Genomic DNA, 57,671 nt, shown 5'->3' on the forward strand with positions numbered 1-57,671 from the left:
ATATTTAAATGGTGATTATTCAGCAGCTAACCAAGAACGTGTAGCGGATAACTATGTGAAACAACGCTACGGTTCATGGGAAAAAGCAAAACAATTCTGGGTTTCAAACGGCTGGTACTAAGATTTTTTAAAACAGTGAACTAAAGAGGGGCTGCTACGCGCAGTTTCTCTTTTTTATTAGGTAAAAATCAGATTGAGACATGAGTGTAAAAATACCCTCCTATATGAGCATAAGAAAAACTGGAATCGCGCTGTGACGCGGTTCCAGTTTTTCTTTGTGAACGCTAAAAAAGAAAGTGACATATTTCATCCCAGTCTGATTTTCTATTTTGGCAGAATGATTTGCCAATCAGCTGCTTTTTGAATTTTTTTAGATTTTTCATCAAGAACATCTGTTGTCTTCACTTGGATTGTTCCTGCTGACTTTTCATGTAAAATAACGCCTAAATTACCACGCTTTATTTCACCAGGAAGATAAGTACCATTCAAATTATCTAAATAGACTTCTTGCTCATGTGTCCACATCTGTTTTCCTAAAGAAGCAACAGCAAATGGCGCAAACTGAATTTTTTTCTTTCCGGTATTTTCGATTGTCACAAATACTTTCGCAATCGGAAAAGTAGTACGGTCTGTTAATCCATGAAAATAATCAATCATACTGTGAGAAGGTGTCAGTTGTAAAATTTTTGTTTCGTGAACGGTCAATTTTATATCACCTAAATTATACGTATCTACTTTGAATGAAGCATTCTCTAATGTAGCAACACCCAGGCGAGAACGAACGGTATCTTCTTGTTCTTTTAAATTCGTATCATCGGGTACTTGAGGGTTGACCGTATAATCTGTCCGATAATCTTCTTGTTGTTTTTCTGGTTTTGTTTCAGCTTGTGACGTGCAACCTGCGAGTAATAAGCACAAAAATAAACTACCATACATCCATTTTTTCATATAAGCCTCCTATGTAAAACAGAGACAATTCATATAGAATTGCCCCCGTATTCCTTAGCGGTCTTTAATGACCGTTTGTTTTTTCGCACCTTTTTCAATAATCTTAAAGATTTTTTTTGCTTGGTCAGTATTATCAAGTAACCCGCGGAATTGGTCTGATCCTGGTCCATATGCATAAACGTTTACATCTTCACCTGTATGTCCACCTGTTGTCCAACCGGTATTAGAGCGCTGATTGACAATTTTTTCGATAGCGTTATCAATCGTTGTTACATCTTTTTCTTTTACAGCGACAACAGATTGAATTTCTTCTTCACTCAGAGGGAATTGAATGTATTTTTTTAATACTTTTTCAGGTGCGACACCGTCTGTAATTTGTTCTGCCATAAAGTCAGGCGTTCTTGTAATGGAACGAATCACTTCAGGATTCCAATTATAGTCGCCACCTTGTGCTACCGAGAATCCACCCGTTGAATGGTCAGCTGTTGCCACAACTAATGTATGTTTATCTTTTTTAGCGAACTCTACAGCTGCTTCGAAAGCATCTTCAAAATCTGCCATCTCACTCATAGCACCGACAATATCATTATCATGTCCAGCCCAGTCAATTTGACTGCCTTCTACCATTAAGAAGAAACCTTTTTTGTTTTTAGATAATTGTTTTAATGCTGCATTCGTCATATTACCGAGAGAAGGAGTCGAACTATTGCGGTCAATTTTTTTATCCAATCCACCATCTGCAAATAATCCAAGTAGTTTTTCATTTGTATTTTTTTGAAGTTGATCTTTTGATGTGACATAACGATAACCTGCTTTTTTAAATTCCTTTGTTAAATCACGGTCTGTTCGTACAAAGTTCGCTTTACCACCACCAAGTAGAACGTCTATCTTATGTTTACCTTTAATTTTTTCATCAAAATAATCATCTGCAATCCCATTCATATTCTTACGCGTTTCATCATGCGCGCCAAAAGCAGCTGGTGTTGCATGTGTAATTTCAGATGTTGCAACAAGCCCAGTTGATTTACCTTGTTCTTTTGCGGCTTCTAAAACGGTTTTCACATTTGAACGGTCATTGTCAACAGCGATTGCTGCATTGTATGTTTTAACACCGGCAGACATGGCAGTAGCTGCACTTGCAGAATCTGTTACATTTTGCGTTGGATCTTCAGGATACGTCATCTGTTGCCCAACTAAATAGCGATCAAAGATACTTTTATCGACAAATTTAGTCGATGAGCTATTTTGTAAGTAACGATAAGCAGATGTATAGGATGTTCCCATACCGTCACCTATTAAAAAAATGACATTTTTAATTTCAGGTGTAGTTGGTTTTTTCTTTGTTGCAGCAGAGACATCAGACGTTTGTACAGCTGCAATGGTAGAGAATGCTATTGCAGATGCAGCAAAAGTAGAGAGTAATTTTTTTGATATGATTTTCAAAGGTAAATCCTCCTTTAGTTTGATAATTTTACTATACAGAATAATTGTAAAGAAGGATTGTTCTAAATGTAAAAGTATGTAAAAATAATAAAATGATTGTCTTTTCCATAAAAATACTTTTTTAATATTTTAGTAAAAACTAGCAACCATGTTTAAAGTATTTATTTTTAGGATAAGATAATAAAAGAGTCTTGCTGTAAGGAGGAAGCTATATGTCAAAAATATCGTTTATTCTACCGGCATACAATGAAGAAGAGAATGTGCCACGAATTTACGAAGCGATTGATCGGGAGGTTCGAGAGTCCAAATACGACTACGAATTTATTTATGTCGATGATGGGAGTAAAGATCGAACGCTAGAACGTATCAGAGAACTACAGCAAAAAGATAATCACGTGAACTACGTATCTTTTTCAAGGAATTTTGGTAAGGAAGCGGCTATCTATGCAGGTTTACAACATGCTACGGGAGATGCAGTCATCTTAATGGATAGTGATTTACAACATCCGCCAAGTTTAATAATGGACATGATGAAAGGTTTCGAAGAAGGGTATCACCAAGTCATTGCTTGCCGCGATCGTCGTGGAGAGAGTATGGTTTATCGTGGTATTACAAACACTTTTTATCGAATGATGAATAAATTAAGTACAGTAGAATTGCAAAATGGCGCAGGAGATTTCCGTCTATTAAGTCGCCAAGCAGTTGATGCACTTTTATCTTTAAGTGAAAATAATCGCTTTTCAAAAGGGCTTTTCGAATGGATTGGATTATCAAAAAAGAATATCTACTATGAAAATGTCGAGCGTCAATTTGGCGAAACGAAATGGTCCGTTAGTATGTTATTCTCGTACGCAGTAGATGGTATTTTATCCTTTAATACAAAACCGCTTCGCATCTGTCTATATTTAGGGTTATTGACGATGCTTTCAGGGATTGCTTATATCGCAATTATGCTTGGAGGAATCTTTTTCAAAGGAATTGACGTACCTGGCTACTTTACAACGATTTCTGCCATTCTTGTGCTAGGAGGTTTACAGTTGATGAGTTTGGGCGTAATTGGCGAATATATCGGACGCATCTATTGTGAGGTAAAAAGAAGACCGCACTATATCGTAGGCGAAACGAATGTGAATCGTGCATTACGTGTTGTAAGTATGGAGAAGAGTAAGGTCAATTCAAAATAGAAAATGAGTCGTGTGTATGAATACTAGAAAAGAATATATCAAATTTATCATTGTAGGTGTTCTGAATACGGGCCATTATTATTTATGGTATCTGCTACTCTATACAGTATGTGAATGGCCTTATCTCCTCAGTCATATTGTGGCGACATTTAACAGTATGATTGGTTCGTATTTTATGAATGTATACTTTACGTATGAGGAAAAACCATCATGGAAATCATTTTTACTCTTTCCATTAACACAAGTAACGAATATCGTCATTCAAACGATTGGTATGTTTGTATTTGTGGAATGGCTGTTTGTATCACCTTATTTTGCACCGATTGCAACAGTATTAATTAGTATTCCGATTACTTTTGTTGTGACAAGGAGGATTATCCGTGTTTCAAAAGAAGCGTAGAAGGGTCAACGGAGTTGTGCTAATAAGCATGCTCATCATCTCTTTATTGGCACATCTTTTTTACATAATTACCTGGCAACAAGGTACTGTAATGAAGGGGATTAATGACGGCTTGTCACAAATGCTGCCTTTTAAACAATTTATTTATAATCAATATGCAGAAGGACGTTTTTTCTATTCTGCTGATTTCGGACTAGGTGGCGATTTTTTTAGTTCGCTCGCTTATTATTTCACAACGAATCTCTTTTTCTTACCATGGGTTGCAATCACATGGGGATTTGCAACTCTTTTTCAATTTACGCCAGATTTTGATTACTGGATGATGCTCGTCTTACCAATGAGCATATTTAAACAAACGGTCATCATGTTTGTTGCGTATATATTTTTAAAGCAAATCTTACAATCCATTCGCGGGGCATATGTTGGTGCCGTTTTTTATGCACTAAGTCCATTTTTCTTCCGACATGAGATGTACTGGGATATTTTAACGGATGCGATGTTCTGGTTACCGCTTATTTTAATTGGTGTCGAGCGAATTATACGTAAACAATCATTATTTGTATTTACACTATCAGCAGCACTCATGATGATTAGTAACTTTTATTTATCCTATGTTGTATTATTAACCGCAGTAATCTACATGATTGTACGTCAATTTATGCATCTAACAGATAATGAAAGAAGTACTTTTGAGCAGTTAAAGCGATATATCGCAAGTGGCATCATCAGCTTTGCTCTTGCTTGTTTTGCGTTTATACCAGCTGCTTATGGATTTATAAATAATGTGAGACCGCCATTTCAAGACACAATCAAAGGTTTTGAAATCAATGACGCCATCATCATGAGTCCGCGTGTTTTATGGTTACCGATTTTTATCTTTATTTTATTCTTTATCAAACCGTTATATCGTCATCGTACATTCCGCTTCTTTGCAATTTTTGCAGGGGTAGGAATCATTGCGCACTTTATTCCATATATCGGCAGTATCTTTAATGGTTTTTCAGCACCACAACAGCGCTGGGAATCGATTGTTATCTTAAGTTTTGCAGGGATGCTTGGTGTAGCGATTAAGTATTTTGAAGAATGGCGTCGAGATCGTACGATTGTTTATGGAGTCATTGGCTTCATAGCACTATGGAGTCTCTTTATATGGCTCATACCACAATATGAATCATCTGTGCCATTACTGATTACCACAGCTATATGGCTTGTTATTTTCGCTATTACACAGTGGTATCGTGCACCACTCATTTGGTTTTCAGCAAGTATTCTCGTGTTTAGTATAATCGAAGCCAATATTTTTTCAGAAGATTTAACAAAAACAGGTGTTGCAACGAAGTCTTTTATCACATCAGAAGCGTATCATTCGAATGAGCAACAACAAGCAGTCAAATGGATGCAACAACGTAAAGTTTCAAAAGATGCACGCATTGATTGGATGGTACCTTATCGTAATAATACACCGATGGTTCAAAACTTCCGCGGTACGAGTATTTACTCCAGTATTCTAAATGGAGATTTACTATTATGGTATTTACGTGACTTGCAAATTGATATGGCACGTGAAAGTGTTAGTCGTTATGGAACGCTTGGTAATCGCACAAACTTAATGGCGATGCAGCAAGTTCAATTCTATATGCGTGAAAAGTCGAATGAAGCAGTACCATATAATTACCGTCTCGTAAAGGTAAATGAAAATACGCAAATTTACGAAAATGACCAATATTTACCTGTATTTCGTATTGCGACAAAAACGTATCGTCAGTCTGATTTAGACGATGCACCGGTTCTTGCGAAAGAACACGCAATGCTAGATGGCGTTATTATGACAGATGGTAAGGAAAAAGCACCGAAAGTCAAAAAACGTAAGATTCTAAGCAATACGGTACAAGGTGGGTATTGGGATGGTGAAGAATTAATTATTAATCAAGATAAAGGTCGTGTAGCATTCAGTCTTGCACCAATTATGGGTGCTAAAACAATGTATGTTCAAATGTATATTGAGGGCATTCGAAATTATACTGGTTTTACGATTGAAGCGAATGAGTATCGTACAACGAGGAAAAAGTCAAATTCAATTTACCGTACTAACTATAATCATATTACATTAGCGATTGATGCCTCAAACCAATTACTCATTGAATTACCAAAGGGAACGTATCGTTTAAAAGATGTAGCGATTTATGATGAGGATTATACAACATTAAATGCAGCTTATAATAAAAAGAATGAAGCAGATGTCTCGTGGAACCACGGCGAGGCGAAAGGTGAAGTAAATGTGAAAAAAGACGATGTACTCGTATCGTCGATTCCTTACGAAAAGGGATGGCATGCTAAAGTAGACGGAAAAAAAGTAGCAGTCGAAAAAGTGAACTATGCTTTTGTTGGTGTACCGATGAAGGTAGAAGGGAAGCACGAAGTAGAACTATACTATCGTCCACCGTACTGGCCATATGCTTTATGGGTTTCGGTTATTACATGGGTTATATTCCTCATCTATTCATGGCGACAACGACAAAAAATACCGAAATGGCAGCGTCGTTAAAAGAAAACAAATTAAATAACCCCTATCAAATTTATATACGATTTGATAGGGGTTATTTTTATTTATAATTCTTACTTAAAAAAGCTTTTGTTCGTTCGTGTTGCGGGTTGTCGAAAATTTCTTCAGGTGTTCCTGCTTCTACAATCTCACCATCTGCCATAAAGACAACACGATCGGCAACTTCACGCGCAAATGCCATCTCATGCGTTACGACAATCATCGTCATATCTTCACGCGCTAAATCTTTCATTACTTTTAACACTTCACCTGTTAATTCAGGGTCTAGTGCAGAAGTCGGTTCATCGAATAATAGTAGTTCAGGGTTCATCATTAATGCGCGCGCAATGGCGACACGCTGCTTTTGACCACCTGATAGACTATTTGGCATCGCCTCAGCCTTATCTGATAAACCTACTTTTTGTAATAGTTCGCTACTCTTTTGGCGAAGCGCTTGTTTCTCTTGTTTTTTCACAAGACGAGGTGCCATTTCTAAGTTTTCTTGAACCGTTAAGTGTGGGAAGAGGTTAAAATGTTGGAACACCATACCCGTCTTCGCTGTAATCGTACGAATATCCTTTGCTTTCGGATAGTGACCATCTTTTGCAAGGTATTCGCCGTCAATGGCAATCGAACCACCATCAATTTTCTCTAAATGTACAAGACTACGGAGCATTGTACTTTTACCTGAACCAGAAGGGCCAATCACTGCTACAACTTCATTCTTTTCAACAGAGAACGTAATACTTTTTAATACTTCATTTTGACCAAATGATTTTTTTAAACGATTAATTTCAATAATAGCCATGAAAATCCCTCCTATTCAAATGAAAATTTCTTTTCGAGTAGTTTAAAGATGAATGTTAAGACTGCAGTTAATAATAGATAGATGACACCCGCAATAACGAATGGGAAGAAGTTTAAATCACGATTTACAGCTGTCTGTGCATAGTGTAGTAATTCAGGAACTGCCACTGCGTATAGAAGTGCTGTATCTTTCATTAATGTAATCGACTCATTTGCAAGTGCTGGTAGGGCGATACGGAACATTTGTGGAATGACAATACGCGTTAATGTTTGGAATTTATTAAATCCAAGCACTTGTGCAGCTTCGTATTGACCTTTATCAATTGATAATACGCCACCTCTAAAGATTTCCGCAAAGTAAGCTGCATAGTTTAAAACGAATGCAATTCCTGCCGCTGTGAAACGATCCAATACTAAATATTCGCCAATACCTGGAATGACAGGAAGACCAAAACAAACAACAATCAGTTGTAATAATAGCGGTGTACCACGCATAACATAAACGAATGTATGCGCTAACCATGCAAGTGGCTTAAATGCACTTTTTTGTGCCAACATGACTAAGAAGCCAAGTGGAATTGACAAAATAATCGTAATAAAGAATAACAGTAGTGTCATTTGAGCGCCTGTCAGCATGGGTTTTAGTACAGACATAAAATAATCAAAGCTCATAAATAAATTGTCCTCCTCATTTCTTGTAAAAAGCTCCTTTGTAAGTGTATCGTGTTCACAAAAAGTCGACAAGTGTCAATTTCTCACACTTGTCGACGTGTTACGACCTTTTTACTTTAATACTTTACTTTCACCGAACCATTCTTTTGAAATCTTTTCAGCTTCGCCATTTGTATTCATTGTATCAAGTGCTTTTTGTAACTTGTTTAATAATTCTTCATTACCTTTTTTCACACCAATACCGTATTGTTCAGGTGCTAAAGATTCTTCAAGTAATGTATATGTGCCTTTTTCTTTTTTCATGTAGTAATCAATAACGACTTCATCAATAACGACTGCGTCTGTACGACCTGATTTTAAATCGTTTAGTGCAAGTACGTTATCTTTATATTCGCTCACGTTTTTCACGTCTTTTTTAATTGGGTTTGCGTTCAATGCTTCAGAAGCTGAAGATTGTGCTTGTAAACCGATGTTTTTACCTTTTAAATCAGCTAATTTTTTAATTGGTGAATCAGCTTTTGTTACGATTACTTGTGCATTTTCTAAGTAAGGTTTAGAGAATAATACTTTTTGTTTACGTTCATCTGTAATTGTATAACCGTTCCAAATTAAATCAATACGTCCACTTTGTAATTCAGCTTCTTTTGTTGACCAGTCGATTGGTTGGAATTTCGCTGTGTAACCCATTTCTTTTGCTGCAGCTTTTGCATAGTCGATATCGAAACCAACTAGTTCATTTTTGTCATCTCGGAATCCCATTGGTGCAAATTGATCATCAACACCAATTACCAATTCTTTTTTATCTGAGTTATCTGCTTTTGATGTACCACAACCTGCTAAAACAACTGACAAAGCAAGTAGTAGCGTAAAAATAAGGCCCATCTTTTTCATATTTATTCGCTCCCTTTTTTAAGTAAACACTTTAGTGTGCTAATGTATTAGTAAGTGAATATAGTATAACATTAAAAGACGAAATTAGACAATAGCTTTTTACGAAAAATAATAAGAACTTTTGGATTTACATTTACAACCAACTACCATTTTGTTACTGTAAACGTACAGTCAAAAAAGAGGAGGATTGTATGAAAAAAATCGTTACAGCTAGTTTATTGTGCGGTACTTTACTATTAACTGGTTGTACAGAATCGGCAGACAACAAAGAGTATACACGTACAGAACAACAAGCCAAAAATTATACATTAGCAAAAGATTTTATGATGTATCAGGTTAAATACAAGAGTTTTACCATATATATAGAAGAAAGTCAGAAACAAATTGAAAAGACCATTGCAAGTTATGTGAAAAAAGAAGGCTTTAATGAAGAAGGGTATGACAAAGAAGGGTATGATCGACGTGGTTATAACCGGAATGGTTTTGATCGAGAAGGGTATGATCCAGATGGTTTTAACCGTTTAGGTATAAATAAAGAAGGTACTACACATGAAGGTAAACCATCGCATTTTAAATCGCCATACGACCGTTATGGTTATGATGCAGCAGGATATGATGAAGATGGTTATGACCGCTATGGTTATAATCGACAAGGCTTTAATGAAGATGGTTTTAATAAAGAGGGAGACTATAAAGACACGAGTGAGGAATCAATTCAAGCCTATAATAAACGTGAGTGGAATGAGATTCCGAAAGAAGAACAATTCCAGCATGCACTGTATTTTCCATTAGTTCAAAATTGGATGAAAAAACAGCCAAAGCTTCAAGAACAATATTACGAACAAGGTGTGCATCCTTTCAGTGAATCAGCCTACCACTTGAATTTACTTTATAATACGCAACCAGCACTGTTTGATGATTTACTACCATTTATTCGTATAGAAGCAGTTGCACAGCTTCAACCAAATCATTTAAATAAGCATGATCAAAAGATTCGACTAGAAGCAGAAGATGGAACGATGATAACGCTAATACAAGATGATGCACTATTACCGAAATATTTAGAGCGTAAATGGTCGACCCTTGAATCTGTGAAAGAGGGACAAACCATCACATTAGATACTGAAGAAGGAGTCAGTGTCACTTACGAAGTAGTACAAGTGACAGATTTAGCACCAACTGAACAAATCTATATCGATGTAGCTCGCCAAGCCATTCAACAGTCAAAAGGCAAGTGGGCAGAAGCGCAGTACCTTTTTGATGAAGCTTTCTATAAAGCAGTAGATGCAGAAGAAAAAGAGATTGCTTTGAATCAAGCTGTTTTAAATGAATTAAAAAAAGAGCGCGAAAAATCATGGCCTAAAAACTATCTACGTGATTCTAATGAAGAAATTGAAGTATTTAATGAAGAAGCAAGAGAACAGCTGATTACACAACTCATGCATGATGTAAGTGGCTATGATTTGATGAAAAAAGAATTGAAGTAAATAAAAAATCGGAACCGTACTGTGGTGTGGTTCCGATTTTTTGTTGCGAAATGACATGTTTTGATGGTTTCATTGTTATTATTCAAATACAGTTTTATATGTAAGAGTTGTGTACCCACCAAGAATGCCAATCCCTTCAATAAGAAAAAGCCTTTTTCATCTTCTGTATTCGATACACATGCTTTGTCTTGGCAATCGAATTGATGTTGAACGGCTAACCAATCAGTGAAAGAAGCATTAGATGGTTTTACAAATGGTAATATGAACAGAAATATAATAAAAAGTGACCAGATAATGAGACTACTACGTTCACGTTTAACAACTGCTATCGCACCTATTACGAATGTAGCTATTAATAGAACAATTCCCAAAAACATTATGATGAAAGATTGTTTGATACCAAGAAAAATAATTATAATACCTAAAAAACTAAACAATAATGATAAACGTGAGTAGCTTTTCTTCATCGTGATTCTCCAATTTCGCTTGAATTCTGATTTATTGAGGTTAGCGAAGACTTCTTTGCTCAACATAAGAATAACTTATTTTTTAATAAATGTAAATTTTAGTAAAAATAATAGGAGGCCTTGATTTAAATAGAGCAAGTATATATTTTAGATAAACACCTTCTACCTTACAATCCATTAAATTCGGCATGCCACACACAAGTTGCTTGCTATTTTATAAAAAAGTCATACAAAAAAGAGACTGCATAGGCAATCTCCTTTTTGTATGACTGAGAACAGTTTATGTCCTCGTCTTTTTCTATAAAAAACAACGTGAGTAAAATGTGTTTCTACCTATTTGAACGAATTAAGCGTTTTTTGGTTCTGCTGCAACAGCTGCTTCTTTTGGAGCTTCTGTTGTAACAGCCACTTCTTCCCAAGCGCCTTGAGCAAGTAATTTTTTCTTGCCAACGAATGCCCAGATAATTAATAAGATGTTAATTACTAATAAAGCAAGTACTACGAATAGTACAGAATTATAAGAACCTGTTAATTGGAACATGAAACCGTATGCTGGTAACGCTAAGATCCCTGCTACTGCAAGACCAATTGCAGCTAGAGAGTAGATTTGAGCATAATCCTTCATACCAAATAATGAAGAAGTTAATAACGGTCCTAATGTACCTAATGAAGATGTTATAAAGCCGAAGATTGTTACACCTACGATGAACATAGCAGGGCTTTGTGGAACTAATAAGAAAATGATAATTGGTACAACACCTAAAATCATTGCAAAAATTGCTGTGTTACGAGCGCCAATTTTGTCAGCTAAAATACCGAATGAAAGTGCGCCAACTACGATACCAAGTTGCATGATACCAAGAGCAGTACCAGCGAATTTGATTGAGTAGTCATTTGTCATAGCGAACGGTGCTAAATGCTGACTGAATGAAGCGATTGATGTAATAATGAAGAAGAACAAGAATAACGCGATGAACGCAGTTGATTTTTTCGCTTTTGCGAAAGATACGCCACTGATTACTTGTGGTTCACTGTTTCCTTGTGCATCTGTTACTTCTTCAGCACCTAATGGTTGTAAACCTTTATCTTTTGGTGCAAAACGAATTGTTAATAAGATAATTGGAATAACGATTGCTGCAACTCCACCAGCTAAGATGAAGTAAGTGTTACGCCATCCAGCGTCTGCGATTAAGTTACCAGCAGCAGGTTGTAAGATTGAACCGATAATACCACCAGTTGCTACCATGATCCCTAAAGCTAAACCATTATGTTTTTTAAACCAGTTGTTTAATAGAACAGGACCTGCGATTTGAGTTAAGAATACAGAACCGATTGACATTGGGATACAGAAGATGTACCAACCCCATACAGAGTTCATTAAACCGAATGCTGCAAAACCACCAGCTTGTAATAGCATAGCTACTACTAATACAACGCGAACATTATATTTCGCAATAATTTTACCTGCTAAAGGTAAGAAGAACATCGTTACAATTGAAGCGATTGAGAAGTATAGCGTTAAGCTACCCATACCAATACCTAAATCAGTTGTAATCGGTGTTAGGAATAAACCACCAATTGTCGATAAACCAGCTTTAGTTAAACCGACCATTAGAGCTACACCAATTAAAATTACCCAAGCGTAATGAAGTTTTTTCTTTGTTTTCATTTGATGGACCTCTTTCTATAGTCTCTGCCTAAATTTGTGAAATGTTAAAAAAATGATATTTTGATTTTTAGTATGAAAGCTAAAATATGATGTATGAATGAATCATTTTTAAAACTGAGAGACCTTTTTTATTTTTTTAAGTGCCGCAACAGCTGTTTGCTGTACAAATATTAACGGAAGGTTAGAAATGTGTCAACACTGTGAATTGGCTGTAAATCGCTATTTATAAAGAAAAAAGTAGTTGGGAAATAGGTCAAAAAAGTATTGTCATAATTTAGAATAAAATATTTTAGTGCTAAAATATTCAACCTTAATACAATGGGTTTTTTAGAGATGTGTTAGTAGAGTGTCGAAAAAGCTCGATAAATAGATGAAAAAGAATTATTATTAATTAAAAAAAGAATGATTGAAAATGAATAAAAATTCTTTTTATTGAATAATAATAAAAGATTGATTTTTGAGACTTTCTGGGAAAGAAAATAATAACGTGTAAAACTTTTAAAAAATCAACCCCTAAATTCGTGAAAAATTTTTTTATTTTTAGCGTTTTTCGCTCGTTTTTTTCCAAAAATTACAAGGTTTTTTATAAATAAAAGGATATTTTTTGAAAAATATGCACAAAAAATTCATCTTAAAATTACTCTAATTTGAGTATTTTTTAAATAAATTCTCAATTAAACACGTTTAATTTATAAAATATTCCATATCAAAAATGTTATAAAACAGAAAAAAGGAATGTAACAGCTGTTACATTCCTTTTTGTAGTAAAGTAAGTTGTTTTCTAGTTCTCGATTTGGATATGAGTATTATTCAACGCCAAGTGTAACGCCCGTTTTTTTCAAGTATTGGCGATATGCAATACTTAATCTGTCGAATTTTAGCGATAATTCAGCTTGTAAATCAAGTGGTAGTTCTTCAGGTTTTTGATTTTCAACAATTGGCTTATCTTGTGCGAAGATCATATCTTGGAAAGCAACAATCTCCTCATCTGTTTGTCCTGTTTCATAATTGAACGACAAAATACCGTAAGCAACCGACTTTAATTCCTCAACTGGTTTGATTGTTAGAAGGATTGTCATCTTCGTCCCGTTATTTGGTTCTTCTTTTGTGAAACGAACGGTTAAAGGACGTAATACTTCATATGTATAGTACACGTTCTTCGATTGTCCAGAACCATCTGGATCAGGTTGGAAGACATCAATTGGTGTTGTGTAAATACGTTCGTCTTCTGTAATTACGCGATAATCACCAATAACAGGTTTGTCTTGTACACCTAAGTAGCCTTCATGTACGAACGCTAAGTGACCAACATCTAAGAAGTTCTCTACAATACGTGGTGGTTTTGCTTCCACAGATTGCGGTCCCCATAATACATTACGGAACTCGCCGCCTGTCACTTCTTCATATGGGAAAAAATCAGGATGATTATTATTTAAATTCACCCATACAAAACCATACGCCACTTTACAGCCATATTTGAATGCCTGTGCTTTTTGTGAAATTTGTTTGCCCTCAGGTAATTGTGGAATCTTCGTGCAATGACCTTCATCATCATATTGCCAACCATGATATGGACAAACTAATTGGTCGTCTTTTACACAACCAAGCGATAGTGCTGCTCCGCGGTGAATACATAAATCTTTGAATGCATGAATTCCTTTACGGTTACGGAATAATACAATACGTTCCCCAAGTACGATTTGTTGTAATGGCTGTTCTTTTACATCTTCCTCTTTGCAAACGACAATCCAATCGTTACGCAAAACTTCATCTTTCATCAATGTACATCTACTCCTTAACTAGCTAAATGGTATAGCTTTATTCTATAGGATAGAGAAAGGAGTCGTCAATATAAAACACGAACATTTTAAGTTTAAAATTTTAATAATGTATGTATTTTGGTGTTTACAATTCAAAAAAACGTTTGTATAATGCAAATATAGTTTTGAAAGGGAACAATCGAATCCCTTTATTTTAAAAGATGTACATACAACTTGTTAAGACGTAAATTGAAATTAAAGGAGCAGTTCAAGTGGAGAATCCAAAGGAAAACACGAACAATTTTATTGGGGTGAATGAAAAGATTGGATGGGGGAGAGCGTTTTTACTTGGCACACAGCATGTATTAGCCATGGATTTATACATAGCACCGATCATCATCGCGAGCTTACTTGCATTAGGCAGTGATACATCTTTCTTCGTACAAATGTGCTTTTTAGCAGCAGGGATTGCAACACTGATTCAAACGGTTGGGGGACTAAAACTACCTGTTGTTCAAGGACCATCATACATTCCAGTTGGTGCCCTTGCAGCCATTGGTGGTAAATTAGGTTTAGGAGCTGTATTCGGTGCATTATTACCTGGTGCATTGTTAATTGCATTACTTGGTTATCCATTAAAAGTATTTGCGAAAACCGTTAAGAAAATCATTCCACCATTAGTGGGTGGGACAGTGATTGTTATTGTCGGTATCTCATTAATGCCGACAGCTTTTACAAGTCTTTATGACGGCGATGTAAAAACAAACTTAATCGTATCGGCAGTAACAGCAATTGTCTTAGTTGTTATGATGTTATTAGGTAGAAAAACGAGTGGTTCAGGTACATTCTTCCGTTTAACGTCTGTTGTTATTGCGATTATTGTCGGAACGATTGTTGCATCATTCTTCGGTTCAGTTAGTTTTGCGAAAGTAGCAGAGGCGAAATGGTTCTCTCTACCGACAGCATTCCCATTCGGTAAACCAGAGTTTAATTTACAAGCTGTTTTAACGATGGTATTCATTTATTTCATTATCTTAATTGAGACAACAGGTACATGGTTCGTTGTATCAACCGTAACAGGCGAAAAGTTGAATGAAAAACGCTTAAATAAAGGAGCAGTTGGTGAAGGTCTTGGCTGTTTCGTTGGTGGAATCGCTGGTGGTACACCAATGACAGGTTATTCATCAAATGCAGGGATTATCGCAATTACAAAAGTAGCGAGTAAACGCGCAATCATTGCAGCAGGGATTATTTTAGTCTTACTAGGCTTAATGCCAAAATTAGCGACAATTATTACATGTGTACCACTGACAGTTATTAATGCTATTTTCGGTATTGTTTGTGTGGCGATTATCATGAACGGTTTAAAAGTTATTCAAAAAGTAACAATTAATGACCGTAATATGATGGTCATCGGGATTCCAATCCTTTTAACAATTGGTACAATGGGGATTCCAGCAGAAGTGATGAGTAGTGTACCTGACTTCGTGAATTACATCTTATCATCAGGAACAGCTGTTGGTGCAATCGCAGTACTAATTTTAAACTTAATTATTCCAGCTTCAAAAGAGGATCAAGCAGAGGCAGCAAAACACGCTATTACAGAATAAAGTAACGGAAGGAATCGTATGAAGGATGGTACGGTTCCTTTCGTTTTGTTATAATGAAACACAAACAGTTTTAAGGAGAATGACAATGAAGAATCACGTAGATGAGGCGTATTTAACGCTTTGCCAACATATATTAGAAGAAGGTCATGCAAAAGGAGACCGTACAGGTACAGGTACATGGAGTACATTCGGTTATCAAATGCGCTTTGACTTACAAAAGGGTTTTCCACTTTTAACAACAAAACGTACTGCTTTTCGCTTAATTGCGACAGAGTTATTATGGTTTTTAAAGGGCGATACGAATGTTCGTACATTAATCGCACAAAATAATCATATTTGGGATGAATGGGCATTTGAAAAATGGGTGACAAGCGAGGAATACACAGGACCTGATATGACAGATTTCGGACGTCGTGCTGTAACAGACGAAGATTTTGCGCCAGTTTATGAGGAACAGATGCGTATATTCCAAGAACGTATTGTAGAAGATGCGGCATTTGCTGAAAAATATGGTGATTTAGGACCTGTTTATGGTAAACAGTGGCGCTCATGGCCATCAGCAGATGGGGGAACGATTGACCAAATTAAACAAGTCATTACGTCAATTAAAGAAAATCCGAACTCTCGTCGCCATATTGTGAGTGCATGGAATCCAGCCGAAGTAGATGACATGGCATTGCCACCTTGTCATACATTATTCCAGTTCTATGTAGCAGACGGAAAATTATCGTGCCAATTATATCAACGCTCAGCAGATGTTTTTTTAGGAGTACCATTCAACATCGCTTCATATGCACTATTAACGCATTTAATCGCAAAAGAATGTGGTTTAGAAGTAGGCGAGTTCATTCATACCTTAGGTGATGCACACATCTATAAAAACCACCTAGCACAAGTGGAAGAACAGATGTCACGTGAACACCGCGAATTGCCAACACTTGTATTAAATGAAGAAAAGGCATCTATTTTCGATTATGAAATGGAAGATTTAAAAATCGAGGGGTATAATCCGCACCCAAGTATTAAAGCACCAATTGCGGTGTAATACAAAAAGTCAGCTAGATGTTCTGCATACTAGCTGATTTTTTAGTTATGATTTGAAAATGAAAGTCCAGGGCATGCTCGTGTAAGGGGGAATAGTTAGTTTAGGAATCGTAAAGATCCCCTCTAAATCACCAAAGCGGACAAAACGTTCTTGGAATGTAATGGTGTAATCTGTTGTATTATGAACAAGTAATGTGACAAGTTGTTCATTCTTGTGGTTCATCGCTGTTCGAATATGTGTATAGCACACATCCTTATTACAATATTCGAAAATTTGTTCAATTAATGTGCGATCTTGATGTGAAATGGTTCTGTCCCAAGTTTGTTCAAATAGTAGTTTCATTTACTCACTCCCTTTTTTTAACAGTAGCAAAAAAGATCGAAAAACAAAAGTGAAGATTGTGTGAAAAGTTGCTATTTTTAGCATGTATTACTCATTATGGAGAAAAAGAGTGAAATCCAGTGTTTCTTCTATTAGAATAGAAAAGATAGAAAGAGAGGTGTAAAGAGATGATTTCTTTAATTGTAGCACATGATAATAATCGTGTAATTGGTCTGAATAATGAAATGCCGTGGCACTTACCAGGCGATTTAGCGTATTTCAAAGAAAAAACAATGGGAAAACCAATTATTATGGGACGCAATACATTTGAGTCAATTGGTCGTCCACTCCCGGGGCGTCGTAATATTATTATTACACGTAACAAGGCATACGAAGCAGCAGGAGCAGAAATTGTACATAGTTTAGAAGAAGCACTTGAGCTGACAAAAGATGCAGAAGAACAGATGGTGATTGGCGGCGAGCAAATCTTTAAAGAGGCATTGCCATTAGCAGACCGTCTATACATTACAAAAATCGACCATTCATTTGAAGGCGATACATTTTTCCCATCATATGAAGGTTGGGTAGAAAAGACTACAACGGAAAACCATGAAGCGAATGGTTTTACTTTCCGTTACACAATTTATGAAAAAAGATAAGCACTGTACTACTATTGTAGTATAGTGTTTTTTTAGTAGGAGGAAATAGGATGCGAAACACATTTAAGCAAGTTCTATATGTTGTACTATTTGCGATGTTGATGACATGTACAATTGGTACAGCTGCACAAGCGGCAACAAAGCCAGCAATTAAAGGGGCAACAACAAAAACAATTACACTTGGAGGTACATTTGATCCAAAAAAAGGTGTAACAGCTGTTGATGCAAAAGGTAAGAGCCTTACAAAGAAAATTAAAATAACAGGCAAAGCCAACACAAATAAAGTTGGGACATACACATATATGTATCAAGTTACTATTTCAAAAAAACAAACTTTGAAAGTAAAAAGAAAAGTAATCGTTAAAGCCAAAAGTTATAAACTAAAAGAAGATACAAGACCTTTCACGGTAAAAGGTGGTTATGGTCGTCATGCACTGAAAAAAGCGGGTACGACTCTATCGTTGATTGAAAAATCAACAGGTGGCTGGTATAAAACATCAGCAAATCATTGGATTAAAACAGGTCTTGTCGGGGACTATGTATTTATTCATGAAACAAAGCCAGTCTATGCAACATCTTCTACCAAAACATCGAGTGGTAAAGCTACATATGGTATTTCAAAAGTAGAAGGTACGTCGATTAAAAATAAGCGTATTAAAATTGCGAGCGGTTGGATTACAGCACCACCGTATATCGATCCTTTTGTATCAAAAGGAATTCAAGCACAGCAAGACGAAATTTTAAAGATTATGAACGCAGAACGTGCTAAAGTTGGCGCACAACCATTAGTGAAAGATGAGACATTATCAAAAATCGCCGTACTTCGTGCATATGATATGATAACACATCGCTACTTCTCACATTATGCAACAAGCACATATGGTCCTTATTATACACTCGTAAATCAGTGGAATTACTGGTACTGGGCAAGTGGTGAAAATATTGCAGCAGGAGCGAGTTCAGCAGCGCAATATATGAATATGTGGATGAACTCACCAGGACATAAAGCCAATATCCTCAATAAAAATTACAATCGCGTAGGTGTGGGCGTAGTGAAGAGTCCGACAACTGGTTGGTATAGCTCTGTCGCAACGCAAGTCTTTGCACAGCAATAATATAAGTAGAAAAGAGAAATCTCATTTGTATGGGATTTCTCTTTTTGATATGGATAGGAGCAGTGACCCATTTTCGCCCTCGAATGTCCCGTTTGAACGAGCGAATGACCCGATTTCGTTCTCGAATGCCCCAACCACTTCAACGAATGTCCCGTTTCGCCGGTCGAATGTTCGAATTCACATGATTGTAGACAATTCAAGTCCCTTTCTATTACTCAAAAGCCTTGAAGAAAGTGCGGAAAGGAAGCAATTAAGGTTGTTTGGGCGAGTGCCCCATTTTCGCCCTCGAGTGACCCGTTTGAACGAGTGAATGTCCCGTTTCGAGGTGCGAGTGATCCAACCCCTTCAACGAGTGACCCATTTCGCTGGGCGAATGTTCGAATTCACACGATTGTAGACAATTCAAGTCCCTCTCTATTACTCAAAAGCCTTGAAGAAAGTGCGGAGAGGGAGCAATTTAGGTTGTTTGGGCGAGTGACCCATTTGAACGAGCGAATGCCCCGATTTCGTTCTCGAATGCCCCAACCACTTCAACGAATGTCCCGTTTCGCCGGTCGAATGTTCGATTTCACACGATTGTAGACAATTCAAGTCCCTTTCTATTACTCAAAAGCCTTGAAGAAAGTACAGAAAGGGAGCAATTAAGGTTGTTTGTTCGAGTGCCCCATTTTCGCCCTCGAATGTCCCGTTTGAACGAGCGAATGTCTCGGATCGAAGGGCGAGTGCCCCATTTTCGCTTTCGAATGTCCCGTTTGAATGAGCGAATGTCCCGAATCGCCCTCGAGTGCCCCAAAATGCCGGTCGAATGTCCTTCTACACCTCTCTATCCCCAAATAAAAAAGATTGGATATTACTCCAACCTTCTCAATTAAACATATCCAATAATACAAATGAACATCATCGCACTACCGCCTAAAACGAATAGATGCCAAATCGCATGGTTATAAGGGATTTTTCTATTCGCATAGAAATAAGCGCCAACAGTATATAAAATACCGCCTGTTAATAGAATCCAAAATCCGTTCATCGTAATATGTGAGATGACGGGGTTGAATGCAAAAATAATGACCCAGCCCATCGCAATGTAAAAGATGAGCGATAATGCTTCAAAGCGATGAATGAAGAATACTTTGAATAAAATGCCGATGATTGTTAAACCCCATTCTAATGCGAAAATCGCCCAACCTAATTTCCCGCCGATTGCAAGTAGCGCAAATGGCGTATAAGTTCCTGCGATTAAAATATAAATGGACGAGTGATCAATGATCGAACAGATTTTTTTATAACGCTCTGGTACGCTATGCAATAAAGTGGAAGCTAAAAAGAGAATCATCATTGAAATCCCGAAAATCGTGAAGCTCATCATGTAGAGGGGAGATTCCATCTTTTCTGCTTGCAAAATAAGAAGAATACAGGCAGGAATCGCGAGAATGAATCCAATACCATGTGTAATAGCATTCCAAAATTCTTCTCTCTTTGTTTTGTAATCATCTAGTGCACCATTCATGATGCATCCCTCCTTAAATTTGAACAACTTGTGATAATTCCATTATGAAACAATTTAACTTTAAAAAGAATTGACATTTGTCACATGTATAACATGACAAAAGAAAGTAAAATAGAAAATAAGAAAGCTCATTGTGCAAAAACACAACAAGATGCACGAAGGCAAATTTTAAAGGATGTGCTAGAAATGGGACGTATTCATATCGTAACCGATTCAACAAGTGGAATTACAAAAGAAGATATAGCAAAGTATGACATTCATATTGTACCGTTATCAATTCAATTTAATGGACAAACATATATAGACGGTGTTGATATTACACCTGAACAGTTTTTAGAGCGTATGGGAGAGTCAAAAGAGTTACCAAAAAGCTCACAGCCAGCAGTAGGTGTATTCGAAGAATTATTTAATGAGCTTGGTAAAGATGGCGATGAAGTATTAGTCATTACGATGACAGGTGGTATGAGTGGTACTGTAAAATCGGCAGAGGCAGCCGCAGCTATTTCAGATGCGCATGTAACGGTTGTTGATTCACGCTTTACATCTGGAGCGCTAGGGTTCCAAGTATTAGAAGCAGCAAAAATGGCGCAAGAAGGTCAACATTTAGATGACATCTTAGCTCGTATTGAACATGTAAGACAAAATACACACCTTTACGTAGTAATTGATACATTAGAAAACATGGTAAAAGGCGGACGAATCGGTAAAGCGACGAGTCTAATCGGTTCTTTACTCAATATTAAACCAATTGCGAACTTAGAAGGTGGAGAATATAATCTTGTAACAAAAGTACGTAGCTACAAAGCCGTTACAAAGTATTTGTTTAAGCAATTTGAAGAAGATACAGCAGGCAAAAAAGTACTTGGCGTGACGATTGAACACGCAAATGGTATGAAGATGGCTGAACCTCTTGCCGAACAAATTCAAAAAAGTGGATTCAATGATTTAAAGTACAGTTTTACCTCGCCAATTATTAGTACACATACAGGTCCTGGTGCAATTGGTTTTTGTTACTATACTGAATAATATCCCTTTTAAATAAAAGAAAACATTGTTACAATAAAAGGAAGTTAAGACGTTTTGTATGTGTTTTCAATCGACGAATCGTTTATTGAGAAATGAAAGAGATGAGAATCGCACAACAGGGCGATTCTCTTTTTCGGTTCAGAAAGGTGGAACGTGTTTGAAAAAGTATCATATACTCCTACTCACCTTCATGTTACTCGCGTTGACAGGCTGTAGCGCAACGGAAGCAATTCGTGATACAGGGGTATTTAGTCGAGAAAAAGTATTACCTAAAAAAGAGATTGAACTAGTTGCATTAGGTGACTCCTTAACTGTAGGTGTTGGAGATGAAAAAGATGCAGGTGGTTATGTGGGGCGTCTTGCAAAAGAGATGCCAGAAAAAATGGATGGCGTTGAGAAAGTAAACATTACGCAAACTGCTAAAAAGGGTAGACGTTCAGATCAATTACTCACGCAGTTAAAGAGTGGTGAAATCAATGATGCATTAAAAAAAGCAGACATCATTACGATGACCATAGGTGGAAATGATTTGATGAAAATTTTAAGAGAAAATTTCACCACTTTAGAAAGACAGCATTTTGATACAGAACGCCCGAATTATGAAAAACGTTACATAGAAATTTTTAAATTAATTCGTGCGCAAAATCAAACAGCACCGATTATTGCGGTGGGCGTATATAATCCTTTAACTGTATATGCAGAAGATACATCTGAGTTTGAAAAAATTCTAGATGAATGGAATCAAGATATGAAAAATATCGTAGAAAAAGATGCATATGCCATTTTTGTACCAACTGTAGATTTATTTCATACAAATAAAGCAGAAGTTTATAGCGATGACTATTTTCATCCGAATGCAAAAGGGTATACAAACATGAAGAATCGTATTTTTGAGACATTGGATACAGTAAGTGTCTATAAAAAATCAAACGGTCGCATGAAGATGAAGGGAGAAACAGTAAATGAATAAATGGAAAGTGGCATTCCTTACACTTTTAACATTGATTATACTTGGGTTTGCTGCACTTATTATTTTAATGTTAAGTGGTAAAGAAGACATGCCAAAACCAGAAGCGATTAATCGAACAGGTAGTAGTGTTAATATTTCAACAACACCAAAAGAATTTGAGGATTTAGCGAATACACTCATTCAGAATTCAAATGATACAAAGAATATTCAATTATGGTTAGAAGTAGATAAGGAATTGATTTTAAAAAGTAATGTAGAAGTATTAGGTGTTACAGTACCTGTTACGCTTGCTTTTGAACCAAAAGTAGACGATAAAGGGAATTTAGAGTTATATCAAACAAATGTAAAAGTCGGAATGCTTGATTTACCATCTCGAACAGCTTTACAATTGGTAAGAGATAGTGGTGGCTTACCCGAATGGTTGACAATTCAGCCGAGCGAGAAAACAGCTTATATTGACCTATCTTCATTCAATTTACCAATTGATGGTGTAGGAACAGCGCATTTACGTGCGAAAACCTTTAATCTAGAGAAAAAAGAAATTACGCTACAAATCGTTATTCCTAAAAAATAATGAAAAGGAGTGAAATCGATGGCTACTGAAAAAGCAATTTTTGCAGGTGGATGTTTTTGGTGTTTAGTAAAGCCTTTTGATAAAGAAGAAGGGATTATTCGAGTCCTATCAGGTTATTCTGGAGGACATACAGAAAATCCAACATACGAAGAGGTATGCCTCGATTTAACAGGTCATTATGAAGTGGTGGAGATTGAATATGACCCAACAGTGTATCCCTATGAGAAATTAGTGGAAACATTTTGGACATTAATCGACCCAACGGATGAAGGCGGGCAATTCTATGATCGTGGCTCATCTTATCGAACAGCTATCTTCTATACAACAGAAGAACAAAAACGCATTGCAGAGAAGTCAAAAGCAAAGTTACAAGCCTCTGGGAAGTTCGGACATGAGATTGTCACACCGATTTTACCAGCGAAAAAATTCTATTTAGCAGAAGAATACCATCAATATTATTATCGTAAAAATCCAGAGCATTATGAACGCTATCATGTCGGTTCAGGACGCGCTGCTTTTCAAGAGAAACATTGGGGGACTCAACATGAAAAATAAAGAAGAACGTTTAAAAGAATTAACACCATTACAATATCACGTGACACAAGAAGAAGGAACAGAGCCACCTTATCAAAATGAATATGATAATCATTTTGAAGAGGGAATCTACGTGGATATCGTATCGGGTGAACCATTATTTTCTTCAACAGATAAGTACAATTCAGGTTGTGGTTGGCCTGCTTTTGCCAAACCAATTGATGAAACAGAATTGACAGAATTAGAAGATCGTCGCTTACTTAGTGTTCGTACAGAAGTGCGTAGTAAGGAAGCAGATTCACATTTAGGACATGTCTTCCCAGACGGTCCGAAAGAATTAGGCGGCCTACGCTACTGTATCAATTCAGCGGCACTTCGCTTTATTCCAGTGGATGATTTAGAAAAAGAAGGTTACGGTAGATATCTAGTACTATTTAATAAATAAAATAATGAAGAGGACCTCAGCTCACGCTGAAGTCCTCTTTTTCTATTTATACAGTTACTTTTGCTTTTTCAAGTGCTTGTGAAATATCTGCAATTAAATCGTCAACATGTTCAAGTCCAACAGATAGACGAAGTAAACCATCTGTAATACCACGTTTTTCACGTTCTTCTTGTGGAATGGCGGCGTGACTCATCGTAACAGGATACGAGAGAATCGACTCGACACCACCTAAACTAACAGCGAAGATTGGGATTTGCATGCTTTCTACAAATACTTTTGTGAAGTCACGAGTTGGTAGTTTAAATGATAGAACGGCACCTCCAGAAGTACTTTGACGCTTATGAATGTCATAACCAGGATGTGTCGGTAATCCTGGATAGTAAACATCGACTACATCTTCATGTTGTTGTAAAAATTCTGCGATTTTTTGTGCATTACGTGACGACATCTCAAGTCGTGCATGTAATGATTTAATTCCTTGAATGACAGAGAAGCAGTCATGTGGTCCAAGAATACCGCCCATCCCGTTTTGAATCGCATAAATCGCTTGACCGAGTTCTTCGTCTTTTGTGACAGCGAGCCCTGCAATGACTTCACTATGACCACCTAAAAACTTTGTCGCACTATGCAGTACAACGTCTGCTCCTAAGTCGAGTGGTTTTTGATAAAGAGGTGTCATAAATGTGTTATCAACGAATGTTTTTAATTGGCGCTTCTTCGCAATTTTAACGACACCTTCTAAATCCGTAATCCCAAGCAGTGGATTTGCAGGTGTTTCAGCATAGAGTACAACTGTATTCGGCTGAATCGCTGCTTCAATCGCTTCTAAATCTGTAAAGTCAGCGAAGGTATGCGTAATCCCGTACTTCGGTAAAAGCGTTGTTACAAAGCGATAAGTACCACCATATACTTCGTTCGTTACAACAATATGGTCACCAGCATTTAATGTAAGTAAAGCTGCTGAAATGGCACCGATTCCTGATGCAAAAGCAAAGCCACGTGAACCATTTTCAAGCTGTGCAATTGTTCGCTCAAGTGCATCGCGCGTTGGGTTACCAGAACGACTATAATCATATGGGCCAAAAGCATCGAAATGCTCTTGGTCGAAGGTAGAAGAAGCGTAAATCGGTACATTAACAGCTCCCGATTTTGCTTCGTAATCATGTTTTGTAGCACCTGTAATTAATATTGTTTCAATTTGCTCTTTAGTCATGTACAACAGCCTCGCTTTCTAATACGTTAAATACGTTTTGTAAATCCGCAATTAAATCTTCTGCTTCCTCAATGCCAACTGAGAAACGAAGAAGTGAATCATCTACGCCACGCGCATTACGAATTTCTTCCGGAATGTCTGCATGTGTTTGCGTTGTTGGGTACGTAATAAATGATTCCACACCGCCTAAACTTTCAGCGAAAGCAATCAGTTTTAAATTACGTAAGAATGGATCAATCTGTTTTCCAGATTGTAGACGGAAGGATACCATGCCACCGCGTCCAGCATATAAAACGTCACGTATATGTGGCGACTTCTCTAAAAATGCCACAATCGCCTGAGCGTTTGCTGTATGTTGTTTCATACGAAGGTGTAGTGTTTTTAAACCGCGAAGTAGTAACCAGCTATCAAAAGGTGAGAGTGTCATACCAATCGCATTATGTTGTAAGAAAAGACGTTCACTTAGTTCAGTACCTTTTGACACAACCAGTCCTGCTAATACATCATTATGTCCACCAATATATTTTGTGCCACTATGCATAACAATATCTGCACCTAACTCAATTGGGCGTTGATAGTACGGTGTTAAAAATGTATTGTCGACAATCAATAAAATGCCATATTTTTTCGCAATTTTCACACATTCTTCGATAGAAATTTCCTGCATTAAAGGATTCGTCGGCGTTTCTAAGAAAATCGCCTTAACAGGATGTTCAATAACAAGTTGTTCCACCTCTTCAAGAGATGAAAAGTCGTTAAAGATTGCTTGAATACCATATTGTGCTTCATATTGTGTTGCCAGTCGGTATGTGCCACCATATAAATCCTCCGGGTAAATCACTGCATCACCTGTTTTAAATAGCGAGAGGATTAAATGAATTGCAGCCATACCGCTACTACAGGCGAAACAAGCATCTCCGCCTTCTAAACGTGCAAATTCCTCCTCTAATACCGATCGCGTTGGATTTTTTGTACGCGTGTAATCAAAGCCTGTTGATTCTCCAAGACCTGCATGGCGGTAAGCAGTTGAAAGGTAGATTGGGGCGTTGATTGCACCTGTTTTTTCATCTGAATGTGTTCCCACCTGAGTTAAAAGTGTTTCGATTTTTGTCATTGTCCTCATCCTTTTTTGTGTAATAAAAAAAGTTTTCTTCTAATAGTAAGAAGAAAACTCTATGTAAGAGTGATTCTTCTTATCTTCAAGAACTGCGTCTTACTGGATTTAGCACCTGTCCCTTTAAAGAGGGGGTTGCTGAGATTTCATCGGGCCATGTCCCTCCATCTCTCTCGATAAGAAAACCTATTTAATTAATCGATTATTAGTCAATTAATGGAATCTTACCATGCAAACAGCGAAATTTCAAGCTAAATTAAATAATTATTCAGAATTTAGAGAAGATAAAAAAAGAACCGTAGTCTAAACTACGATTCCCATTTGATTATTTTTTTGTCATTGTTACAAAGTCTTTGTAGACGTAATTTTTTTGACCGTTGAAGTCGAACTCAACCCAACCAAATTTACTTGTAGAATTCACATGAATTTTCGTACCTTTTTTCAAAATACCAAGTGATTTTCCTTTTGTTGAAGCTGTTTTATAGTAATATACATTCGATTTAATTGTCGCATTTGCAGCTTTTTTTGAAGGAACTTTTGATACAAGTGTGTCAGTTGTTGGTTTTTTAGTTGTTGTCGGTTTCTTCGTTGTTGTTGGTTTTTTCTTTGTATTCAACTTCACGTAATCTTTTGAAATATAAGCCAATTTATTATTGAACTTCACTTGGTACCAATATGTTGTTTCTTTATAAATCGTAACATTTGTTCCTTTTGTTAATGTACCAAGATTTTTTGATTTTGGTGTAGATGCCGCACGTACGATTACGTCTTTTGACACAACACCTTCTTTTTTTGTGGCAGCAAAAGCTTCCGTAGCAGGTAAAGTATAAGGTAGAGTAGCACCTGTTAACATCCCAAATGCTAATACGTATTTTGTTAATTTCATTTTGAATCACTCCTCGATTGCTTATACTAGCACTTTTTATCATAAAAGAATAGGGAATATCCGTTTATGTTGCGAGAAAAATGTTATTTTATGAAAAATAGGGCATTTGATATGGAAATAAAAAACAAAGACTAGGACAGAAGCAAAGTAAATACTTAGCTAGCCTAGTCTTTGGTCAGATTAAATTTTAAATTGTTGAACTAAATCACGTAATGAATCTGCTTGACGTGACAATTCTTCAGAAGATGCATAAATTTCTTGAATAGATGCAGAGCCTTGTTCAGCCGCCGCTGCCGATTGATCCGCTTGATGTGCTGTATGTTCTGCCATCGAGTTTACTGCGATGAACGACTGCATAACATCTTGACTGACATTCTTCGTCTCAGCGATTCGCGTTACCATGTTTTCAATAATACGAATCGTTTTCTCTGTCTCGCGTGTAATGGCATCGAATGTTTGAATCGTTTCATTCGTAATTTCGACCCCTTGAATGACTTTCGACACGCCAGCCTCATTTTGCTTGACCATGACCGAAATCTCGTCTTGAATCGTGTGGACAATCGTTGCTACTTCACTTGCAGCGCGTTGTGATTGTTCTGCAAGCTTTCGGACTTCATCTGCTACAACCGCAAAACCTTTACCATGTTCACCTGCACGTGCCGCTTCAATCGCCGCATTTAAGGCAAGTAAGTTCGTCTGTTCAGCAATACTCGTAATCGTTCCGATAATCGATGTGATTTCCTCAGAACTTTCACCAAGACCTGTGACAGTTTGGTTCGTATTCGCAATAACTTCTTCAATCTCCATCATCGATTTTGCAGACTGTTGGATTTTATTTTGTCCTTCTTTTGCTGCTTCACGCATTGTCGCTGAAGTTTGACGTAAATCCTGTGCATCATCATTCAGTTGCAGTGTTGTTTCTTCTAGATGTGACATTTTGTTAGATGATTGCTCCATTGAACGAATCGTCTGTTCGCTGCTCTCTGCGATTTCCGCAGTTGAGTTCGCAATCTGTTGAATTGTTGTCGCGTTTTCCTGTGCAGAAGCAGTCAGTTGTTGGCCACTTGCAGATACATTCTCTGTTAAAGCACTGACTTTTCGCACTAAATTCGCAATCGACTCAATTAATGTGTTTGTACTAGCAGAGATTTGACCAAATTCATCGTCATTTTTAATTTCAAGACGTTTTGTTAAGTCACCACCTGCACTTGCCATATCCAATAGTGAACGATTAATTTTGTGCGTATTCACTTTAATTGTACGGAAGATCGCTGTACCTGACATAAATACGAGAATGATCGACAATAATGTTAAAACGAAGAAAATAATCATCGAAACTTCCGTGCTTTTTTCTACTTTTTTAATTTGTGCATCCGTATTTTTAGCTAATACCTTATTCATCATGTCTATGTGGATATCTACATAAGACATAGCTTTAGCACCTGTTCCAATCTGAACAATTCGTTGTGCCGCATCTAAACCACTCTCTTTACGAACATCAATGACGCGTTTAGAATAGGTTAAATAGTTATTATAAAATTGGTCAATCGAATCAATTCGGTCACGCGCATCACCTTTTTTATTAAAGGCTTTATGTAGATCTTGAAGTGTTTTGTCAATTGTCTCTTTTTGTTCTTCATATTGTCCAAGATATACATCGCTACCTGTTATAATAAAGCTCTGTTCTAAGTTGGATAGTTGTGCAATTTCACCAGCGAGTAAATTGACGCGCATTTGCTGATCTACATTTTTACCCGTCAGTGTTTTGAGTTCATCTTTCAAGCGTTCTGTATTATTGTAAGATACAATAAGCATCGCTGCTAAAATAATGGTGAGGACTGCGAAAACAAGTACTACACGCCCACGAATTAATTTAAGAACCTTGAATGATTTTAAAAATTTTGGGGGAGTGGCATTGTTTTTAGAACTTTTCTTACTTCGTTTCGTAGCTTTTTTAGAAGTGGGTACTTTCTTTTTTGTCATAACCATCGTGTCACCTACTTTACGTAATTTGAAATTTTCTATCTATTCTATATATTACGGAAACAGAAGTAAAAAAGCCATACAAAAATTTCAAAAAACCAATTCTAATTTACTAGTTAAGGAGAATATATATGCGACATAGTTTCTATCAATTTGCATTAACTTACAGAGGAGGAGGTAAAAATGATGTTTTTGCACGATTTGCAGAAGCGATGTTTTTAGATCATACCTTTCCAAAACAATCGGAGGACTTTGATGAACTTTCACGTTACATTGAGGAAGCCGCAGACCCTGATATGACAGCGATTACGTTCGATGATTTTTGGGTATTATACGTAGAGCGTGAAAAATAAGTTTTTAGATTGTCAGATGTCAGACATTAAGTTACAATAGCATAGAATGAAGACTTCCAAGCGAGTTAAAAAGAGCATTTGTTTTCAAAAATATACAGGAATGGTGAGGGAAAAACATGAGCATTCACATTAACGCTGCACAAGGCGAAATCGCAGAAATCGTATTATTACCAGGAGATCCACTACGCGCTAAATTTATCGCAGAGACATTTTTAGAGGACGTAAAACAATATAATGACGTACGTAACATGTTCGGTTACACAGGTACATACAAAGGTAGACGTGTATCTGTACAAGGAACAGGCATGGGCGTTCCATCTATCTCAATCTACGCAACAGAATTAATGAAAGATTATGGCTGTAAAAAATTAATTCGTGTAGGTACAGCAGGCGCATTAAAACGCGACGTAAAAGTACGTGACGTTGTCATCGCACAAGGTGCTACAACAGACTCAAAAATGAACGAAATCCAATTCGGTGGCTTAGACTTCGCACCAATCGCAGACTTCGATTTATTATTAAAAGCATACAACGCAGGTAAAGAAGCAGGCTTAAACCTACGCGTAGGTAACGTATACACAGCGGACCTATTCTACGGCGACAAAAATCCAAACGAACTACTAGCAGACTACGGTGTACTAGCAGTTGAGATGGAAACAGCAGCACTTTACACACTAGCAGCAAAATACGACGTACAAGCATTATCAATCCTAACAATCTCTGACCACCTAATCACAGGTGAAGCAACATCATCAGAAGAACGCCAAACAACGTTCAAAGACATGATGGTTGTTGCACTTGAAGCAGCGATTCAAGACTAATAGGATCTATATGAATGAACCACACACGACTGAGGGTTGTGTGTGGTTTTTTTGTGTATACTAATCATTAGGCTCATGTTTCTTTAGTGAACTTGAGCTATTTTTAGTTAAATTTTAATAAAGGGGTTACAAAAATGAATCAAATTGAATCTTTTTGGCAGCGTTATTGTGAGTTAGAGGGGCTAGAGGGTGTTCGTTATACGGAAGCTTTTCAGTTCGGAGAAAAAGCAGACTGGCTTGCAAGTTTAGTTGTGAATGGAACGAAAACAGCAACTTGTTCGAGCTATCCACTATATGAAATTGAAGGAGATCCACTTCCGAAAGTGGGCGATCATCAAATTGTATTAGATAGTCAAAATCAGCCAGTTGCAATTATTAAATCATACGCTATTGATATTTATCCATTTAACGAAGTACCTGTAGATTTTGCATTAGCTGAAGGAGAGGGGACTTATGATGAGTGGAAGAAGGCACATATTGCTTTCTTTGGTCGTACATTACCTCAGTATGGTTTAGTATTTACAGAAGATATGTTGACGGTTTGTGACCGTTTTGAGAAGGTATATCCTGAAAAAATATAGAGATACAAATGAATAACCCCTATGATTTCGAGAAATCATAGGGGCTTTTTTTTATTCCTCACACTAAATACGCTCTAAAAACTCTAGGCGATTTCCGCAAGGGTCATTCACATAAAAGCGAATCGCGTTTTCAAGTGGTTCATCTTCAATTGTCTCGATGTTGTGTGCGTGTAATGTTTCTTTGAGTAGAGCTAAGTCTTTCACGATAAAGGCTGGATGTGCTTTCGTTGCGGGGGTAAAGGGTTCTTGAATACCGATATGTACTTCATGCTGTCCGCACTTGAACCATACGCCGCCGCGTTTTTTTAGATTGTCTGGTTTTTCTATTTCAGGCATACCTAAGATGTCATGAAAGAAATGTCTATAAGCAGCTTCACTATTTTTCGGAGCAGCTAATTGGATATGATCGATGTCGATGAACATGGTTGGTTCCTCCTTATATACGTTTTCCACGTAAATTAATGAACATTGTAAAGAAAATAAGGCTAAGAATTAAGAAAATAATAATGAAGAAATTCGATAAGAACGGGTTATGGTCGGGTTCGGTTGGATAACTGCCTGTGAATACTTGGGCGAACCAATAAATCATCGTAGCAATGTGCTCTAAACTGAAGACAATGCCACTCGCTATTAAAAAGCTTGCGCTTAATACGATACTACTTTTTTCTGTCATACCGTCATCACCTTCCTAAATATTAGTATAAAGTAAAAAAATGGAATTAAAATAGTTTTTGTGTAAGTTTTCGAAACAAGTGGTAAAGAGAAGGGAGTTGAAGGGAGAGAATGATGTGAAAGGAACGGTCTTTGCAATTATTTATGTCATACTAGGAATTTTAATCATTTTAGCACCGTCGATTATTTCAGGACGTGGTTATGATGAGGCGAATACGTTGTCGTCCTTTTTGACAGCCGATTATATCGTGCGAATCATCTCGTTTATTGTAGGGATTTTAATTATTGTATTTGCGGTGCGCGCGTTCCAAAAGAAATAATAGTGTAACAAACATTGAAATAGAGAAAACCCCTAAAGTTCTTATTCTACACGAACAAATGTGATTTATGAATATTGAATATGTTCTGACAAAAGAAATTCACCTTTTTGTCAAATACCATAAGAGGTATTGTGCCTATCTCGTGAACATTTAAGAAGTAGGATTGATTTTACATCTCCATATGATAGGATAAAAACGTAATCAATATTCATTACAAATTAACTAGAACTTATTATTTAGGAGATGTTTTCATTATGTCATGGGCATTACTTATTACGCTTGTACTTGGGACAGTAGTCAAATTACTTACAGCACCACCAAATATCGTGGTTGTTTGGTTGACAGAACGTTATGCGATGCATCAAAAGTTGAAGTCAGAAGAAGTAACAATTACATTTGACCAAAAAGAATTAACAGGACAAGAGAAAGAAGATTTCATCCAATCATTTAATGAAGCAGCATTTTTAGTACGTAATCCAATTTTTAAAGGTTTCGAAGATGAAGTATTAAATCCAGATACAGACATTGTACCGTACGTAATCGATGTGAATAAAAAAGGTAAACATTCAACACTATCTGTTTATTATGCAGAAGATCGTGTAAATGTAGTAAAACAACGCAATAAAAAAGTAATCTCTTACAGCTTAAACTCAGAAGAACTATCAAATACAACATTAAAAGGTCAAGCAGCTTGCAGTAAACATATGCAACTTGTTTAATGTGATCAAACGAATGATTGAGCGAATCAATCATTCGTTTTTTTTATTACTTTTCGTTACGCTAAGAACCTGTTAAAATAGAAGCAGTGTATGTACACGTGACGAGAGTGAAAGTGGTGAAAGATATTGGACGAACAGAAAAAGCAAGAGGAACAGCCAGAAGTAGAACCGAAAGCCTCGGAAGAAACGAAGCCTGCTGGTAAATACATTCGCCTGAAGCCCTTTACACTAATTATGATGATTATTGTATTAATTCTTGCGACATCAGGTATCACAATTTTTGCTTTAACGGTTGGGGAGAAGAAGGTAGTCGAAGTACGCACACCAAACCATGAAGAATTCCAAAAAGTATTTGATACATATGATGAACTAAACAAATCGTACTATGAAAAAATAGATGAAGATGCACTTGTGAATGGTGCGTTAAAAGGGATGATTGAGTCATTAGGTGATCCTTATTCAGACTATTTAGGCAAGGAAGAAGCAACACAATTTAATGATAGTATCTCATCTAGTTTCGATGGAATTGGTGCAGAAATTCAAGAAAAAGATGGTCAGATTATGATTGTCTCGCCAATTAAAAACTCACCTGCAGAAAAAGCTGGCTTACGTCCAAATGATATTATTAAATCAGTTGATGGTAAATCAGTTGTAGGGAAAACTGCAACAGAGACCGTACAAAAAATTCGTGGTAAAAAAGGTACGAAAGTGACATTAGAATATCAGCGTGGAAAAGATTCAAAACTACACAAGGTGACGATCACACGCGATGCAATTCCAATCGAAACGGTTTATGCAAAAATGACAAAAGATAAAATTGCACATATTCAAATCACAACATTTGCGGACCAAACGTATCAAGAATTACTGAAGAAGCTGGATGAGATGGAGAAGAAGGGTATGAAAGGTCTTGTACTCGATGTGCGTCAAAATCCAGGTGGCATTTTAACAACTGCGGTTAATATTGCGAGTCTATTCGTAGATGCGGGTGAACCGATTATGCAAATTGAGCCGAAAGATGGTCAAAAAGAGATTATTCGCGCTCAAAATGGTCGTAAAGTAGATGTGCCAACTGCGTTATTAATTGATGGTGGTAGTGCTTCTGCTTCTGAAATTCTAGCGGCAGCGATGAATGAAGATGCACATATTCCATTAGTTGGTGAAAAAACATTCGGTAAAGGTACGATGCAAACAGCGAAAAGTTTAGAAGATGGTTCTACGTTAAAATATACAACAGGTAAATGGTTAACACCTGAAGGTAAATGGATTCATAAAAAAGGAATTCAACCAACTGTTAAAGTAGATTATCCAAGTTATGCTTCGTTACCATATTTAGATCCTTCTAAAACAATGAAATTAGGGGATGTATCAGAACAAGTGAAGGCAGCAGAAAAAATGCTGAAGGCACTTGGTTATAATCCAGGCAAAATTGATGGATTATATGATGAGTACACATCTTATGCAGTCAGTCGTTTCCAAGCGAATAATAAACTAACAGTAGATGGTATATTAAAAGGCAAAACGACGAATAAATTAATGGATGAATTACGTGAGAAAATCCGTAAAGATGATCCACAATTATTAAAAGCACGCAAAATTGTTTTAAAAGAATTGAATCAATAAGGAAGAAGGGGGCAGCTTATGAGTTGTCCCTTTTTTCATAAAGGAGTGTTATATATGAAAGATGTGTATTTATTAAGTGGATTTTTAGGTAGTGGTAAAACAACATTACTCGCGAATATGATTGAATCATTAAAAGAACAGGGGTTAAAGCCTGCAGTTATTATGAATGAATTAGGGGAACTAAATTTTGATTCACAAGCAGTTGAAGAAGGCATTCCATTAAAAGAAATGTTGAATGGTTGTATTTGTTGTACAGGTTCTGAAAATACAGAAGCGCAAATTCAAGGGTTACTAGCAGAGAATGATTTTGATGTCTTATTAATTGAAACAACGGGTGCTGCACATCCTGTGGAAGCATTAGATGCAGTATATTCACCGCTTTTTGCAGATCAATTGAATATTAAAGGCATCGTAACCGTAGCAGATAGTAAGCGTTGGTTGATGCGTCATGAGATGACACCACAAACACGTTCTTTATTTTTAGAGCAAATTCGTCATGCGCATTTATTATTAGTAAATAAAGCAGATTTATTAACAGAACAAGAGTTAGGGCAAGTCACATACGAATTACAAGCACTAAATCCGAATGCTTTAATCGTTCAAACAACGAATGCAAAAGTACCATATTCATTTTTAAATGAAATTCAAGCGACAGCGCGTCCAACGGATATTGAAAAAGCAGATATTGGACATCATTTGCACCTTAGTTCTCGCTTAGTTGATTTTACAGACCAAGCATTTACGCAAGAGGAGATTGAGGATTGGGTGCGCTCATTACCAGAGACAGTGTATCGTATGAAAGGGTATTTGCCGATTAAAGGAAATAGTAAGCCGATGTTATTCCAATACGCATACGGTTTAACGCAGTGGATGCCTGAATTCATAAAAATGCCGCCGAAGTTAGTGATTATCGGCGACGGAGTAGATGCGATTCCTTTACCCACTACTACTTTGTGATTTAGCACGCTTAAATTGAATATAGTAGATGAGGAATGTTACGACTAGAATGACAACAAAAGCGACGAATTCCCATATACCTAGATGAATCGTAGTGATATCGAGTGCAAGAAGTACATTTTTCAACATGATCCATGTGAGGAAGAGTAAGAGTTCATTTTTTAAAAGGCTAGTCATACGAGAGAGAATCATATGCTGTTCTTCTGATGCGAGCCGTTGATCGGGTTTTGGAAGGTGCATGAATTGTGGTTTTTGTTCCATATAACGTAGGAAACTCCAAAGAGCGATACCGAGTGCTGGAATGAAGAAAACAAACCAACGATTTGCATAGCGATCAGGTTCTCCTAAAATATTATAGTGACTTGGAACTTCTGCAGGTAGGCGATTGAAGAAAATGATGAGTAGCATAGTTGTGGCGAACCAGAGAATAAGTGTGATCCAATCGAGTACACGATACATAAAAATCCCCTCCTTCGTGCTTTTATTATAGCATGAGGAGGGGATTTTTAATAATTCACAACATCCTTTTTATGGAATTTATGAACGGAATTTATTTTGTACAATGCGTAGTCGAATACTGAGTGAGATGGCCCCAATTGCAAGACCTGTAATGAGACCAACCCAATAACCGTAAGGACCTAAATCGAAAAATGTAGCGAGTACATAACCGAATGGTAGCGCGATTACCCAATACGAGATGACAGCCATGATTGAAGTAATCGTGACATCTTTATACCCACGTAGTGCGCCTTGAATCGGTGCTTGAATGGCATCTGATAATTGGAAGAATGCCGCATAGATTAAGAAACTCGCAGCAAGAGATAGAACATCGACATCATCACTATAAATCATCGCGATTTCATGGCGGAAACCAATAAGAATAGCGAGTGTGACCATACAGATGGATACAGCGAGCAAGATGGCTTTTTTCGTATAGTCCCGTGCATCTTTTGCGCGTCCAGCGCCAATTTCATAGCCAATTAAAATGGTTGCACCCATAGAAATACTAAGTGGGATCATATAAGAGAGACTAGCGAAGTTCATAGCGATTTGATGTGCACCGATGACTTCTGTTGAGTATTGGCTCATAACAATTGTCACTACAGCGAAAATACCTGTTTCAGCAAAGAGCGCAAGTCCGATGGGAACGCCAATAAGTAAAATTTCTTTTGACTTTTTCCAGTTGGGTTTTGAAAACTGCTTGAACAACTGAAAATTGGAGAATGGTTTTGCTTTGATCGTAATCCCAATCGCGATAAAGCAAATAATCCAATATGTAATAGCAGAAGCAATACCAGCACCTACACCACCAAGTGCAGGGAACCCCCAGTTACCAAAAATAAAAAGATAACAGAAGAAGATGTTTACAGGTGTCGAAATTAAGGTGATGAACATCGACATTCTTGTTTGTCCGAGTGCATCAATGAAGCAACGAAGTACAGTGTAGATGAATAAAGGAACGAGTCCGAAACACATCGCGAGTAAGTAGCCATGTGCGACATCTTGAACATGAGGTTCTAGTGGCATCCAAGAGAGAATCGTATTCATGCTGAAGAACATGAAGGCGAAAACAATCATTGCTAAAATAATTGATACGATGATTCCTTGTTGGACGGTAAATGTTGCCTCTTTCATTTTTTTTGCGCCGACTGATTGTGCTACAATAGGGGTAACAGATAGTAAAATACCAGAAATCCCTACATAGATTGGCATCCAGATGGACGAACCGATGGAGACACCGGCTAAATCAGTTGTTCCGTATTTGCTTGAGAATAATACATCAAAAAAGGTAACTAAATATAGTGCAATTTGTGTAACTAAGATGGGTGAAACAATGACAAAAAGCAATTTCCACTTTTGTCCGTTCGTAGTCGTTTCGTACACAGAATCGCCTCCTTTCATAAAATTAAGTCCATTGTGCCTTTTCATGGATGGGTTGGTATAGTACAATAAGATATTATTTTTATACATGTAAAAATCGTATAAATAGAATGGAGTTTATTATACAAATGAATCAGAAAACAGTTGTATTAACTGGTGGCGGAACAGCAGGGCACGTCTCGCTCAATCAAGCTATCATACCATCATTTTTAGATAAAGGCTATGACGTTCATTATATCGGTTCTAAGGACGGTATTGAACAAGAAATTATTTCAGAAGCGTTTCCAAATTTACCGTTTCATTCAATTTCAAGTGGGAAGTTACGTCGCTACTTTTCGGTGAAGAATTTTACAGATCCATTCAAAGTGCTGGCAGGTGTATTCCAAGCAGTTGGTCTACTACGTAAATTGAAGCCAATGATTGTCTTTTCAAAAGGTGGATTCGTATCGGTACCGGTCGTTATTGCAGCGAAAGTTTTAGGTATTCCTGTTGTCTCACATGAATCTGATGTTACACCAGGTCTTGCGAATAAGATTTCATTACCATTCGCATCACATATTTTCACGATTTTTAAACAAACATTAAAATACTTACCATCTGAAAAATCAAGTTGTACAGGTTCAATTATTCGTCCAGAATTATTTGAAGGTGACCGAACAAGAGGATTAGCGATGTGTCAATTTACAAATGGGAAGCCGACCATCTTAATTATGGGTGGTTCACTTGGCTCGAAGTTCATTAACCAAGCAGTACGCAACAACTTAACGGAATTACTTGTACAATACAATATCATTCATCTTTGTGGTAAAGGTAATATAGATGAGGCGTTAAATGAAATGCCAGGTTATCAGCAGTATGAATATGTGACGACTGAATTACCTGACTTACTTCATGCGAGTGATTACATCGTATCGCGTGCTGGTTCCAATTCGATTTTCGAATTTTTAGCGCTAGAAAAGCCCATGTTATTAATTCCATTATCAATGGCGCAGTCGCGTGGTGATCAAATCGTCAATGCGAAAATTTTCAAACAACAAGGTTTAGCAGAAGTGTTGCAAGAAGAAGAATTGACACCTGAAAGCTTCATGCAGGCACTGCGTACATTAAAAGAGAACGAAACGGCTCTACGTCAAAATATGATAGAAGCAGAATCACCAAAAACACCAGACGAGATGGTGGCACTGATTATGCAATATGCGAAAAAATAATTAGTTAATCGGGAGAGTCTTAGGATTCTCTCGATTTTTTTTACACACAAAACCCCTCCATCTAAAATGAAGGGGTTGTTTTATTACATCGCTTGTTCTGTCTCCTGTGCTTGGCGAGCAGTGTACAAGTAGAAATTATCTCGTTCGATTTTGAACAATTCGAATTTTTGTTCACCTGCATTGATTTCTTCGTATAGTGCTGGGTGACTTTCTTTCGCATCACACGCATACTCTAATTTCGCAGCAGCACGTTGAGATTTAATGTTCTCTTTTTTAATTTTCATAAATACAGTTTGAAAGTCTAGTTCAAAAAACAGTTCATTGAAGAAGTCTAGTTTTGCTTGTTGGTTATAACCCTTACCTTGATAAGGTAAACCAATCCAAGTGCCTAAAAAACCAGCCTTATCTTCAATATCGTATAGTGTAATCGTCCCAATTGGGTGGCCCCACTCGTCAAGTATTGTACGAGAAACAACAAGTCCTTGCTCTTCTTCCTCCATAAGCTGGCGAGTCATAAACCATAATTCATCTGCTGTCTTAGCCTTTTGACGGACAAAAGGGAAGACAGATGGGTGGCTTAACAATTCAAATAATTCATTACTTTCGTAAAGATCACGTTGTTTAAGCATACCTAACGCCTCCTTTTGGGTGGACCTTCAAACATACATACCATGTTCGCTCCACCTTCGAAATTTTTCATAAGTGTTGCATAAAAAATTTCGGGGTGGGAATCGAACCCACTAGAACCAGAAAACTGGTGACGCACCATTTGCCTTCCCTAAAATCTACTATTACGAATAGAGATTCATTTATGAAATTATTTTGCAATTTAAATATACAAGGAATTACATCATTTGAAAAGATAAAAATGCGAAATTTTTATCTTTTTTTAAAAAATCCCTTACCTAATGACAAAAAATCTTAAAAATTGTCTAAATCGTGTCTATTCGTCTTAGTAAATTTTAAATAAGGTTTTACTATATACCCTCTTTTAAATAAAAATATGCCGTTTTAAAGCAAAAAAATATTTCAAATAAGAAAAAAATATTAGAACAAATGTATAGTATTTGATATAATTTATACAATTTTTCATTAAAAAAGCATAAAATTCTCAAAAAAATAAATTATGACTTCAAGTGAACAGGGTTGTAACCATAAAAAATAAGAATTATGATAGAGTAGACAGGAAATGTAGGGGGATTTAACGATGAAATATGATGTATTAAAAGTTCAAGGTTCAGGCAATACATTCTTTTTAATAGAAGGTAAAAATGACGAGTTGAATTGGTCAGAAATCGGTAAATGGTTATGCGACCCAGCGCAGTATGGTGGAGCAGATGGCCTACTTGTTGTGTTACCATCAGTACATGCAGATGCAAAAATGCGTGTCATTAATGCGGACGGATCAGAAGCGTCAATGTGTGGAAATGGATTACGCTGTGTGGCACGTTATGTATTAAATAAACTCGGTAAAGATCAGGGGATTATCGAAACAATGAAGGCAGACTTACATGTTGCACGTCAAGGTGAGTTAGTAGAAGGTATTCATGCTTTTGCAGTAGAGATTGCACCTGTATCATTCGATTTAGCTTCTTTACCAATGGTCTATAATGCACAGCACACATTAATTGATGAACAGATTGCCGATTTTTCAACAGAATTACGTTATACAGCAGTATCTGTACCAAATCCACATTTAATCTCAATTGTACCTAAAGCATATATTGAAGATTTTAAACATCAGGAGCAATTAGCGAAGCGCTTAAATGACGAAAATAATTATACGCCAGATGGTGTAAACGTTAGCTATGTCTATCCAATCTCATCATCAGAAATTTTTGTCCGTACATATGAACGAGGTGTTGGCTTTACGAATGCATGTGGTACAGCGATGACAGCCTCATCGTTAGTTGCTTCACTTTTACACATTGTGGACGAAAATATGGTTACAGTCTATAATCCAGGTGGTTTCGTTAAGTGTCACGTGCAGCAAAGCGGAACAGAAACAAAATTATCCTTAATCGGAAATGCAACATATATCGCATTATATGAATTGAACATTGATGACGAAAATCATCTTTATATAAAGGAAGAGTTAACGGAGCAAAGTGAATATCTACAAAAAATAAAAGAAGTGTGTATTGCTTTTTGAAACGTGAGAAAAACAAACTCGGGGGAGTGGAAGAAATTTGAGAAACGAAATAGAAGCATCAGTGAACCAATTGCATACTTTATTTGAACATTGTGCGGATTTCGTTTTTTACATGGAAAACGTAGATGGACAATTCATTTATCGTTATGTTAATCCCGTGGCACTTGAAAAAGTATTTCAACAACAATCGCCAATCAATCAAACATTACAACAACATGTTCTAGTTTTAGAAACGCTACATGTCATTGAACGCCACTATAGACAAGCGCTTGAGACAAAAGAACAAGTTGTATTCCGAGATTTTTACTTGTTTTCAAATACACCCACAACGAGCGAAACAACTGTTATTCCATTCGGGAATGGAGAAGCGGTCTTAGCTATTACAAAAGAAGTTGATATCTTAAAAACAATAGAGGAAGAAAATCACTTTTTAAGAACATTGTTTCAAGAACAGATGAATCCTATTTTGGTGTTAAATACAGAATATGAAGTTATTAAAGCAAATAAGCGTTTTTATGAAACATTTGGTTTCCAACCCAATATTCTTAGTAGAAACTTTTTTGATATAGCAAATTTAGATGAAGAAAAAAGAGTAGTATTTTTTAATGCTCTGGCGAATGCACGCCGAGGTCGCCGTACAATGGTTCGGCAAAAATTGATTAAGGTGCGACAAGAGACAGCAGAATTTATTTTGAGTTTCACACCTATTTTACTGCATGAACGTGTTGTCGCAATTTGCATTCAGGCACAGGAATATACACGTAATATTGCGCTTCAGGAATCTTTAGATGAAGCAAGTACGATTTTGAAAGCGTATCAATTCGCTCTAAATGAAGCTGCTAATCTATGTATGACGGATGCAGAAGGTGTCATTGAATATGTTAGTCCAGGATATGAAAAGATATCACAATATAAAAAAGAAGATTTAATTGGACAGACGAATGGTTTACTTAATTCAAGACAGCACCCGAAAAGCTTTTATAAAGAGATGTGGGATACGATTAAAGCGGGTCAGCCTTGGCGTGGTGAGATTTGTAATCGAACACGTCTCGGAACGCATTTTTGGGTGGATACAACGATTGTTCCAATGTACGGATCAGATGGCGAAATCGAACACTTCTTGTCGATTTGTTTAGATATTACAGATAAGCGTGTGATGATGACGAATTTACGCAATATTGAACGTACTTTCCGCTTAATTACAGAAAATACAAATGATTTTATCGTTATTACGAATGAAGATGGTATTGTACTATATGTTTCGCCTAATCATGAATCTCGTTTAGGTTATGAGAAAGAGGAGTTACTTGGTCAATTTTATTTAAGTGTTTTAACAGAAGAGAGTAAGATGGTATTAAGTACAGAACTTGATGTGCTTTTAGAAAATGAAGGCGAATCACAGTTAGAATTACAATTATGTACGAAGTCAGGCGAACGTGTCTGGATTGAAGCACATATTACAGCTGTAGAAGATACAGAACGCTCTGAAGTGTATCAATTCGTTATTATTGCCAGGGAAATAACGAAGCGTAAACAAAAAGAAGATGAGCTTCGATTCCTTGCGTATCACGATAGTTTAACGCTCTTACCGAATCGTCGTTACGTGACACTAGAGTTTCCGAAGTTAGTGAAGCAAGCGATTACATCGGGGACTGCACTGACGTTACTCTATTTAGATGGCGATAATTTTAAACGTATTAATGACTTATACGGACATGATATGGGGGATGACTTCATTCGAAACTTTGGGCAAGCTTTACTAGAAAGTGTACGCGATCATGATATTGTTGCGCGTATTGGTGGTGATGAGTTTATCGTCATTTTATCGAATATGTCATTAGATGATGACAAGCGAAATCGTCAAACGCTACAAACAATTGAACGTATTCAAAATACACTACGTCGTGGTTGGATGATTGGAAGTACACACTTCTCACCAACATCTTCAATCGGTGTAGCGAGCTATCCAAAAAATGGAGAATCTATTAATGAATTAATGGGTCATGCGGATGAAGCGTTATATGTGGCAAAGCGTATTAACGGAAAAGACTCATATCATATTTCAGAAAAGTATTTTCAGGAGGATGTGTAATGAAAAAAATCTTATTGGTAGAAGATGAAAAAAGCATTGCACGTTTTGTTGAATTAGAGCTACGTCACGAACAGTTCGATGTAACCGTTGCATACGATGGTCGCAGTGGATTGGACTATGCTCTTACCGAGTCATTTGATTTAATATTACTCGATGTCATGCTACCTGAACTGAACGGTATAGAGGTGTGTAGACGCATTCGAAAGGAATCAGATATACCCATTTTACTCATTACAGCTAGAGATGCTGTTATGGATCGTGTAGCGGGATTAGATGCAGGAGCGGATGACTACATTGTAAAGCCTTTTGCGATTGAAGAATTATTAGCACGTATTCGAGCAGCACTTCGACGTACAACGACAATGAAGGAGGAAGAAACGCCTATTCTTCGTTTCCGTGATTTATTCATTGATGAGCAAGCGTATATAGTCACAGTTGAAGGACAGGCGCTTCAATTAACAAAAACTGAATATGATTTACTCGTGTTACTCGTTCAAAATCAAAATCGTGTCTGTACAAGAGAACAGATTCTTGTAGCAGTATGGGGGTATGACAGCGAAGTAGAGACGAATGTAATTGATGTATACATTCGTCATTTACGTGCGAAGTTGCCACCAGACTACAGTCATGCAATTGAAACAGTAAGAGGAGTGGGATATGTGATGCGCACATGAAAATCAAACAACAAATAATGCAGAAGTGGATGCACCAATCGTTAAAAACGAAGTGGGCGTTCATATCTGCTTTTGTCATTTTTATTAGTTATTTATTTATTTGTGTTGTGATGTATGTATCATTACAATCATGGCTACTCTCAGATGAAAAACAGTCTGTCACACGTTCGATGAATGACCTCACATCCTTCTTTGAAAGTCGTGGTCCTTACTTAACGCTTGAAGAAGTCCAGCGTAACGAGAATTTAATTAATGGCATTGTCGATAAGAATCAAACAGCACGTATTTTAAATGCAGATGGCGTCGAAATTCTTCGCATTAATAATACGACAAAAGAGATTCCAGCCATACCATCTGATGTACCGAGCCGAGGCTATGCACTTGAAACATTAAAAGTGGACGGGGAAAAAAGTTTTGTAGCAACTGCAAAACTACGTCTAGGCGCGTTTGAAGGATATATTCAATTAACGCATCCTTTGAGTTCCTATGTATCACTCATGCGCTATTTATTAACAGCGATGATTTTAATGGGTGTGATAGCGCTTGTATTATCATCAGCTGTTGGTTACACGTTGGCAACGAGGCTGTTGCGACCACTTGACCGTTTACGCTTTGAGATGAATCGTGTATCGAAAGAAGGTTTTGAAGCAAAAATCGAATTGCACGAACAAAGGCATGATGAGATTGGTGACTTACTTGGTGTGTACCGTAAGATGATGGTGGAACTTGAAAATTCTTTTTTACAACAACAACGATTTATTTCTGATGCTTCCCATGAATTACGTACGCCGATTCAAATTTTAGAAGGTCATTTAAACTTAATCAAACGATGGGGAAAAGATGATCCAGAAGTATTGGCGGAATCACTCGATACGTCTTTACAAGAGATTCATAGAATGCGCTCTTTAATCGAAGAGTTATTAGACCTTGCAAGACGTGAGAAAAAAGATATTCAAAATGGAGTAAATTTAATAGAAGAAACTAAAAAAGTAATAAATGAAACAAAACAATTACATCCAGAGGCTGAAATCATACTTGTGAGTAATGAAAATGATACCTTGAATGCAGCAATATCAAGGGATGCTTATAACCAAATTGTACGAAACCTATTACAAAATGCTATTCGTTATACCGAAAAAATTCCAAATATACGAATAAGCTTGACAAATGCGGCTGAGTGCCACAAAATCGAAGTCGAAGACAATGGTATCGGCATTCAATCAGATGCCATTCCACGTATATTTGATCGTTTCTTCCGAGTGGATGAAGCACGTTCGAGAGAGCATGGAGGAACCGGTTTAGGCCTGGCAATCGTCAAGATGCTTGTTGAAAAGTATGATGGACAAATTTCAGTAACAAGTAAGGTAGGAAAAGGCACGAAATTCACTGTTAAAATTCCTAATTTTAACAATAAAGATGGAATAAATTAAGTAATTACGTGTTTCAAGTCCAAATTTGCTGAATTTGATAAAAAATATTGTATTTTTTGTGAAGAGTAGTAAGATTGAAGGGGAAAAAATATTATATCTAATTGCTAAAAGAATTCGCTTACATGCAAGCAGATATGATTGGTAAAATATACAGTGGATTTTCATATTATTATTATAACTATTGGAAAGATGCCACTAGGCAAAAAACTTGGAGGTTATTCTCATGTCAAACAACGTTTCACCATGGGCTGCTTTTTCAGGACCTAACCTTGGCTATGTGATGGATATGTATGACCTATACTTAACATCACCAGAGGAAGTAGATGCAGAATTAGTAGCATTATTTGAACAATACGGTGCGCCAGTTGCTCCAGCAGCACAAGGCGGCTCAGAAGTAGCAGCAGTTGCTTCATCAGGTAATATTACAACAATTCTTACAGCGGTTAAATACGCTGATGCAATTCGTAACTTTGGTCACTTAGCAGCAGACATTTACCCACTTCACAATCAAGCAAGAGATACGAAGCGTATTGAAGCAGCAACTTACGGTCTTACAGATCAAGATCTAATCGAAGTTCCAGCTTCTGCACTTATCAAAGAAGTACCTGCAGGTGTACGCAACGGTTTAGATGCAATCAACTACTTAAAAGAAATTTACACAGGTAAAATTGCATTTGAATACAACCAAGTTGTTGGACAAGAAGAAAAAGAGTGGATCCAATCTAAGATTGAAAGCGGTTCACTAAATGGCGCATTAACTGCGGATGAGAAAAAAGCTGTATTAAACATGTTAAACAATGTTGAAGGCTTTGAACAATTCATGCACAAAACTTTTGTCGGCGTAAAACGCTTCTCAATCGAGGGTGTTGACTCTTTAGTTGTATTAATTGATGAATTAATCAAACGTTTTGAAACAAAAGGTACAAACGATGTTCAAATCGGTATGGCACACCGTGGTCGTCTAAATGTGTTAACACATAACGTTCACAAACCATACAAAATGATGTTGGCAGACTTTGCACACGTACCAAGCGATTTATTCGTACCAGAAGACGGTTCACTTGTTGTAACAAAAGGCTGGTCTGGCGATGCGAAATATCACTTAGGTGCAACATATAAAGCAGACAATGGTAGTCGCGTATCATTAGCTTACAACCCATCACACTTAGAAGTTGTATCACCTGTTGTAAACGGTGCAACACGCGCTGTTCAAGAAGACACATCAAAACCAGGTTTACCTGTACAAGACACTTCTAAATCAGTATCAATCTTAGTGCATGGTGACGCAGCATTCGCTGGTCAAGGCGTTGTAACAGAAGGCTTCAACTATGCAGGAACAAAAGGATTCACAACAGGCGGTTCTGTACACATCATCGCTAACAACATGATTGGTTTCACAACGGAACGCTATGATTCTCGTTCAACTGTTTACTCTTCAGACTCTGCAAAAGGTTACGAAATCCCAGTATTACACGTAAACGCTGATGCACCTGAAGCTGTAATTCAAGTTGCACGTTTCGCAGTTGAATACCGCGCGAAATTTGGTAAAGACATCGTTGTTGACTTAATCGGTTACCGCCGTTATGGTCATAATGAAATGGATGAACCAATGATTACAAACCCAGAAATGTACAACATTGTTCATAACCACGATACAGTGCGTGCGTTATACGGTAAACAATTAGTATCTGAAGGTGTTGTAACAGATTCAGATGTACAACAACTACAAGCAGATATTAAAGCAACATTACAAGCAGAATTAGACGTTGTAAAATCAGCTGGACAAGGTGCAGAACCTGATCACTCAGTACCACAAGTTGTACTTGATGGATTCCCAGAAGTTGATACATCCGTTGAAAAAGAGCGCTTAACAAAAATGAATGCTGAATTACTTCAATTCCCTGAAGACTTCAACGTATTCAAAAAATTAGGTAAAATCTTAAACCGTCGCCAAGATCCATTTGAAGGCAAAGGTAAAATTGATTGGGGCCATGCAGAAACACTTGCATTCGGTACAATCATCCAAGACGGTCACCCAGTACGTATTTCAGGTCAAGACGTACAACGTGGTACGTTCGCACACCGTCACTTAGTATTACACGATGAGAAGAATGGTAACGAGTTAACAATGTTACACCACATCTCAGGTGCAAAAGCTTCATTCGATGCAATTAATAGCCCATTATCAGAAGGGTCAATTCTTTCATACGAATTTGGTTATAACATTCAAAATCCAAACGCTTTAGCAATTTGGGAAGCACAATATGGTGACTTCGCAAACATGGCACAAGTTATTTTCGATAACTTCATTTCAGCTTCACGTTCGAAATGGGGCGTTAAATCAGGTTTAGTGATGTTATTACCACACGCAGCTGAAGGACAAGGTTCTGAGCATACATCTGCTCGTTTAGAACGTTTCTTACAATTAGCAGCAGAGAATAACTGGACAGTCGCAAACCTTTCAAGCGCAGCGAACTACTTCCACTTATTACGTCGCCAAGCAGCAATGTTAAATACAGAAGCAATTCGTCCACTTGTATTAGTATCACCAAAATCACTACTACGTAACCAAATCGTAGCAGCTGATGTAGATGAACTAGCGAATGGTAAATTCGAAACTGTCATTGAGCATCCTGTAACAGGTAAAGATGCGAAAAAAGTAGAGAAACTTGTCTTTGCATCTGGTAAAATGGCAATTGATATTGCAGAAAAAGTAGGAGAAGGAAAAGGATATGAGCACTTACACTTAGTACGTGTTGAACAGTTATACCCATTCCCATCTGAAAAAATTCAAGCAATCATTGAAAAATATCCAAATGTAAAAACACTTGCATGGGCACAAGAAGAACCGAAAAACATGGGTTCTTGGTCATTCGCTGATCCTTACTTACGCGAGTTAGAAGGCGATCACGAAATTCGCTATGTAGGTCGTGGGGAACATTCTTCACCAGCTGAGGGAGATCCAGATTCATTCAAAGTAGCACAAACAAAAGTGATTGAAGAAGCAGTATCTAAATAATCGTTCATCATATTGAAGGAGGAAATTTAAAATGGCTGACATTATCGTACCAGAATTAGCAGAATCTATTACAGAAGGTGAGATCGTACGCTGGGTAAAACAAGTGGGCGACTCTGTAGAAAAAGGCGAATTCATCGTTGAACTTGAAACAGATAAAGTAAACGCTGAAATCATCTCAGAAGAAGCAGGTGTTTTAACTGAGATCCTTGCACAAGAAGGCGATGTTGTAGAAGTAGGCGCTGTTATCGCACGCGTTGACGCAAATGCAACAGGCGCTGCTCCAGCACCAAAAGAAGAAGCACCAAAAGAAGAAGCGAAACCAGAAGCACCAAAAGAAGAAGCTCCTAAAGCTGCTCCAGCACCAGCTGCACCAGTAGTAGAAGAAACATCTTCAAACGAACGCATTATCGCTTCACCAGCTGCTCGTAAATTAGCACGTGAAAAAGGAATCGATCTTGCTGCTGTATCACCAGTAGATCCACAAGGTCGCGTACGCGTACAAGACGTAGCTGCACATGGTACAGCTCCAGCGGCTCCTGCAGCACAAGCTACACCAGCAGCTCCAGCTCCTAAAGCTGTAGATGATTCTCGCGTAGAAGCAGTGAAAATGACTCGTCGTCAACAAACAGCTGCTCGTAAATTATTAGAAGTATCACAAAACACTGCGATGCTTACAACATTCAACGAAATCGACATGACAGCAGTTATGGCACTTCGTAGCCGCAAGAAAGATGCTTTCATGGAAAACCATGACGGTACAAAACTTGGCTTCATGTCATTCTTCACAAAAGCTGTAACAGCAGCACTTAAAAAGTACCCAGCTGTTAATGCTAAAATCGTTGGTGACGAAATCCACTACAACAAGTTCTATGATGTAGGTGTAGCGGTATCAACTCCAGACGGTCTTGTAGTACCAAACGTACGTGACACAGATCGCAAAAACTTTGCTGAAATCGAAGCAGACATTGCTGAGTTAGCAGTAAAAGCACGTAACAAAAAATTAGCATTATCTGACCTTGAAGGTGGTTCATTCACAATCACAAACGGTGGTATCTTCGGTTCATTAATGTCTACACCAATCATCAATGGTGACCAAGCAGCAATCCTTGGTATGCACAACATCGTAAAACGCCCAATCGCTGTAGGCGACGAAATCGAATTACGCCCAATGATGTACGTAGCATTATCTTACGATCACCGTATCATCAACGGTAAAGAGTCTGTTGGTTTCTTAAAAATGGTTAAAGATTTAATCGAAAACCCAGAAGATTTATTATTAGAAGGTTAATAACTGCCGACGGATGAAGGTTGGTCAAGCCTTGCAAACAGGACGTTTGCGCACTTGGCTTGACTACCATTCCAAGCGTTTGAAGCACTTTTGAAAATAGAGAAAAAGAGAAAGCCTCCGAGAAATCGGGGGCTTTTTTTGTGTTGTTTTTCTAATTTGATCACATCTTTGACCACAAGAGCTATAAATAAAATTTATATAATTAGTATGTTATAAAAGAGGAACTTGGTTTTTCAATCTAGTCTAATTGAGACACTTGATTCATATTCTAAGAATGATGAGTCTGTTTTTATATATTATTGAACAGTAAAAAAGAACTGATTTTCTTAATTTGCTTACAATTTGATAATTAATTGTTTAATATAGTAAAAAATACTATATAATAGATAATTAAATGATAACGAATTTTATGTAAATATATCATTCGTCAAGTATGTTATATGGAAAAGAGTGAAGTGTATGCGAATGAGATTCGAAATTGAACCTTATGAAGATATGTTAGATGAACCATTTGAAGTACGTAGTTATTTTTTGGACCGAATCAATATGTACATAGAAAAAAATAATCGTATGGAAGAGTTTTGCACATCGACATTTCATTCGTCTATTTTATTAGATCTAGCAGAGGGCTTGATTAACATGTATGAGCAGAATCAACAACCATTTGTGATTGAAATGTTTGAAAGTACATATGAATATACGTTTACCTATTTCCAAAAGCTTGTAACGATTACTCGTTACGAAGGATACAACGGAGAGACGATTGAGATGATGAAGTGTCGCTTTGACGATTTTGTGGGAGCTTTTGTGAAGGAATATGAGAGATACCATAAGGCAATCTTGAAGCAGGATCGCCAAGCCTTTGAAAATGAGCATTACTGTATGATGCGTGACCAGATTAATATTTTGAAAAACCATGTGAATGGTGTGATTTAGGGGGAGTTTCATGCGAATGAAATTTGAAATCGAATTATATGAGGATATGATGGGTAAACCATTTTGTTTGGATACGTATTTTAATTGTCGAATGAATATATTGATTTCTCAAAATGGTGTAGAGAAAGAGTTTTGCACATCGACATTTCATGCTGCAATCTTAGTCGGAATCGCAAAAGGTTTAATCGAAATATATGCCGATGAAAAATCGAAATTTACAGTTGAAATGTATGAAAGTACGCTTGAATATACGTTTACTTATTTCCAAAAGCTTTTGACGATTACTCGTTACGAAGGATATAACGGAGAGACGATTGAGATGATGAAGTGTCGCTTTGACGACTTTGTGGAAGCCTTTGTGAAGGAATATGAGAGATACCATAAGGCAATTTTGAAGCAGGATCGCCATGCCTTTGAAAATAAGCATTATTGTATGATGCGTGACCAGATTAATATTTTGAAAAATCATATGAGTGGTGTGATCTAGGGGGAAGAAAGATATGCGAATGAAATTTGAAATCGAATTATATGAGGATATGATGGGTAAACCATTTTGTTTGGATACGTATTTTAATTGTCGAATGAATATATTGATTTCTCAAAATGGTGTAGAAAAAGAATTTTGTACATCAACATTTCATTCGTCTATTTTATTAGATTTCGCTGAGGGTTTGATTAACATATATGAGCAGAATCAACAACTATTTGTGATTGAAATGTATGAAAGTACATATAAATATACGTTTACCTATTTCCAAAAGCTTGTAACGATTACTCGTTACGAAGGATACAACGGAGAGACGATTGAGATGATGAAGTGTCGCTTTGACGACTTTGCGGAAGCCTTTGTGAAGGAATATGAGAGATACCATAAGGCAATCTTGAAGCAAGATAGCTGTGCTTTTAAAAATGAAGATTACTGTATAAAACGAGATCAAATCAATATTTTAAAAAATCATGTGAACGGTGTGATTTAGAGGGCGATAAGCATTAAATCTTAAAAAAATTCATTTCCTTTTATATTTATACGTTTCTGTAGTACAATAGAAGTGGAGGGGATTAAATGCTTACTAAAATTAGAAAAGTGAAATTCGAACCCGCAACAAAAAAACCCGTTTACCAAGTCATTATGGAATGTCCAGAAGGGCAGCAGTTATATATCAAATTTGATTATACACAAGCAACAGGAAACTTTTGGCCGCTACAAGTAATCTACAACAAAAAAGGCTATGGCTCTAAGTTAGCATGGTACACGCAAAAAGTTGAAAAAATGCCTGTTCAAGAATTTTTAGGCAACATCTCGGCAAAGATTAATCGCAAGTACGATTTTACATTTAAAGAACCTTTAACAAAATAACGAATTACCTATTATTCTAGGAAGGCGGGGCTTCATTCATCACGAGGCGACTTCGCTTGCCTTTTTAGTTTAGAGGGATTTTGAAACAGATGTAAACAATGGAGGAGACTTCGTTGTTTTTTTATTTTTAAAAAAATTAAGAGCTGTGCAAAATTTTGCACAGCTCTTTTGGTATATTAACCACAAGTTCAGATAAAAATAAAATAGTGTTTATTAAAATAAACGCTTTAAATCCTACAAATTCAGATTTACCTACAGTATAACTTATTTGACTTAGCAAAAAAAGATTCTGAAGAACTTGTTATAATTTTACAGTTAATATATACTATTTTTAGAAATTAATAATAAAAGAAACGAGGTGAAAAAAATGAGAATTGCGTTACAGCTTAAAATCGAAAAGTTACCTATTCAATATCGGATGATTTGTCTGGCTTTTGTAAAAGAGATGATTCGTCAAGGTGATGAAGAAATGTATAATCACTTATACGATAATATTAAGAAGCCGAAGCCTTTAACATACAGTATCTATATGCGTAACTTTAAAGCTTCACAGACACATTATGAAATGGAAGGTGCAACCTTTATATTTTCTTCCTCTGATCCGATGATTGCGTTAGCCTTCATTAATGGCGTATCAACAACGAAAAAGTTCGAACATCAAAATGTATCCATTGAAATTGAACATATTCAAATCGTACAAGAAGCGATTATTCGTGAACAACAAGCAGAGTTTGCTATTTTAAATGCGCTTTTAGTAGAAGATGTACATGGAAAACCTGTTTTAATTGATGATGAAAATTTTGAAACAGAGTTAAATCATATTATGAATGCTAAGTTTCAGTACTTATATGGTAGAACCTTAAAACAACCGTTAAAAATTGTGAAATATCGTTTGAAAAAAGTAGTTGTAAAAGAAACAAATCGTCATGCCAATGGAAAAACATTATATTATACAGGGCAAAAAGGAAGACTTGTTTTAAAAGGACATCCAGAAGACCTACAAAATCTTTATTACGATGGGATTGGTTTACGAACGTCTAGCGGTTGGGGGACTTTGGAATTTATAAAGTAAGGAGGGATGAACATGTATGAACATTTGTATATTCATGAATGGATTTATAACGCTGGTGCAGTTGCTATGCTCCAGTTAGATTCACAACAGGAAATTAAAGTGAATGCGAATCGTTTAGATGTACCTATGGAGTGGATTGAGCAATTACCACAACGTCTTTTTGATTATTTGATAGAAAGCTATTCACGCGCGCAAAATACATTGGAGTGGCTACAAAAAACAATGAACTATGCGCGGAAAAACGTGGATGAAAAAGATAAAAAACAACAGACTGCTTTTAAAATATCTATTGATCGATTTAAAAGTACTTTAAAAGATAGTTTAGCAAAAGTGAAAAAATATTTTGAAGAAGAAGCTATCGAAGCGGAACGATTAGAAAAAGAGAGTTTGGAAGCTTTAAAAGATAAAAATTTCGAATTATTAGAACACTTAATAAGTGAAATTCAAATTTTATTAGAAAAGAAAGAAGTAGATGAAAAAATCACATTAAATTATGTGAAAGCTGTTATTTTAGCACCTGCTTCTGGTCAAGTTTCTTTTTTAAACGTTACGAAAAATACAGCGACACGACAAGAACAACAACAAATTTTCTATACAGATTTTGTTGAGCCAGTATTAATTGAGCTACGCCTACGCACATGGATTGAACAGCAAGATGAAGAACAATTACTTTCTTTTTTACGAGAGAGTGAATATATAATCGCAAAAGAATGGCGAAAAGCACATAAAAAGGCTGCAACAATTGATTTTGAATGGTTTGAACAATACCCTAAATGTGCAGCATTACCTAATCATTGGGGGACACTGCGATTCGAAGAAAAAATCTTTATGCCACTTGCTTCCACAAGTCTAAATGACCGCTGGTTTGGACATAAAGATCATATTCAAGTAATTAGTCCACTTGCACGTTTATTACTGTTTTTATCACCACTTGGTTGTACGCGCTATCGTAAAAAAACAGCGAATTCAGAAGAAATGGTATTTGCGTTTTTACACGTAGAGGGAGACTGCGAAGAAAGTCTACAACGCAATCGTGCTTTTTCAAAAATCATGCATAATGAAAATTCGCTCATAGAAGCTTTACGAGGGACACATGAGAAGCAAGAGCAGATTGAAAAAGCGAGAAGAGAAGTAACTGTATTAATTGAATGGTTTACAGAGAGTAAAGCGAAAAAGACATTATTAGAATATCGCTGGATTGAAAAGCGTTTTTATAAATATGTTCTCAATAAAAATTATATTTCGCAAGTTTATCCGATGGAATTTCGAGAGGCAATTGTACAACAACATTTACGAAACTATGATACAAAAATGTTGATTCAACAAGAGCTATATGAGCAATTAAAAAAAGATACGGGGCGTAATACATGGAGTGTGTACCAATGTTTACGCATACGTGAACTTATGATGGGAGGAAGTACAGTGGAACAACAAAAGTCTCTAACAGATCGCATGTATGGTACAGGTAATGAACTAAGGTCAGCACTAATAAGTAAAGATGTAAGTAACAGCGGGCAAAATGAATACAAAGCATCGAATAGTAAAAAGTTAGATGCATCGATTTATCGTATTTTAAATGCGGCTAAATCGGGTAATCGCACATTATTTTTTGAATTGGTTATTCGATTAAATATATTAGCAGGACGAAAAATTAGTAAGGAATTTGCACAGTGTCTTGACCGAGAAGTTGTGAACGATGCGAAATTCGCAACAATGTCACTGGCATTTGTCGCAGGGTTAATGGCTGTCCAAACAAAAGAGGAGGAGAAAAAAGATGGGGAAAACAATTAGTCTATCAACTGTAGTAGAAGCAAGTCCATTAAATTATGGTGAAGGTTTTGGAAATGTGTCGGAAATGAAAAAATTAAGTCGTGGAGACGGGAATACGTATCCATTTGCCTCGCGCCAATCAATTCGCTATGACATCGTTCGCTTAGGCAATGAATGGTTCGGATGGAATTTAGATACGGTATCAAAAACAAAGGGAACAGTGCAGTTTAAAGATGATGTGACCATTGCCGATTCAGTTGAAATGGATTTATTCGGTTATTTAAAAACAGGGAAAAAATCACTTAAGCGTGCTGCAGTTGCTCGTTTAAGTCACGCAATTGCATTAGAGCCATACACAGGAGATTTTGAGTTTCTTACAAATATGGGTTTAGCTGAACGTATTGACGATACAGCAAACTTAGCAAACATCGAAAATCATTTAAGCTATTATACCTACACGATTACGATTGATTTAAGCCATATCGGTATGGATCAAAACGATTCGCTAGAATTATCAAATGATGAAAAATATGAGCGTGTAGCACAACTGCTCGATATTATTAAATTACTTTCTCGTAATATTCGAGGTCGTCAAGAAAATTTAACGCCAAAATTTATTATTGGCGGTCTTTATCCAGTAGCGAATCCTTTCTTTTTAGGTAATATCAAAATGAATGTAAAGGCGTTAGATCTTGCGCCGCTAAAAGATACAATGGCATTAACATTTGCTGGACAGTCAATCGGTGAATGTACACAGATTGGACTGACACAAGGTACATTTTCGAATGAAGCAGACGTAGTGGAGCAGTTTGCAGGTCAAGTGCATACAGTGGAACAATTCTTCCAACAACTTTCAAAAGAAGTCGCACATTACTATGGTGTAGCACATGCAACTACTCAAGATTAAACTATTTCAAGAAACCGCATGCTACTTGAAGCCTTTTGCTTTTAAAGTAGGCGAAACATACCCCCTTGCACCGTTTTCAACGGTCAAGGGCATGTTACATGCTATTTTAGATGCGAAAGAGTACATTCCACTACAACTCTCTATTCAAGGTGAGTTTGAAAGTATGTTCGTTGATTATCAAAAAAAATATATGTATAAGAAGTCCGATGTACCAGCACAACTGATTACAGATGGACTAAAAGAACAAGTGGAAACAGATTCGAACCTTGTTACAACGATGCCCATGTATCAACACTTATTATTTAATGTTACGCATGTCATTCATGTGCAGGCAGAACCAACTATTCTAGAAGAACTCTATAATAAGTTTCAAAACCTTTCGACAACCGTTAGTTTAGGTAGATGGGAAGACTTAGTGAGAGTAGACCAAGTTGAATTGATAGAAGTACAAGAAGAAGGAAATGACGTAACAAAATATACACAATATATTCCAACTAGTATGAGTGAAGAGTATGAAATGGGAGAAAATAGCCCGTTTTATCATTTACCACGAAAATACACGATTGTACGAGGACGTAGACAATGGGATTACATCGAAGCGATGCTAATACCTAAAGAAACAGATATATCTCTACATGATTGTTTTGATGAAGAAGGACTACCGATTTTTTTAATGGAGGGATAACAATGTATTATGCAAAATCAAAACCAACTACCTTGACGATTAAAGAGCATACAGATGATGTGGTAGAAGCTGTTCGTGTTTTGAAAAAAGCTGTAGAACCTTATTGTACATTCTGTCCTAATCAATGGGAGCTGCTTGAAATAGCAGCTCTTTATCATGATGTTGGTAAATACAGTACAGGATTTCAACAGCGCATTCAGCAAGCACTACAACTACCAATCAATCAACAAAACCAGCTGCGTAACTACCCACATAATTATCTTTCTACGATGATGTTGCCATTAAAGTCACTTAGTAAAAAAGGATATCCGAAAAATGATTTAATCATTTTAACGTTAGCAATTGGTTATCATCATGAACGAAGTCAAGTTCCTCACCTAGATGAATTAAAGTCAATTTATGAAGAACAATTAGCACCTTATTTACAAGAGATTCAACAAGATTTTCAACAAGAAATTGGTCCACCAAACAGTGGTTTTTTGAAACATTTAATTAATCGTTCACTCATCTATCAACAATTAGAAAAGAAACAACTACACACCAACTATATTTTACTGAAAGGACTGTTACAAAAAACAGACCGTGCTGCCTCTGCTAAGTTGCCAGGCGAAGATATTACACATTATATTGAGCGCGCAACACACACGAATGTTGGTAAACAAACGGAAGCTTTTATTGTGGAAAAATACAATCAATTACGTCCACTTCAACTTTTTGTAAGTCAGCATAAAGATAAAAATATTATTTTAATTGCACAGACAGGGAGTGGTAAGACGGAAGCATCACTTATCTGGATTGATGCGCAAAAAGGTTTTATCACATTACCGCTACGAGTTAGTTTAAATGCGTTATATATGCGTGTAACAAATAAAGAAGGTATGAATTATCCGCATGTAGGTTTATTACATTCCACAGCACTAGATTATTTAATTCAGAGTGAGATGGACCATGAACAAACGTCGTATGAACAATTAGTTTTGCATACACAACATACCGAGAGACTAGCAGAAAAATTAACCTTCTCTACGGTTGATCAGTTATTCAAATTTCCACTATTGTATCAATCATTTGAAATTGAACTCGCTACGCTTGCGTATTCAAAAGTAGTAATTGATGAAATTCAAGCATATGATCCGAAAATTGTCGCAATTTTACTAAAAGGATTAAAAATGATTGATGAACTAGGTGGTAAATGGATGATTATGACAGCTACAATGCCAGCGATTTTTTTAGATAAAATGCAAGAGCTAGAGTTATTAGGCAAAAACACCGTTCAAGAAACGATTTTGTTGAGAGATGACCGAGATTCAAATCCTGAAGTACCAAGAAGACATTATGTCGAAGTGAGAAATCAATCCATACATGATTTTTTAGATGATATACAAGAAAAAGGTAGGAAATCCAAAGTATTGGTTGTCGTAAATACGGTAAAACAAGCTTTAGCACTTTATAAAGAATGCAAAAAGAATCAACAAATTCAAACGAATCTACTGCATTCACAATTTACACCATTACATCGTACAGAAAAAGAAGAAAAAATTTATAAATTTGCGCAGTTATCAAATGAAGAAGCAGGTGTATGGATTTGTACGCAAATTGTGGAGGCTTCTTTAGATGTAGATTTTGATTATTTATTTACGGAAGCTGCGACAGCAGATGCATTGTTCCAACGCTTTGGACGTTGTAATCGTGCAGGAAAGCGTTACAATGGGGGCGTTCCAAATGAGGCGAATATTTTTATTGCGGCTAATTTAGAAGAAGTGAGTGGGATTGATTATATTTATGAGAAAAAGATTGTTGAAAATAGTCTACAAGCATTGACTCAGTTATCATCACCATTAATAGATGAGCAACAAAAAATTCAAATTGTAAAAGACGTATT

At 36.7% G+C, this 57,671-nt stretch carries 54 protein-coding genes and 1 riboswitch (1 of these 55 running past the window's edge); of the genes, 36 read left to right on the top strand and 18 right to left on the bottom strand.

The annotated features are described in order from the left end of the window. Positions 1-324: 324 nt before the first annotated feature. Positions 325-948, bottom strand: a complete 624-nt coding sequence (locus ACKVQX_RS06600) for a hypothetical protein (RefSeq protein WP_141274137.1) — start codon at positions 946-948, stop codon at positions 325-327. 54 nt (positions 949-1,002) lie between these two features. Further along, positions 1,003-2,391, bottom strand: coding sequence for an alkaline phosphatase (locus tag ACKVQX_RS06605; protein WP_068454081.1), 1,389 nt, complete (start codon positions 2,389-2,391; stop codon positions 1,003-1,005). A gap of 212 nt (positions 2,392-2,603) precedes the next feature. Here ACKVQX_RS06605 and ACKVQX_RS06610 point away from each other — a divergent pair, with 212 nt between their 5' ends. From ACKVQX_RS06610 to ACKVQX_RS06620, 3 genes are read left to right on the top strand one after another with little or no spacing between them, the layout of a single operon-like run. Then, a complete protein-coding gene (locus ACKVQX_RS06610; RefSeq protein ID WP_068454078.1) occupies positions 2,604-3,575 on the top strand; it encodes a glycosyltransferase family 2 protein in 972 nt (323 codons plus the stop codon). Between the two features lie 16 nt (positions 3,576-3,591). Further along, on the top strand, positions 3,592-3,975 hold the full coding sequence (locus tag ACKVQX_RS06615) for a GtrA family protein (RefSeq protein ID WP_068454075.1): 384 nt from the start codon (positions 3,592-3,594) through the stop codon (positions 3,973-3,975). Further along, a complete protein-coding gene (locus ACKVQX_RS06620; protein ID WP_409136126.1) occupies positions 3,956-6,520 on the top strand; it encodes a YfhO family protein in 2,565 nt (854 codons plus the stop codon). Before ACKVQX_RS06615 ends, ACKVQX_RS06620 begins: the two co-directional genes overlap by 20 nt. Before the next feature lie 58 nt (positions 6,521-6,578). Here the strand turns inward: ACKVQX_RS06620 and ACKVQX_RS06625 are convergent, their stop codons facing one another. The 3 genes from ACKVQX_RS06625 to ACKVQX_RS06635 all read right to left on the bottom strand — a co-directional run bounded on the left by ACKVQX_RS06625 (position 6,579) and on the right by ACKVQX_RS06635 (position 8,887). Then, a complete protein-coding gene (locus ACKVQX_RS06625) occupies positions 6,579-7,325 on the bottom strand; it encodes an amino acid ABC transporter ATP-binding protein (protein WP_087680571.1) in 747 nt (248 codons plus the stop codon). An 11-nt stretch (positions 7,326-7,336) separates the two neighbouring features. Continuing rightward, positions 7,337-7,996, bottom strand: coding sequence for an amino acid ABC transporter permease (locus ACKVQX_RS06630; RefSeq protein WP_068454066.1), 660 nt, complete (start codon positions 7,994-7,996; stop codon positions 7,337-7,339). Positions 7,997-8,107: 111 nt separating this feature from the next. Continuing rightward, complete coding sequence (locus tag ACKVQX_RS06635) at positions 8,108-8,887, bottom strand: amino acid ABC transporter substrate-binding protein (protein WP_285216116.1); 780 nt, start codon at positions 8,885-8,887, stop codon at positions 8,108-8,110. A gap of 191 nt (positions 8,888-9,078) precedes the next feature. Here ACKVQX_RS06635 and ACKVQX_RS06640 point away from each other — a divergent pair, with 191 nt between their 5' ends. Beyond that, entirely contained in the window at positions 9,079-10,374 is a 1,296-nt protein-coding gene (locus ACKVQX_RS06640) for a hypothetical protein (RefSeq protein WP_338838814.1), read from the top strand. Between the two features lie 813 nt (positions 10,375-11,187). Here ACKVQX_RS06640 and ACKVQX_RS06645 read toward each other — a convergent pair. Beyond that, entirely contained in the window at positions 11,188-12,510 is a 1,323-nt protein-coding gene (locus ACKVQX_RS06645; protein ID WP_409136127.1) for an MFS transporter, read from the bottom strand. A gap of 806 nt (positions 12,511-13,316) precedes the next feature. After that, positions 13,317-14,288 (bottom strand): aromatic ring-hydroxylating dioxygenase subunit alpha, encoded by a 972-nt coding sequence (locus ACKVQX_RS06650; protein WP_141274129.1) that lies wholly within the window; start codon positions 14,286-14,288, stop codon positions 13,317-13,319. Between the two features lie 254 nt (positions 14,289-14,542). Here ACKVQX_RS06650 and ACKVQX_RS06655 point away from each other — a divergent pair, with 254 nt between their 5' ends. Both ACKVQX_RS06655 and ACKVQX_RS06660 read left to right on the top strand, forming a co-directional pair. Continuing rightward, the gene (locus ACKVQX_RS06655; RefSeq protein WP_068454054.1) at positions 14,543-15,880 is read left to right on the top strand and encodes a uracil-xanthine permease family protein; all 1,338 of its coding nucleotides are present in this window, start codon (positions 14,543-14,545) and stop codon (positions 15,878-15,880) included. An 85-nt stretch (positions 15,881-15,965) separates the two neighbouring features. After that, the gene (locus ACKVQX_RS06660; protein ID WP_068454051.1) at positions 15,966-16,925 is read left to right on the top strand and encodes a thymidylate synthase; all 960 of its coding nucleotides are present in this window, start codon (positions 15,966-15,968) and stop codon (positions 16,923-16,925) included. Positions 16,926-16,970: 45 nt separating this feature from the next. Here ACKVQX_RS06660 and ACKVQX_RS06665 read toward each other — a convergent pair whose 3' ends face one another. Then, on the bottom strand, positions 16,971-17,267 hold the full coding sequence (locus tag ACKVQX_RS06665; protein ID WP_068454048.1) for an SLAP domain-containing protein: 297 nt from the start codon (positions 17,265-17,267) through the stop codon (positions 16,971-16,973). Between the two features lie 167 nt (positions 17,268-17,434). Between ACKVQX_RS06665 and folA the strand changes: the two genes are divergently transcribed. Next, entirely contained in the window at positions 17,435-17,905 is a 471-nt protein-coding gene (gene folA / locus ACKVQX_RS06670) for a type 3 dihydrofolate reductase (RefSeq protein ID WP_068454045.1), read from the top strand. A 50-nt stretch (positions 17,906-17,955) separates the two neighbouring features. Continuing rightward, entirely contained in the window at positions 17,956-19,020 is a 1,065-nt protein-coding gene (locus ACKVQX_RS06675; protein WP_068454042.1) for a CAP domain-containing protein, read from the top strand. Between the two features lie 868 nt (positions 19,021-19,888). Here the strand turns inward: ACKVQX_RS06675 and trhA are convergent. Beyond that, entirely contained in the window at positions 19,889-20,527 is a 639-nt protein-coding gene (trhA, locus tag ACKVQX_RS06680; RefSeq protein WP_068454041.1) for a PAQR family membrane homeostasis protein TrhA, read from the bottom strand. Positions 20,528-20,713: 186 nt separating this feature from the next. Between trhA and ACKVQX_RS06685 the strand changes: the two genes are divergently transcribed. From ACKVQX_RS06685 to msrB, 5 genes are all read left to right on the top strand, one after another. Beyond that, a complete protein-coding gene (locus tag ACKVQX_RS06685; protein ID WP_285216123.1) occupies positions 20,714-21,553 on the top strand; it encodes a DegV family protein in 840 nt (279 codons plus the stop codon). 157 nt (positions 21,554-21,710) lie between these two features. Next, positions 21,711-22,523 (top strand): GDSL-type esterase/lipase family protein, encoded by an 813-nt coding sequence (locus ACKVQX_RS06690; RefSeq protein WP_336663227.1) that lies wholly within the window; start codon positions 21,711-21,713, stop codon positions 22,521-22,523. Then, positions 22,516-23,097: a YpmS family protein gene (locus ACKVQX_RS06695; RefSeq protein ID WP_068454039.1), complete on the top strand. Its 582-nt coding sequence runs from the start codon at positions 22,516-22,518 to the stop codon at positions 23,095-23,097. Before ACKVQX_RS06690 ends, ACKVQX_RS06695 begins: the two co-directional genes overlap by 8 nt. A gap of 18 nt (positions 23,098-23,115) precedes the next feature. After that, entirely contained in the window at positions 23,116-23,652 is a 537-nt protein-coding gene (gene msrA / locus ACKVQX_RS06700; protein ID WP_121176645.1) for a peptide-methionine (S)-S-oxide reductase MsrA, read from the top strand. Then, positions 23,642-24,076 (top strand): peptide-methionine (R)-S-oxide reductase MsrB, encoded by a 435-nt coding sequence (gene msrB / locus ACKVQX_RS06705; RefSeq protein WP_338838828.1) that lies wholly within the window; start codon positions 23,642-23,644, stop codon positions 24,074-24,076. The genes msrA and msrB overlap by 11 nt, the downstream gene beginning before the upstream one ends. A 46-nt stretch (positions 24,077-24,122) precedes the next feature. Here the strand turns inward: msrB and ACKVQX_RS06710 are convergent, their stop codons facing one another. From ACKVQX_RS06710 to ACKVQX_RS06725, 4 genes are all read right to left on the bottom strand, one after another. Next, a complete protein-coding gene (locus ACKVQX_RS06710) occupies positions 24,123-25,289 on the bottom strand; it encodes a PLP-dependent transferase (protein ID WP_409136128.1) in 1,167 nt (388 codons plus the stop codon). Further along, positions 25,282-26,403: a methionine biosynthesis PLP-dependent protein gene (locus ACKVQX_RS06715; protein ID WP_068454032.1), complete on the bottom strand. Its 1,122-nt coding sequence runs from the start codon at positions 26,401-26,403 to the stop codon at positions 25,282-25,284. Before ACKVQX_RS06715 ends, ACKVQX_RS06710 begins: the two co-directional genes overlap by 8 nt. Before the next feature lie 76 nt (positions 26,404-26,479). After that, positions 26,480-26,586: riboswitch (SAM riboswitch) on the bottom strand. A 142-nt stretch (positions 26,587-26,728) separates the two neighbouring features. Then, entirely contained in the window at positions 26,729-27,289 is a 561-nt protein-coding gene (locus ACKVQX_RS06720) for an SH3 domain-containing protein (RefSeq protein WP_409136129.1), read from the bottom strand. 180 nt (positions 27,290-27,469) lie between these two features. Continuing rightward, positions 27,470-29,278 carry a methyl-accepting chemotaxis protein gene (locus ACKVQX_RS06725; protein WP_082701436.1) on the bottom strand — a complete coding sequence of 603 codons (1,809 nt, stop codon included), beginning with the start codon at positions 29,276-29,278 and terminating at the stop codon, positions 27,470-27,472. Between the two features lie 125 nt (positions 29,279-29,403). Between ACKVQX_RS06725 and ACKVQX_RS06730 the strand changes: the two genes are divergently transcribed. The 3 genes from ACKVQX_RS06730 to ACKVQX_RS06740 all read left to right on the top strand — a co-directional run bounded on the left by ACKVQX_RS06730 (position 29,404) and on the right by ACKVQX_RS06740 (position 31,027). Further along, positions 29,404-29,625: a YozE family protein gene (locus tag ACKVQX_RS06730; protein WP_068454025.1), complete on the top strand. Its 222-nt coding sequence runs from the start codon at positions 29,404-29,406 to the stop codon at positions 29,623-29,625. A gap of 116 nt (positions 29,626-29,741) precedes the next feature. Beyond that, positions 29,742-30,446 (top strand): purine-nucleoside phosphorylase, encoded by a 705-nt coding sequence (gene deoD / locus ACKVQX_RS06735; RefSeq protein WP_068454024.1) that lies wholly within the window; start codon positions 29,742-29,744, stop codon positions 30,444-30,446. Between the two features lie 134 nt (positions 30,447-30,580). Continuing rightward, positions 30,581-31,027 carry an ASCH domain-containing protein gene (locus tag ACKVQX_RS06740; RefSeq protein WP_285216131.1) on the top strand — a complete coding sequence of 149 codons (447 nt, stop codon included), beginning with the start codon at positions 30,581-30,583 and terminating at the stop codon, positions 31,025-31,027. 63 nt (positions 31,028-31,090) lie between these two features. Here ACKVQX_RS06740 and ACKVQX_RS06745 read toward each other — a convergent pair whose 3' ends face one another. Continuing rightward, positions 31,091-31,450 (bottom strand): VOC family protein, encoded by a 360-nt coding sequence (locus ACKVQX_RS06745; RefSeq protein WP_087680559.1) that lies wholly within the window; start codon positions 31,448-31,450, stop codon positions 31,091-31,093. A gap of 13 nt (positions 31,451-31,463) precedes the next feature. Beyond that, on the bottom strand, positions 31,464-31,700 hold the full coding sequence (locus tag ACKVQX_RS06750; protein ID WP_087680558.1) for a hypothetical protein: 237 nt from the start codon (positions 31,698-31,700) through the stop codon (positions 31,464-31,466). A gap of 115 nt (positions 31,701-31,815) precedes the next feature. Here ACKVQX_RS06750 and ACKVQX_RS06755 point away from each other — a divergent pair, with 115 nt between their 5' ends. From ACKVQX_RS06755 to ACKVQX_RS06770, 4 genes are all read left to right on the top strand, one after another. Continuing rightward, on the top strand, positions 31,816-32,019 hold the full coding sequence (locus ACKVQX_RS06755) for a hypothetical protein (RefSeq protein WP_068454005.1): 204 nt from the start codon (positions 31,816-31,818) through the stop codon (positions 32,017-32,019). Between the two features lie 254 nt (positions 32,020-32,273). Then, entirely contained in the window at positions 32,274-32,738 is a 465-nt protein-coding gene (locus ACKVQX_RS06760) for a YfmQ family protein (RefSeq protein WP_068454004.1), read from the top strand. A gap of 126 nt (positions 32,739-32,864) precedes the next feature. Next, a complete protein-coding gene (locus ACKVQX_RS06765; protein ID WP_087680556.1) occupies positions 32,865-34,361 on the top strand; it encodes a S41 family peptidase in 1,497 nt (498 codons plus the stop codon). Positions 34,362-34,415: 54 nt separating this feature from the next. Further along, positions 34,416-35,318: a GTP-binding protein gene (locus tag ACKVQX_RS06770; protein WP_325943949.1), complete on the top strand. Its 903-nt coding sequence runs from the start codon at positions 34,416-34,418 to the stop codon at positions 35,316-35,318. Here ACKVQX_RS06770 and ACKVQX_RS06775 read toward each other — a convergent pair. Both ACKVQX_RS06775 and ACKVQX_RS06780 read right to left on the bottom strand, forming a co-directional pair. Beyond that, on the bottom strand, positions 35,298-35,777 hold the full coding sequence (locus tag ACKVQX_RS06775; RefSeq protein ID WP_087680554.1) for a DUF1648 domain-containing protein: 480 nt from the start codon (positions 35,775-35,777) through the stop codon (positions 35,298-35,300). The genes ACKVQX_RS06770 and ACKVQX_RS06775 overlap by 21 nt on opposite strands. 78 nt (positions 35,778-35,855) lie before the next feature. Continuing rightward, positions 35,856-37,202: an MATE family efflux transporter gene (locus tag ACKVQX_RS06780; RefSeq protein ID WP_409136130.1), complete on the bottom strand. Its 1,347-nt coding sequence runs from the start codon at positions 37,200-37,202 to the stop codon at positions 35,856-35,858. Between the two features lie 125 nt (positions 37,203-37,327). Here ACKVQX_RS06780 and ACKVQX_RS06785 point away from each other — a divergent pair, with 125 nt between their 5' ends. Then, positions 37,328-38,407: an undecaprenyldiphospho-muramoylpentapeptide beta-N-acetylglucosaminyltransferase gene (locus ACKVQX_RS06785; RefSeq protein WP_068453995.1), complete on the top strand. Its 1,080-nt coding sequence runs from the start codon at positions 37,328-37,330 to the stop codon at positions 38,405-38,407. Between the two features lie 83 nt (positions 38,408-38,490). Here the strand turns inward: ACKVQX_RS06785 and ACKVQX_RS06790 are convergent, their stop codons facing one another. After that, positions 38,491-39,036, bottom strand: coding sequence for a GNAT family N-acetyltransferase (locus ACKVQX_RS06790; protein ID WP_068453994.1), 546 nt, complete (start codon positions 39,034-39,036; stop codon positions 38,491-38,493). A 578-nt stretch (positions 39,037-39,614) separates the two neighbouring features. Between ACKVQX_RS06790 and dapF the strand changes: the two genes are divergently transcribed. From dapF to cas3, 15 genes are all read left to right on the top strand, one after another. Continuing rightward, on the top strand, positions 39,615-40,559 hold the full coding sequence (dapF, locus tag ACKVQX_RS06795; protein ID WP_068453992.1) for a diaminopimelate epimerase: 945 nt from the start codon (positions 39,615-39,617) through the stop codon (positions 40,557-40,559). A 37-nt stretch (positions 40,560-40,596) separates the two neighbouring features. Beyond that, a complete protein-coding gene (locus tag ACKVQX_RS06800; protein WP_082701435.1) occupies positions 40,597-42,651 on the top strand; it encodes a sensor domain-containing diguanylate cyclase in 2,055 nt (684 codons plus the stop codon). Beyond that, positions 42,651-43,325 carry a response regulator transcription factor gene (locus ACKVQX_RS06805; RefSeq protein WP_409136131.1) on the top strand — a complete coding sequence of 225 codons (675 nt, stop codon included), beginning with the start codon at positions 42,651-42,653 and terminating at the stop codon, positions 43,323-43,325. The genes ACKVQX_RS06800 and ACKVQX_RS06805 overlap by 1 nt, the downstream gene beginning before the upstream one ends. Continuing rightward, the gene (locus ACKVQX_RS06810; protein WP_409136132.1) at positions 43,322-44,755 is read left to right on the top strand and encodes an ATP-binding protein; all 1,434 of its coding nucleotides are present in this window, start codon (positions 43,322-43,324) and stop codon (positions 44,753-44,755) included. The genes ACKVQX_RS06805 and ACKVQX_RS06810 overlap by 4 nt, the downstream gene beginning before the upstream one ends. Positions 44,756-44,978: 223 nt before the next feature. Next, positions 44,979-47,774, top strand: a complete 2,796-nt coding sequence (locus tag ACKVQX_RS06815) for a 2-oxoglutarate dehydrogenase E1 component (protein ID WP_068453988.1) — start codon at positions 44,979-44,981, stop codon at positions 47,772-47,774. Positions 47,775-47,805: 31 nt separating this feature from the next. Continuing rightward, positions 47,806-49,062, top strand: a complete 1,257-nt coding sequence (gene odhB, locus ACKVQX_RS06820) for a 2-oxoglutarate dehydrogenase complex dihydrolipoyllysine-residue succinyltransferase (RefSeq protein ID WP_325943940.1) — start codon at positions 47,806-47,808, stop codon at positions 49,060-49,062. A gap of 459 nt (positions 49,063-49,521) precedes the next feature. Next, positions 49,522-49,998, top strand: coding sequence for a hypothetical protein (locus tag ACKVQX_RS06825; protein WP_409136133.1), 477 nt, complete (start codon positions 49,522-49,524; stop codon positions 49,996-49,998). Between the two features lie 10 nt (positions 49,999-50,008). Further along, positions 50,009-50,485, top strand: a complete 477-nt coding sequence (locus ACKVQX_RS06830; protein WP_409136134.1) for a hypothetical protein — start codon at positions 50,009-50,011, stop codon at positions 50,483-50,485. Between the two features lie 13 nt (positions 50,486-50,498). Beyond that, positions 50,499-50,975 (top strand): hypothetical protein, encoded by a 477-nt coding sequence (locus tag ACKVQX_RS06835; protein ID WP_285216215.1) that lies wholly within the window; start codon positions 50,499-50,501, stop codon positions 50,973-50,975. A gap of 86 nt (positions 50,976-51,061) precedes the next feature. Next, positions 51,062-51,355 carry a hypothetical protein gene (locus ACKVQX_RS06840; RefSeq protein WP_087680547.1) on the top strand — a complete coding sequence of 98 codons (294 nt, stop codon included), beginning with the start codon at positions 51,062-51,064 and terminating at the stop codon, positions 51,353-51,355. Between the two features lie 367 nt (positions 51,356-51,722). Then, positions 51,723-52,427, top strand: coding sequence for a CRISPR-associated endoribonuclease Cas6 (gene cas6, locus ACKVQX_RS06845; protein WP_325943842.1), 705 nt, complete (start codon positions 51,723-51,725; stop codon positions 52,425-52,427). A gap of 12 nt (positions 52,428-52,439) precedes the next feature. Beyond that, on the top strand, positions 52,440-54,218 hold the full coding sequence (locus ACKVQX_RS06850; protein ID WP_325943841.1) for a hypothetical protein: 1,779 nt from the start codon (positions 52,440-52,442) through the stop codon (positions 54,216-54,218). Then, complete coding sequence (cas7i, locus tag ACKVQX_RS06855; RefSeq protein WP_325943840.1) at positions 54,202-55,104, top strand: type I-B CRISPR-associated protein Cas7/Cst2/DevR; 903 nt, start codon at positions 54,202-54,204, stop codon at positions 55,102-55,104. Before ACKVQX_RS06850 ends, cas7i begins: the two co-directional genes overlap by 17 nt. Next, the gene (cas5b, locus tag ACKVQX_RS06860; RefSeq protein ID WP_325943839.1) at positions 55,085-55,789 is read left to right on the top strand and encodes a type I-B CRISPR-associated protein Cas5b; all 705 of its coding nucleotides are present in this window, start codon (positions 55,085-55,087) and stop codon (positions 55,787-55,789) included. Before cas7i ends, cas5b begins: the two co-directional genes overlap by 20 nt. A 2-nt stretch (positions 55,790-55,791) precedes the next feature. Further along, positions 55,792-57,671: the 5' portion of a CRISPR-associated helicase Cas3' gene (gene cas3, locus ACKVQX_RS06865; RefSeq protein ID WP_409136135.1), read on the top strand. The gene runs 433 nt beyond the window's last position; the window shows 1,880 of its 2,313 coding nt (coding positions 1-1,880); the start codon lies at positions 55,792-55,794; the stop codon falls past the right edge of the window.

The organism is Kurthia sp. ISK08, assembly GCF_046159805.1.
Classification (GTDB): Bacteria; Bacillota; Bacilli; order Bacillales_A; family Planococcaceae; genus Kurthia; species Kurthia gibsonii.

Excerpts from the sequence above, each read along its gene's own strand:
- ACKVQX_RS06610 (WP_068454078.1), top strand. The coding sequence starts at position 2,604 with ATGTCAAAAATATCGTTTATTCTACCGGCATACAATGAAGAAGAGAAT.
- ACKVQX_RS06650 (WP_141274129.1), bottom strand. The coding sequence starts at position 14,288 with ATGAAAGATGAAGTTTTGCGTAACGATTGGATTGTCGTTTGCAAAGAG.
- cas5b (WP_325943839.1), top strand. The coding sequence starts at position 55,085 with ATGCAACTACTCAAGATTAAACTATTTCAAGAAACCGCATGCTACTTG.
- ACKVQX_RS06600 (WP_141274137.1), bottom strand. The coding sequence starts at position 948 with ATGAAAAAATGGATGTATGGTAGTTTATTTTTGTGCTTATTACTCGCA.
- cas7i (WP_325943840.1), top strand. The coding sequence starts at position 54,202 with ATGGGGAAAACAATTAGTCTATCAACTGTAGTAGAAGCAAGTCCATTA.
- ACKVQX_RS06805 (WP_409136131.1), top strand. The coding sequence starts at position 42,651 with ATGAAAAAAATCTTATTGGTAGAAGATGAAAAAAGCATTGCACGTTTT.
- ACKVQX_RS06715 (WP_068454032.1), bottom strand. The coding sequence starts at position 26,403 with ATGACAAAAATCGAAACACTTTTAACTCAGGTGGGAACACATTCAGAT.
- msrB (WP_338838828.1), top strand. The coding sequence starts at position 23,642 with ATGAAAAATAAAGAAGAACGTTTAAAAGAATTAACACCATTACAATAT.
- ACKVQX_RS06720 (WP_409136129.1), bottom strand. The coding sequence starts at position 27,289 with ATGAAATTAACAAAATACGTATTAGCATTTGGGATGTTAACAGGTGCT.
- dapF (WP_068453992.1), top strand. The coding sequence starts at position 39,615 with ATGAAATATGATGTATTAAAAGTTCAAGGTTCAGGCAATACATTCTTT.
- ACKVQX_RS06630 (WP_068454066.1), bottom strand. The coding sequence starts at position 7,996 with ATGAGCTTTGATTATTTTATGTCTGTACTAAAACCCATGCTGACAGGC.
- ACKVQX_RS06840 (WP_087680547.1), top strand. The coding sequence starts at position 51,062 with ATGCTTACTAAAATTAGAAAAGTGAAATTCGAACCCGCAACAAAAAAA.
- cas6 (WP_325943842.1), top strand. The coding sequence starts at position 51,723 with ATGAGAATTGCGTTACAGCTTAAAATCGAAAAGTTACCTATTCAATAT.
- ACKVQX_RS06745 (WP_087680559.1), bottom strand. The coding sequence starts at position 31,450 with ATGTTCATCGACATCGATCATATCCAATTAGCTGCTCCGAAAAATAGT.
- deoD (WP_068454024.1), top strand. The coding sequence starts at position 29,742 with ATGAGCATTCACATTAACGCTGCACAAGGCGAAATCGCAGAAATCGTA.
- ACKVQX_RS06635 (WP_285216116.1), bottom strand. The coding sequence starts at position 8,887 with ATGAAAAAGATGGGCCTTATTTTTACGCTACTACTTGCTTTGTCAGTT.
- ACKVQX_RS06850 (WP_325943841.1), top strand. The coding sequence starts at position 52,440 with ATGTATGAACATTTGTATATTCATGAATGGATTTATAACGCTGGTGCA.
- ACKVQX_RS06640 (WP_338838814.1), top strand. The coding sequence starts at position 9,079 with ATGAAAAAAATCGTTACAGCTAGTTTATTGTGCGGTACTTTACTATTA.
- msrA (WP_121176645.1), top strand. The coding sequence starts at position 23,116 with ATGGCTACTGAAAAAGCAATTTTTGCAGGTGGATGTTTTTGGTGTTTA.
- ACKVQX_RS06830 (WP_409136134.1), top strand. The coding sequence starts at position 50,009 with ATGCGAATGAAATTTGAAATCGAATTATATGAGGATATGATGGGTAAA.
- odhB (WP_325943940.1), top strand. The coding sequence starts at position 47,806 with ATGGCTGACATTATCGTACCAGAATTAGCAGAATCTATTACAGAAGGT.
- ACKVQX_RS06725 (WP_082701436.1), bottom strand. The coding sequence starts at position 29,278 with ATGGTTATGACAAAAAAGAAAGTACCCACTTCTAAAAAAGCTACGAAA.
- ACKVQX_RS06645 (WP_409136127.1), bottom strand. The coding sequence starts at position 12,510 with ATGAAAACAAAGAAAAAACTTCATTACGCTTGGGTAATTTTAATTGGT.
- ACKVQX_RS06790 (WP_068453994.1), bottom strand. The coding sequence starts at position 39,036 with ATGCTTAAACAACGTGATCTTTACGAAAGTAATGAATTATTTGAATTG.
- ACKVQX_RS06625 (WP_087680571.1), bottom strand. The coding sequence starts at position 7,325 with ATGGCTATTATTGAAATTAATCGTTTAAAAAAATCATTTGGTCAAAAT.
- ACKVQX_RS06750 (WP_087680558.1), bottom strand. The coding sequence starts at position 31,700 with ATGACAGAAAAAAGTAGTATCGTATTAAGCGCAAGCTTTTTAATAGCG.
- ACKVQX_RS06835 (WP_285216215.1), top strand. The coding sequence starts at position 50,499 with ATGCGAATGAAATTTGAAATCGAATTATATGAGGATATGATGGGTAAA.
- ACKVQX_RS06730 (WP_068454025.1), top strand. The coding sequence starts at position 29,404 with ATGCGACATAGTTTCTATCAATTTGCATTAACTTACAGAGGAGGAGGT.
- ACKVQX_RS06810 (WP_409136132.1), top strand. The coding sequence starts at position 43,322 with ATGAAAATCAAACAACAAATAATGCAGAAGTGGATGCACCAATCGTTA.
- ACKVQX_RS06685 (WP_285216123.1), top strand. The coding sequence starts at position 20,714 with ATGGGACGTATTCATATCGTAACCGATTCAACAAGTGGAATTACAAAA.
- ACKVQX_RS06695 (WP_068454039.1), top strand. The coding sequence starts at position 22,516 with ATGAATAAATGGAAAGTGGCATTCCTTACACTTTTAACATTGATTATA.
- trhA (WP_068454041.1), bottom strand. The coding sequence starts at position 20,527 with ATGAATGGTGCACTAGATGATTACAAAACAAAGAGAGAAGAATTTTGG.
- ACKVQX_RS06665 (WP_068454048.1), bottom strand. The coding sequence starts at position 17,267 with ATGAAACTACTATTTGAACAAACTTGGGACAGAACCATTTCACATCAA.
- ACKVQX_RS06615 (WP_068454075.1), top strand. The coding sequence starts at position 3,592 with ATGAATACTAGAAAAGAATATATCAAATTTATCATTGTAGGTGTTCTG.
- ACKVQX_RS06770 (WP_325943949.1), top strand. The coding sequence starts at position 34,416 with ATGAAAGATGTGTATTTATTAAGTGGATTTTTAGGTAGTGGTAAAACA.
- ACKVQX_RS06760 (WP_068454004.1), top strand. The coding sequence starts at position 32,274 with ATGTCATGGGCATTACTTATTACGCTTGTACTTGGGACAGTAGTCAAA.
- ACKVQX_RS06740 (WP_285216131.1), top strand. The coding sequence starts at position 30,581 with ATGAATCAAATTGAATCTTTTTGGCAGCGTTATTGTGAGTTAGAGGGG.
- ACKVQX_RS06815 (WP_068453988.1), top strand. The coding sequence starts at position 44,979 with ATGTCAAACAACGTTTCACCATGGGCTGCTTTTTCAGGACCTAACCTT.
- ACKVQX_RS06660 (WP_068454051.1), top strand. The coding sequence starts at position 15,966 with ATGAAGAATCACGTAGATGAGGCGTATTTAACGCTTTGCCAACATATA.
- ACKVQX_RS06710 (WP_409136128.1), bottom strand. The coding sequence starts at position 25,289 with ATGACTAAAGAGCAAATTGAAACAATATTAATTACAGGTGCTACAAAA.
- ACKVQX_RS06775 (WP_087680554.1), bottom strand. The coding sequence starts at position 35,777 with ATGTATCGTGTACTCGATTGGATCACACTTATTCTCTGGTTCGCCACA.
- ACKVQX_RS06785 (WP_068453995.1), top strand. The coding sequence starts at position 37,328 with ATGAATCAGAAAACAGTTGTATTAACTGGTGGCGGAACAGCAGGGCAC.
- ACKVQX_RS06675 (WP_068454042.1), top strand. The coding sequence starts at position 17,956 with ATGCGAAACACATTTAAGCAAGTTCTATATGTTGTACTATTTGCGATG.
- ACKVQX_RS06825 (WP_409136133.1), top strand. The coding sequence starts at position 49,522 with ATGCGAATGAGATTCGAAATTGAACCTTATGAAGATATGTTAGATGAA.
- folA (WP_068454045.1), top strand. The coding sequence starts at position 17,435 with ATGATTTCTTTAATTGTAGCACATGATAATAATCGTGTAATTGGTCTG.